This is a genomic window from Pseudomonas sp. OTU5201, assembly GCF_038440135.1.
GTDB lineage: Bacteria > Pseudomonadota > Gammaproteobacteria > Pseudomonadales > Pseudomonadaceae > Metapseudomonas > Metapseudomonas resinovorans.
Genome location: NZ_JASATC010000020.1, coordinates 1 through 57,368, shown reverse-complemented (window position 1 = coordinate 57,368; position 57,368 = coordinate 1). Strand labels below are relative to the sequence as shown.

The window sequence follows — 57,368 nt, the reverse complement described above, 5'->3', positions numbered from 1 at the left end:
CTTCCATTTGAACGAGGAGATCCACCCTGCCGATCACGATAGGGTGGGCCACACGCGACGATTGAGACGGTAGCGCGGGCTTCCATCCCGCGGCGGTGCGCACGATTCGCCGCGTTCCCGGCTACCGGAGCGGCGACGCTGTGTTGCTTCGAGAATCGCGTGAATTACCGCTGTGCGGAAAAACTCAATGACTCGTATCGCAAAAAGGCCCGCACAAATACGGGCCTTTTGATTTTCTACGTAAGGAAGGGAAGGACATTATCTGCGTTTCTTTTGGCCTCATTTGAACATAGCGCCAGGCGTGCAGGACCGGCACCAGAGCAGATCCCTGCACTGCGTGTTGCGCTTCGCGAGTGTGGCCCCGTTTGACGCACTACACCCTGAACCCTGCCGAGCAATGGTTACCCGCAACATCCACTCCTACACTTACGCCATTCGCTAGGTGCCGCGCCTGTCTGCCAGCCAACGGAGCAGTCTGCCCATGTCTCAGCCCACCAGCCGCCTTGAGGGCTTTCTGATCGCTGCGATCCTTTTCGTATTGGTGTGGTTGCCACTTCCCTTGGGCAGCAATCGTGATTGGGCGGTTGGGCTGTTCATCCTCTTGATGGGTAGCCTGGGCTGCATCTGGGCGATCGGACAGCTACGCGGAGCTGTCGTGCGGGGCGCTCGGAACAATGCCATCAAGACGGCCCTTCCCCTACTCGCGCTGCTTCTGTTAACGCAGGCCTGGGTGGCGGTGCAATGGCTGGCCGGACTGACTGTCGATGAGGGATCGACCTTCCAGTACCTGATGCTCGGCCTGGCCTACTGCCTGTTGTTCTTCCTGGTGGTCAGCCTGTTCCACACCCGAAAGCGACTCAACCTGCTGCTCGGCACGCTGGTGGTGAGTGGCACCTTGCAGGCCTTCTTCGGCGCCTTCATGACCCTTTCCAACGTGGAGTGGCTATTGGCCGTTCCCAAAAGCAGCTATCTCGGCGACGCCACCGGCACCTTTGTGAACCGTAACCATCTGGCGGGTTACCTGGAAATGACCCTGGCCTGCGGCATCGGTCTGCTACTGGCTCTGCGCGATGGTCGCCCCTTCAGCTGGGTCAATCTGATGGAGCTGCTGCTGGGCCCCAAGGCACGCCTGCGCCTAGCACTGGTTGTCATGGTCATCGCCCTGGTCATGACCCACTCGCGCATGGGCAACACTGCCTTCTTCGCCAGCCTGTTGCTGGTGGGCGGCCTGTTCGTGCTGGTGGAAAAGCAGCACCGCCTGCGCAACGGCCTGGTCCTGGCCAGCATCATCCTCATAGATGTCCTGGTGGTCAGCCAGTATTTCGGGCTGGAACGGCTCAAGGACCGCGTGCTCGATACCCGCCTGGACGATGTGGTGGTGAATGGCGAAGTGGTCCAGCAGGCCAACGAAGTTCGCGACGATGTGTTCAGCTACGCCCTGCAGCTTCTACAGGAACGCCCGATAGTCGGCCAAGGCGCCGGCAGCTTCGAAGCGGTGTTCCCCAAGTACCCGGGCGAAGACGTCCGCATTCATTTCGACCATGCGCACAATGACTACATCCAGTTCGCTGTCGAGTTCGGCCTGCTGGGCAGCCTCCCACTGGCTGGCTTCGTCCTGCTGGCCTTGTGGCATGCGTTCAAGGCGCTTTGGCGGCGCGAATCGGTTTACCGCAGGGGGGTAGGTTTCGGTGCGGCAATGGGCATCATCGCCCTGCTGATCCACTCCACCACTGACTTCAACCTGCAAATCCCAGCCAATGCCGCAACTCTGGTAGTTGTCTGTGCGATTGCCGTGCTCGCCGGAAACCAAGTCGTCCCGCGCAAGCACGCCGAACAAGCGCAGCACGCCTACCCCGCCCCTCTGGCTTAGCCCATCAACGCTGCGAGCCTTCCGGCCCAACTGGGCGCTTATTCGCCTCCCCTTCCGGTCTGGCCGCACCGGCGAAGCGGCCACGCACCCCACTTTGCAACCACAGCGCGAAGATCCATCCCAGCAATACGCCCAGGGTATTGGCAAGCATGTCACTAACCGATGGCGTGCGATTGGGCTGCAAGCCCTGACCGAGCTCGATCAACAGCCCAGTCCCCAGACTGAAGGCCAGGAGCCAGATGAAATGCGAGCGGGGAAATGCCAGCCGCGTGGTCACCATCAAGGCCGCAAAACCGAGCAGGTGGTGCAACTTGTCCTGCTGGTCAACGGCCTCTGGCAAGGGCTCGGGTTTCAAACCGGCGAACAGAATGATCGTCAGCACGGCAAGAAAGGGCAGAACACGCAGATAACGCATGCTAGAAGCTCTCGATATTTTCAGACAGCTGTCGCCTGAAATGAACCAGACGGCGCGGGCACAAACAATGCCCGTGACCATGATCAAGGCGACGGGAGAGCCGACAGAACGGCAAGCGACTCCGGCGACCTGCTGCAGAGGCGGTCCAGCACCACAACCTCAAACCGACTCCCGGCAGGGTCAAGGTGCTGCGGGAGCCGATATGACCGACGCCGCCGCTTCCCAGGATTTTTTCAGTCACAAATCAATGCGCCTGTGCTTCCCCAAAAGCTGCGCAATCTTTTCCTTGAGCAACAGCCAGGCGAACTGGCTGTTGGTGGTCAGATAGCGCTTCCACATCCGCCGCGGCTCCTGGATCACCCGGTAGAGCCATTCCAGCCCATGGTTCTGTACCCACTTCGGGGCGCGTTTGACTCTGCCTGCGACCACGTCAAAAGTGCCGCCCACCCCCATCACGAAGGCTACGCCCAACTGATTACGCCAGTGGTTGATGAAGTTCTCTTTCTTGGGCGAGGTGATGGCGACGAACAGCAATTGGGCACCGGAAGCGCGGATTTTCTCGACCATGGCGGCCTCGTCATCCCAGAAGTAGCCGGAGTGGTAACCCGCGATCTTGAGGCCGGGGTACAGCGCCTGAACCTTCTCGGCTGTAGCGGCAACGACATCATCTTTTGCGCCCAACAAATAGACCGAAAAGCCGTTGGCTGCACTCATCGCCAGCAACTCGTAGAACAGATCGACACCGGCCACCCGCTCCGGCACGGGATAGCCGAGAAAGCGCGCGCCCAGCACCACGCCCATGCCGTCGATATTAATAATGTCGCAGGAATGCACAGACTCGTTCAGCTGGGCATCACTGCGCATATGCACCAGCTTGGCGACATTCACCACCACATGCTGGGTAAAGTGGCCGGAAGCTACTGCACTACGAATAACCTCAACGGTTTCGCCCATACTGGCGATATCCATCGGACAGCCCAACACTTCGATTCTCTGCATGATTCAACTCCGCGCGGTAACGGTTGTAGAAAGCAAGCGAGTAATAGGCCCAGGCCTGGGTCCAGCGGGTGTAATTGATGCGATTGGTCAGCCAGCGGGTCCTCTGGTAGATGAACTGGCCGTTGGCTGGCTGATACAGCAACTCGATGGCACGCTGTACCACCTTGTCGCAGAGCTGCAGATCGGCAGCGCCACCGCCTACCTTGAGCAAAGTGAATGCAGCCTGAGCAAAGCTGTGCATGTCGATCGGATACACCGAGTTGTTGTAGTACCGGGCCGTACCGTCTTCTTCAAACAAGGTATTCACGTAGTAGGCGTAGCCTTGGCGAATACAGGCATCGAACTCGTCGATGCCTGTGGCATCGCGCAGCATGCACAGCGCCTCCAGGTTGTAACCGGTGTGAAAGCCGTCGATAAACTGGTGATGGTGGCGCGCGCCGTAGACCCAGGAGCCATCGGCCGCCTGTTCCCCCACCGACTGGCGAGCGACCCGCAGCGCCTGCGCTACCAGTCCGTCATCGCCCAGCTGAGTACCGGCAAATGCGCACCAGGCGGCGCCCCACAGGCTGGCGTTGTGCACGAAGGCCCGCTCGCCGGGGATGTACGCATAGAAGCTGCGCCCATCAGCTTCGGTATACAGATGGGTGGCGATAAAGCGTGCGCAATCCAGGGCGATATCAATCAAGGCCTTGTCGGCGCTGAGCTGCCCCAGTTCAAAAAGGGCACGCGCCACATAACAGGTGGTAATGATGTTCGGCTTGCCCGCCGGCACGTAGAAAGCTCGCGCCTGCCAGTCGAAGTGATAACCCCAGCAGCTGTGGGTCCACTCACGCGGATTGCTGCGCTGGGCAAGCAGCCAGTCGGCCAGTTCGCGGGCCTCCTGCAGGTAGCCGGCTTCGCCGGTACGCCGGTAATCCTGCAATAGACCGGAGATGAACAGACCAACGCCTTTGGGATTGCGTCTCTTCGGCACACGCAACAGGGGGCGGAAATTGATCGGTGAGCGTTTACCCAACTGCAGCCAGGCCAGACGCACCCACTCGCTTCGGTACAGCGGTGTGGCCTGAAGCAGCTTACTGTTCAGTGAGTCGAAGGGGTCGTAACCGGCAAACTGCTCGGCACGAATAGAGTCGAGAAGTTGCGAGTTGAGATTGATCAGGTTGTCCATGCGAACGGTGTTCCCTGGCCACGTCCTTACGTTAATCGGCCGCCAGTACAGCGGTATCAACTGTCAGGGGCATACCCAGGGCAAGTGACTCGACCGCCATAACGGTAGCCAGGCTGGTGGCCATCAGGCAGTCGTAATCCACACAGGGCTGGCCCGATTGCAGTCCGTTGAGCCACGCGCTGATCATGCTTTTCTGGCCCTTGTCCTGAACGCCCAGCTTGTTGCGCTTGGAGTCGCTGTCGCCGTTGAACAGCGCCACTTCCTTGAAGTCATGGATCTGCGCCGAGCGCCCGCCACCAAAAACCTCGATGAACTCTTTGGCCATCCCCTTGGCGCCTTCGGCGGTGTAGGTGATATTGGCCACGCTGCCGTTCTCGAAAGTAAGCGACAGGCACAGGTTGTCATTCAGCAATGCCGACTTTTCCGCTTTGCTGCTGCCCACGGCGTACACGGTTTTTACGTGGCTGCCGACCAATGCCGCAGCCAGGTCGATGAAGTGGCAACCCTCACCAATCATCCGACCGCCGCCCACCCGCGGATCCTGGATCCAGTGGTTGGCTGGAATGGCGCCAGCGTTGATACGAATGTTCACCACCAGAGGGCTTTTCACCGAGGCGAAATGCTCGATCACCTGGCGGGTTGCCGGTGCAAAGCGACGGTTGAAGCCGACCATCACCTGGGCTTTGCCGCAGCGGCCGTAGGCCAGGTGGATGTCACCCAGCTCAGCCACCGACAGGGCCAAAGGCTTTTCCACATACACATGCTTGCCAGCATTCAGCGCATCGCGCACGGCCGCACCATGGGAATCGTGGCGGGTCGTGACTACGATGGCGTCGGTGTCGCCCTGCAGCAGCTCGGCATAACTGCCGGCACAGAAGGCAAAGCCGAATTGCCTGGCCACGCCCTGGGCAGAGCGGCCGCTGGCGGTCACCAGCCCATTGAGAGCCACCTGATTACTGGCCTGCATGGGCGGCAACAGACTGGCAGTGGCGTAGTTGCCGGCGCCATAGAAGGACAGCTTGACCTTCTTACCGGTGACGACAGCCGGCTTGACGCTAATGCGGGACGATGCGCTCGCCTTGAACGGCGCAGGGTTGTATCGCAGCAAAATGCCCAGGTACGGCTCGGTCTTGTTGCCTTCGATCAACCGGTAGGCGCTGGCCGCCTCATCCACCGAAAAGCGGTGGCTAATCAGGCCCTTGATATCCAGCTTCCGCTGGGAAACCAGGGACAGGAAGGTTTCCATGTTGCGCTGCTCGGTGAAACGCACATAGCCATAGGGGTAATCGTTGCCGCTCTCCTCGTAGAAGGGGTCATAACGGCCGGGGCCGTAGGAGCGGGAGATGACGACGCTGACTTCCTTCTTGAAGTAATCCTCGCGCGGGATATCCATCCGCACCGCACCGACTACCACCACTCGGCCTTTCTCACGGGTCACCGCCCCGCAAAGTTGAATGACGGAGTTGCTCGACGTACCCGCACAGACCAGAACGCCATCGACACCGTGCCCAGCCGTCAAGGCATTGCAGATACGCGCCACATCCCCATCAGGCGGTACACCCACGGCGCCATAGCCTTCGGCTCGGTCAACCAGGGAAGGATCGAGATCCGTACCGATCACAGTGCAGCCGTTTGCCCTCAGCAACTGCACGGCAATCTGCCCGAGCAGACCAAGCCCCACCACCAGGAAGGTTTCCCCCAGCAGCGGGCCAGCCAGCCGCACACCTTGCAGGGCAATCGAGCCCACGGTGGTAAAGGCGGCTTCCTCATCCGACACATTGGCCGGAATCTTCACCACCAGGTTCTTCGGCACGGCCACGAACTCGGCATGGTTGGCATAGTCCGCGCCACCACAGGCTACCCGGTCACCCGGCTGGATACCTTCGACCAGGCCACCCACCGCAACGACAGTGCCGGCGCAGCTGTAACCCAGCGGAGAAGGAGAATCGAGGCGCGAATTGACGGTTTGCAGGGTTTTCTTCACCCCTTCTGTCCTGATCTTGCAGATCACCTGTCTGACCAGATCCGGCCGCGCCTTAGCCTTCTGCAGCAGGCTTTTCTTGCCCATGTCGATCTTGGTTTTTTCAGTACCGGCACTGATCACCGAAGTGCTGTTTTGTACCAGGATAAATTTATCGTTTAGTGTCGGGACCGGAACATCGTTGGTTTCAATGATTCCGGTGCGCAGGGTTTGGGTGACTTGCTTCATAAGTTACTAGCCTGCGATTTATCAAGAAAAATCTGAACTGGCCGCTAACTCTCCAGCCAATCCGGTACTCGTCTAACTCGGGGCGATCAAAAGACGCCTGGGCGATCAGTCCGATATCCTGACGTCAACCATCTTGCTTTTTCCCGAGGGACTTAGCGGTATGGAGTCGCAAACGGTCAGGATGATGTCGAAGAAATCCCCCCACCGACCAATCTGCTGATCCAGCACATATTTCTTGAAGCTTTCGTCCAGAACGCCTTGCCTCGGGACGATGCAAAGTTCAATTTTCCCGGGAGTACGCTGCCTGATCTGGTACTGTCGAACCCTCGACCATGTTGGCTCGTTGATGACTATCGACATACCGGATATCTTTGCGCCGTGCCTATCGATAAGAAAGTCTTGTTCCCGCCCTTGAAGGCTAGAGATAGTGTCGTTGACTATCAGACCATGATCCCTCGTCCTGTATCTGATCAATGGCATGACCTCGTTCCATAGGCCAGTACCTACGACTTCGGCGCTACCTGCCGAATTTTCGAAAATCGAGTAAAGCCTTTCGAGTTTGTAGGAAATTGACTGATCCCCCGGTTGATACCGGTAAAAACCAAGGATAGTCCGCTCCGTAAGACCGTAATGACAGACAATTGGGCACTTCCAGTAGTCGTGCATTATGTTCAGCTGCTCGATTGTCACAGGCTCCGATCCCAGCAAAATTGCTTTGACATTCCGTGGTGGGTACGGATTGTTTTGCTTGAGCAAATAGGTCAGCTCAAGAAAGACGGCCGCATATGCATGGATAAATTCGAAGTCAGAGCCCGCAAGTGACCTGGCAATTGAAGGTATGTTCTCCTTGCTTATGTGGTAAGGGGAGAGCATGGTTGTCTTGCCAACTTTGAAAACAGGGTTCTCATGTAGCCTTCTAATGCCCTCGGCGCCAACACGAAGCACAGCCGATCTATCACCCTCGTAACCAACTTCTCCCCAGCGCGTATTGAAGAAAAGTCTTTCGATATCGGTGGAAGACTTGGATCTCCACATTCCAATCCCCTGCCCTGTAGAGCCTCCACTCGTCGCGTATTTGGCAAACAAAAGTTTCGCGTGTTCATTGATGAACATCTGTGGAGAGTCCATGATCAGTTCCTTCTCCACATAGGGGAACTCACTGAGGAGCTCGAACGGATCTTCGTGCGTGATTGTATTGACTGCCGGAGCGAGACTCTTGTAATACGGCACATGTTGCTTTGCGACGAGAAGAATATTTCTGAGTTGTTCACGCCTTACCGAATCCTGCCGGGTACTGTCCCTACACTCAAGAACTCGCTTGACTTCGAAATATTTAGGGGAGTAAAGAAGCCTTGTGGGAATCAGATGCTTGGAGTGCTGGTAAAGATCTTCAAGCTTCTTCTTCATTTTCAGGGTCATGTTCATGTTCATGGCGAGTCACCCGGGCGAGATTATCTGGATCAGGTTGTGCCTAGCTGATGACCTGATCTATATGATAAAGCCCATAGCTTTCGGGGCATCCTGAGGTCAGGTCAACGTCCATTTCTTTCTTGTCATCAGCAATAGCCAGTCTTTTTTTGTACCATGAAATCAGCTTGTCAATTGTTGGTATTTGCAGATCCATCTGCTCTGCAATCCACTTTGCGATCAAGACTCCGTAAACCACATCATCTCGAAAGAATCGGTGACTGGTGTCGATATGGAATTTACCGCCTTGGAATCTGGTCGGGGTTTTGATAGAGGAAAGTGACTGAGAATGGATAAACGTATCTATTACTGCCGCCGGACGATAGTCATTCGAAAACTCCTCAAGTTCCAAATAACTCATCATGAAGCCAAACTTCATTTCGGAATACCGCTTCCTCAGCGAACTTCTTATAGAACTGTATTCTTCATCAACTCTTGAAACGAGCTCCGCGGAAGAGCCATCAAAATCCTTGTAAAAATAAGGCACATCCTCCGCCAAATCCCATACCCCATCACAGGACTGGTACAACCCGAATAGCCGACTTGGGTGGACTATCTGGTTATCCACCGTTAGCGTTACTGAAATGAAATTATCGGCGAGCGCAAACGCACCAAAACCGAACCAGAACTCACCGATATGTCTAAACAAGTTCTCATTGAGTTCGCAGAACTCCGATGGCTTGGACATGGCGACCATGTTCCGCTTGTTCGCGGAAAAAAGTGCTCCCGTTCTTCCATAATCACGGGCCCTGCAAATCCAAGGTAATGCGCCGATGGCGAAGTAGGTAATAAGACCCAGGTCGTGCTGATTGAAGGCGGATCTAACCATCCAGTCGAATCCGCCCTGCCCATACAATGTACCGATAACGTATCTTCTATCAGGCAGAATGTATTTCGCGATTTCTTTCAGGGCCGAATAGTACTCTGACACAGGCATACTGAGTATGATTATGTCAGACATTGGAACAACCTCGGCTGGATCGTCGGACAAACCATGAATACGCCCAACCACGGAACTCACTCCGTTGATTGGACTCTGAACAACTAATTCAGGGTTACGACTCCAGCGATCTGGGCGGGATGTCAGCAACTGTATGAAGTGGTTTGTTCTGGACAACAAAGGGATTAACACATGCGCACTGTTACCACCACCCACGATAGTGACGACTTTACGTTGGTTGTCCATGGGAAATGTCTCAAATTATATAGCTTACTGACGGGACTGCTGTAGATGCCAGAACTGCCACTTGAGGTAGCTCTTCTCCACTCAGCTGATTATTAAACCATTGGGAGCAGCAAAGGACCCTCTCCGAATGTGTCTGAGGTATAAAGTGATCAGTTTTTTATGACCCTGAGCATAACTTCAGAGCGTTGCTAGAAGAGTCCCGGTGAAATCATTCCTATTGTCGTCAATAGCGATCTTCTAAAAGCACTTTCCTGGTACATGTCCACATAGCGGCGACGCCCCACATCTCCGAGCTTTTCAACCAACTCCTTATCAGTTGCCAAGATAGAGATGCATTTGACGAGTTCAGCAACATCATGTTCAGGAAATAGAAGCCCGCATTTGCCTCCCGATAGTATTTCAGGAACGGCCCCAGTCGACGATGCAATGACAGCCTTCCCTGCAGAAAGCGCCTCAACAACAACCAGTGGGAAGGTGTCAATATATGACGGAAAAACCAGAACATCACCCCGTGCAATAAAATCCATCTTATTTTGATCGTATAGCGCACCTGAAAAACTGACAAAACCATTTTCCATCAGTTCGTGATTATCAATCTTCCACTGCTCCACTTCCTCTTTCAATGCCAGATCAGGCCAATTTCCAGCCAAAGAAATTCGGCAGTTTATTTTTTGTTCATACAATACCCTGGCCGCCTGCAGCAGGTAGAGCGCCCCCTTCCCCCTGACAAAGTTGGAGAAGTAAAAAAAATTGATAGGCCGCGCCTCTATTTTCGTCCCCATGCAATCAACAAGGTCATCCGCACAATTAGGCACAACCCAAAATCGCTTTCTTTCTACAAGCCCAGCCACTTCACTCCAGAACAAAGAAGATAAATGAATGACATCCGCCCCGGAGAAAGCAAATTTATAGATGATCCTTTTTATCTTTGACTTGCCAACATCGATTCCGCGACCATGTAGATGGAAAATTCTCTTTACTCGAAAGACTTTCAAGATCGCGACAATGATAGCGTCTCGATAAAATGCGACACCACTTGGACATAGTGCAAAATAGCAAATAGCTGGTCGATCAACCAAGAGAGCACGAATAATTCTGCACAGGAGAAAAAGGATTTTAACAATCTTGTTAAACGACACTGCCCCTACATCTTTTAGGTCGTTGGCGTTGGATAGATTTATAGACAGCGTAGCGGGATAGGCCTCCAGAATCGCATTCTGCGCTTTCACATTCATCACTGACGCGCCATGCGTTGGTGGTGGGAGTTGCCCAAGGAAAAGGAATTTCTTTTTCAATTGGATTCTCCACTCGCATATTTTGTAGAAGCCCTGCAGAGACTGGCGCGACGTCAGAATTATTGCCGCAGCATTAGAATCGAATGCTTGATGATCAGATATCTTTTGAGCTTCGTATACTTCATCTTGATCCTTGAGAGGATCGGAATGTACCGGGTAAAAAAATCCGCCAATCGCGGCATGAATTTCTTAATTGGGCTATCAGACGAACTCTTCAAGAACAATACGTTGCTTATCTCACTCAGGTAGCAATGCTTTAGCTTGTCGAGCATTATAGAAATTTCAGTTTCGTAATTCCCTTTCAGTTCATGATTCAACCTTCCTAGAGAATGGTGCATTTGGCAGATAAAACGGTGCTGGGTCTCTGGCGTTAGCTTTCGAGTGCTCCATGACCCCACTGCATTCATCCGATAGAAACTCATAAGCTCGGGGACATACAAGGCTCCACCATCAATTGAGCCAATAATCTGGATGAAATAATCACCCAAAGGACAGTCGCTGAGCCAGTCAGGAAAGTTAAGCATGGCGTTTTTTGTCATCATTATGGAGGCGGTGTGCATGTAATCGCCATCGCCAAGAATGATAATTTTCGTAGATAAGATTGATTGTTGATTCGGGTATAGAAATTTGCTTTTCTTTGTTTCGAAAAACCTCTCTTCGCCAGCATCCGTGCTGCCTTGAAAATATCTATGGAAGCAGATCCGCACCTTAGGATTGTTTCGCATCGCATCCGCTTGGCGCTGCAACTTATCGCTGGCTATCCAGAAATCGTCACCTTCACAAATCGCTATGAAGTCTCCCTTGGATTCTTGCACCACCTTGGAGAGCAGACCGCACGGCGATATTGAATATTGGTTCTCCTTCTGAATCATTGGCTTCACAATTTTCGGAAATTTTTCCGCATATTTCTTGATTATCTCTGCAGTTGAATCAGTCGATGCGTCATCGTTCAAAACAATCTCAAATGGAAAGTCCGTTCTTTGAATCAAAAAACCACGAATTGCATCTTCAATGTATTTTTCCTGGTTGTATGCCAAGCAAACAACACTGACGACAGGCTTTTCAATACTGACTTGCCACGTTGACATTATCTCGGATTCTGATGGGATATTTATATTTCTAAAGTCATTCAAATTGAATTCTTTCATGACAGCCTCCTTGGCGTAATCAATTGGTTGCCCAAGGGCGCCAAGTCATTTGGCAAATTGCCCTCTGGTGCAGTACCGAAAAAACGCAGGACATACGCTTCGCGCTTTACCCGGCCAAACGCCAGGGCGAAAGTTATTTCGAACTTGGTAAACCACGTCCTCAGGGAGTGGTCATGAGTCACCGGCTCTGCCTGTGACGATCGAAATACCCCGGATTAGCAAGATGAAGTCGGAGTTCCTGTAGGAGTAAAGGGGGGCGGTGAGCCTGGTGCAGAAGTCGCGAAGGTTGGTGCTGCCCCCTTCTAGAGGGGCAAAGGCAAGATGGCGGCTGATTCAGGAACTCCCTGGACGTAGTCAGGATCCCGAGATAGCCGCAATATGTCGAGTTATCCAACGTTTTCCAGTGCTCGAGAGCACCAGGGAGACCGCTGTTGCGGTGGCGGCAATCCCCATAACCAGTATCAGACTTTGGATCCTGGTTTCCGGCGGGATGCTCAAACTGAGTAAAGTCAATGGCAGAGCCATTGCTAATAGAATGATCCGGGCAACATCGTTGACGATCCAGGAGATGTGCAGGCCGGGCTCGAATTTGTGATGAATATATGCAACCCAGATCAGTAGGGAAATAGCGTTATTTGCAACCCAGGCGTAGCCAGCTCCAATGCCTCCGTAGTTCACGGCGGCTAAAGTGATGCTAGGGATCAGTACAGCGCCCATACCTGCGCTACCTATCAAGTGGTAGCGCAGATTCCCCACGGCGTATTGCAGGTAGTACGGAAAAGCAGAGATAGCCAGAAGACCATTACCAATGGCGTACAGACGCATAACAGGTGCGGCTTTGGCAGCAAGTTGCGCATCCCCTGTCCAGGCGAACAACAGGGGTTCGGCGCAGGTAATCAAGGTAATAGCCGCGGATCCACAGATAATGCTGACCAGTTGGGTCGCATCACGATAGACCTTGATCATCTCGTCGTGCTTACCCTCGGCATGTAGCCTGGCCATACGCGGCATGATGGCATTGCTGATTGGGCCGCTGACAACCATGATGCCGCTGGCGACCAGGACAGCGAGAGTGAAATAACCGTATTCCGCGAGCGGCAGAACACCGGAGAGCACCAACTTGTCGATTTGCGTAACCAGCACCCAAAGCGATGAGGTAAAAGCGATGGTCAGCGCGAATTTCAGAAGGGGCTTTAAGGGAGACAACGACCAGCCGATCGACCGATCCACGCCGCTTCGTGCCGGCAGCAGACGCTGGCTCATCAAAAACAGGCCAAATATTTCCACCAGCGCGATGGCCAGTTGATGAATGAAGAACACAAACGGCGTGAAGCCGAACAGCCACATGCTGGCGAATACACCGATAAAGCGTAGCGTGGCAACCAAGGCGTTGAAGCCACTGAGCCAGACCAGGCGTTCGGTGCCAGTGATTACGCCACGGTATAAACCGCCCATCCAGCGCAAGGCAACGCTGATGGCCATGATCTGCACCGCCAGCACTACTTCATCCACAGGCAACTCCGTGGCATTGAGCCAGCGGGTTGCAATCGCCTCGGACAGCAACCACAAAGCTCCGCCACCGATCACGGCAATGCCCGCGAATATCACGCTGAGGGCGCGGAACAGCTGCCGATAGGCCAGCGCGGACATGGCCCCGCCATGGTAGCGAGCAGTTTCGCGGCCAATGGTTGGAGTCAGGCCAAGATCCAGCAAGGCAAACCAGGCTTGAAGCATGGTGAAGAAGCCCACCAAGCCGTAGGCTTCTGCCCCCATATATTTGATATACAGGGGCAGGATCAGGATACCCACGGCGGTGACATAAATCTGGCTCGCGTAATTCGCCAGGATATTGTGATTTAGAGACAATTTATGTTTCACCGAGAAATATCATGGATTCACCGCCATCATGCGAAAGCCCACCGAACAAAACTTTAAAACTCAGACTCCACACCGAACCTGCAAGCACCGTCAACTTTCCAGCAATGAAAATCTGCTCAACATCTGGCGAATTTGCTCAACACTATTGAGCATCAGCACATCGATGATCGACAGATTGGCCACGAAGGGCTGCTTCAATTGTTTATATTCAATCGTGTCGATACGATGAAAACGCAACTGCATGCCATGACTCATGAAATAATCAAAGCAATACAAACTTCGTCCACCAATCGGATTTACGTAGGTCTTTCCTCCCAACACCTTCATGGTTTGGATGACTCGATCCTGATGATCGATTGGCGGTGGCAGAGTCAAGTCAGAGGCACGGATCACCGGTGTAGTGATATGCAAGTAATCACAGGTCTCACGGAGGGCGTTTTCAGCATATCTGGCCAAATTGCTTTGCGGGTAGCGCAGCACCTGTTCCAACCAGGGAAGTACAGTCTTGGCGAATGGCGCACGCGAATAGCTTAGTGAGATTGTCCTGATAATTCTGGACAATTCATCTTGAATATTATCGCACATATGCCTCTGATTTATATTCAGAGTATGGCAATCTTTCTTGAGGGGAAATGTTATGAATTTTGGTTCGCCACCGACAAGAATCCGATTACGGTTAATCCAGCCTTCCTTGACATATTGCAAATCATCCCCTAACACAAACAGGTCCGAGGCCGCTATCAACTGAAAATACCCAAGGTACGGGAACAGATAGGGCTGCATCATTGCAATTGTCTTAGACATCGCCGCACCTCTTGACCAAGGCACATCCCGGAGGAACCCAATAGCCGCTTTATGGCGCTACTCTAAGGCCTTGAACTCGCTCGCCAAAATTGACATTTGAACCACGTCCGAATAAACACCCTCCTTGAATACCGCCTGTCTCTGTACACCCTCAACTGTAAACCCGCTCTTCTTATAAACAGCAATGGCTCTTTCGTTATTTTTGATCACAGCCAGATAAACTCGATTCAAGTTCAAGTCCAGGAAGGCATGCTCCAGGGCTTTATAGGTAGCGAAGGTACCTATCCCCCTGCCCTGAAAATCCCTTTCCCCAATCCAGATGGCAAACTCACAGTCTCTCACCACCCAATCTATAGACAGAAGATAGACGGCACCAACGATCTTGCTACTTTCCATCTCGCAAATCGCAAGCCTTACACAATTACTTCTGCTGGATAGATAAGACTCCATCCAGGCAGAATCAACCTCCTCGGAAATATACCTGAAGGGCGCTCCAAGCGAACTAATGATCCCTCTATCATTTCTCCACTTGTTTATGACTTTTATGTCATCCCGCGACAACTCCCTCAGATAAAATTCACTCATTGCCAATACTCCTGCCAATTATATTCATGGCGGACCCGTAACTTTCTTTGCTGTATCGCTGATCACATGGTATCGGAAATAAATTATTGACCAGTTCGTATTCAAGAGAATCATCCTTCAAACGAGAAAGGCACCTTGCCCAATAGGTCGGGGTAAACACCCTTTCTCTAATCAGACTCTCCCTGAGGTTTATCAGGTTTTTAAAGAATGGATAGCATAGCGGTCCATCAATAGCCTCGGCATCCAACTTCAACCTGTTGTGAACTCCAAACTCTTTATGTAGAAACCGGAAATTTTCGTTTCTCTTCAATCTTGCAGACTCATAATCGATGCTCGATAGAAGCCTCTCCGTCAGCGCTGACATTTTTCTGTATTGGCAGTCTTCGAGTGTCCTTTCTGCAGCCTGGTAATCCGCATAACCGGACTCCGGGGTTCCAGCAAGCCGTTTCAGGAGATGAAGGGTGCGCTGGATCGACCCATCATCAACCTCTTCCGGCTCACGAACTGGAAGCTTCGTAATCAACAGTCCACCATCCGGTACGCCGAAAAATTTGCGCGGCGAATAGAGAGTGGCCAAACAGTCGAGTGGCGGTGCAAAGAACGCCTGAGAGTGATCGAACACGACTTGCTCGGCGTTGAACTTCCTCAGGATTCTACGCTGCTGGGAGGAGCAGACTCCGAAGTAATTTACATACAGGATCCACTCATCAGAATGAAGTTTGATCTCATCCTTGATCGAAAAATCTTCATCTATGGAATAGAAGGAAACCTCAATTCCCGCCTTGTTCAATGGCCCGAGCATGGAGTCACATATGTAGCTTGGCATCCAGACCTTGCGTGGGCGCCCCGTGCAGAGCAATGCATAGAAGCTGGCGCGTGCGGATTGAAACCGGAGCGCCTCTGGATAAAGGCCTGGGGATCCTGACGGCAATTCAAGCTCAAAATAACCGCCAACGGCTTCATTCATGATGTCTCACCCTGATTGATGATCAGCCTGCAGATCCCAAAGCAACCGAACGCCATCACGCGCTCTATCAGGTGTTTCTTATGAGCGCCCCAACGGCAGCGATCGATGCTTCCTGCAGCGCCGGATACATCGGCAGACAGATCACCTTTTCAGATATCGAGTGTGCTACCGGCAAGTTGTTGCGCTGCGCCGAGACCAGCCCCCGGTACATGGGGAACTCGCTTATCAGCGGATAGAAGTAGCGACGACCGAATATGTTGTTCTCCCTGAGCTTCTGGTACAGCTCGTCGCGGCTCAGCGGGTAATCCGCCTCGACCAGGATAGGGAAGTAGGAATAGTTGGCGACCGTTTGACCGGTTCTCTCGACGATGCGGATGCCTTTGACATCGTTCAGCTGTTCGCGATAGGCCTGGTCGATCTCTTTGCGGCGGGCGATTGCGCGGTCGATATGCTGGAGTTGCAGCAGACCGAAGGCAGCGTTGATTTCGCTCATCTTTCCGTTAATGCCGGCGGCGACCACTGTGACTTCATCGACAAAGCCGAAGTTCTTCAGATTGTTGATGCGCTGCTTGGTCTTGGCATCCGGGCAGATAATGGCGCCCCCTTCGAAGGTATTGAACACCTTGGTGGCATGGAAGCTCAGCACGCTGAGGTCGCCGTGGCGGAGAATGCTGCCGCCTTTGTCCTCCACGCCAAAGGTGTGGGCTGCGTCGTAGATCACCCGCAGGTTGTAGTTGTCGGCAATTTTCTGAATGGCTTCGACATCGCAAGGATTGCCATAGCAGTGCACCGGCATGATGGCGGTGGTCTGCGGAGTAATGGCGGCTTCGATCTTCGCCGGGTCGAGATTGAGCGTATGTGGATCGATGTCCACGAACACAGGCTTGATGCCATTCCACAGCAGGGAATGGGCGGTCGCGACGAAGGAGTACGGCGTGGTGATGACCTCACCCGCCACGCGCAGCGCCTGCAACGCCGTCAGCAGGGCGATGGTGCCATTGTTGAACAGGGCGATGTGCTCGACACCGAGGTAGTTGGAAAGAGCGGCCTCCAGTTCCTTGTGCATCGGCCCGCCATTGGTGAGGATCTTGTTTTCCCAGATGTGCTGCAGATAGGGGAGAAACTCATCCAGCGGCGGCAGGTACGGTTGGGTGACGTAAATCGGTTTGTCGTTCATACAAGCTCCCTCACCAGGGACAGCAGATACTGGCCATAACTGTTCTTGCTCAGGGACTGGCCGACCCGGTACAGGTCATTGGCATTCAGCCAGCCATTGCTGAAGGCGATTTCTTCCAGGCAGGCGATCTTGAAACCTTGGCGTTTCTCGACGGTTTCGACGAATACGCCGGCTTCCTGCAGGCTTTCATGCGTACCGGTGTCCAGCCAGGCGAAGCCGCGGCCGAGCAGTTCGACATAGAGGTCGCCGCGCTCCAGATACACCTGGTTGATGCTGGTGATTTCCAGCTCGCCCCGGGCGGACGGCTTCACCTGCCTGGCGACCTCCACCACGCCGTTGTCGTAGAAGTACAGACCGGTGACGGCGAACTGGGACTTGGGCTTGAGCGGCTTTTCCTCGATTGAGACTGCACGCTTCTGGTCATCGAACTCGACCACACCAAAGCGCTCCGGGTCCTTCACCTGATAGCCGAACACGGTGGCGCCCTTCTCACGCCGGGACGCCTCGCACAACATGAGCCGGAAGCCCTGGCCATAGAAGATGTTGTCGCCGAGCACCAGGCACACCGAGTCGGTGCCGATGAATTCTTCGCCAATGAGGAAGGCTTGCGCCAAGCCATCGGGACTGGGCTGCACGGCATAGCTCAGATTGATACCGAACTCGCTGCCGTCACCGAACAACCGCTGAAACCCCGCCATGTCGCCTGGAGTGCTGATCAGCAGGATGTCGCGAATCCCCGCCAGCATCAGTGCCGACAGCGGGTAATAGACCATTGGCTTGTCATAGATCGGCAGAAGCTGCTTGGACACGCCCCGGGTGATCGGGTACAGCCGGGTTCCGGAACCGCCGGCCAGGATAATGCCTTTCATCATGTTCCAGTCCTTATGCGAAGGCGCCGAGGCGCTCGGTTTTGGGGCGTTTCAGATCGTCCAGTCAGCACCCTGCGGAGGACCCAGTGCTCGGGTCGGTCCAACGGACGTGGACGCTTACGCCGTCCAGACGCCGCGTGTATCGACGGTCCTGCATCTCTCGAGGATGGTCGCGGGGATTGCCTTGAACTCCTTGTGATCGACCAGCAACACGACCACATCCGCCTTGTCCAGTGCCGCCCCGATCCCGGTCAGGCGCAGCTTGCCGGCCAGCTTGGGCGGCAGCGCCCATATGTTTGGCTCTACTGCCAGCACCTTGCCTGGATGGGTCGCGACGATTTGCTGAGTGATCGCAACAGCCGGGCTCTCGCGCAGGTCGTCGATATTCGGCTTGAAGGCAAGGCCCAAGCAGGCGATGGTCACGTCCCTTGCCGATTTCTCCGGGTTGGCTTGCAGAAACTCGGCAACGGCCATCCTGACCTTATCGACCACCCACTGCGGCTTGCTGTCGTTCACTTCGCGAGCGGTGCGGATCAGCCGTGCCTCTTCGGGTGTCTTGCTGACGATGAACCAGGGATCGACGGCAATGCAGTGCCCTCCCACGCCAGGGCCCGGCTGCAGGATGTTGACGCGCGGATGGCGGTTAGCCAGACGGATCAGCTCCCATACATTGATATCGAGCCTGTCGCAGATCATCGACAACTCGTTGGCGAAGGCGATGTTGAGGTCACGGAAGCTGTTCTCGGTAAGCTTGCACATTTCAGCTGTACGGAAGTCGGTAATGACGCACTCGCCCTCGACGAAGAGCTCATACAGGCTGGCTGCGGCAGCTGAACATTTAGCAGTCATCCCACCGATGACGCGGTCGTTCTGAACCAGCTCACGCAGCACGTGGCCCGGCAGTACGCGTTCTGGACAGTAGGCCACGCGGATATCGGAGTCTTCGCCATGGGTTTGCGGGAAGGTCAGATCAGGACGGGCTTCGGCCAGCCAGGCCGCCATCTGCTCGGTAGCGCCAACCGGGGAAGTGGACTCGAGGACAACCAGATCACCTTTCTTCAGTACCGGGGCAATGGATTTGCTGGCGGCTTCGATATAGCTGAGGTCGGGCTCATGATCGCCCTTGAAGGGCGTCGGTACCGCAATCAGGAAAGCATCGGCAGGCTCGGGGATTGTCGTGGCACGCAGGAAACCTTCGGTGACTACCGCATGCACCACCATCTCCAGGTCGGGCTCGATGATGTTGATTTCGCCTCGATTGATGGTGTCCACGGCTATCCGGTTGAGGTCGACCCCGATCACGTGCCTCTTGCGTGAGGCGAACACCGCTGCGGTGGGCAGCCCGATGTAACCCAGGCCGATGACGGAGATGGTCTGGAATGACATGTCACGTCCATTGACAGGTCTAGATGAATGATTGACGGCTTGCGCCTGCTTTTCGTGAGCAGGCTCGCTCCCGCCGGAGCGGCCATTGCGAACGCAGGGGACGTCGTACAGGGCTTCACGGATGCGCTGGCAGGCCTTGCCATCCCCATATGGATTGTGGGCATGGCTCATGGCTTTGTAGGCGTCGTGATCGAGCAGCAGGCAGTTCAGTTCACGAACGATGCTGGCGGTTTCAGTACCCACCAGTTTGACCGTACCAGCGTGTACTGCCTCCGGCCGCTCCGTGGTATCCCGCATCACCAGGACCGGTTTGCCAAGAGAGGGAGCCTCTTCCTGGATACCGCCGGAGTCGGTGAGAATGATATGCGCACGGCTCATCAGGTAGACGAAGGGCAGATAGTCCAGCGGTGCGATGAGGTGGATATTGTCGATACCAGAGAGCAGCCGATGGACCGGCTCAAGCACATTGGGATTGAGGTGCACCGGGTAGACGATATCCACATCCGGATGCAGTTGCGCGATTTCCATCAGTGCCTGGCAGATGCGCTCGAAACCTTCGCCGAAACTTTCCCGCCGGTGGCCCGTGACGAGGATCAGCTTACGGTGGGAGTCAAGAAATGGACTCACTGCGGCAGCTCTTTCACGCCGCTCCTGGTCCTTATCGAGGCGCGCTACAACATCGAGCAAGGCGTCGATCACGGTATTGCCGGTAACGAAGATCTTTTCCCTGCCGATTCCTTCCGCAATCAGGTTGGCCTGCGAGGCCTCTGTTGGTGCGAAGTGCCTATCGGCAAGTACGGCAGTGAGCTTGCGGTTGCCCTCTTCGGGCCAGGGTGAAAGGAGGTTGCCGGTGCGCAGCCCAGCCTCCACGTGCGCCACCGGGATCTGCTGGTAATAGGCCGCGAGACTGGCAACGAAGGTTGTAGTGGTATCTCCGTGTACGAGTACCACGTCTGGCTTGAACTCGCCGAATACGCTTTTCATCCCTTGCAGGATGTTGCTGGTGACGTCGGTGAGGTCCTGGCCGGGCTTCATGATATTCAGGTCGAAGTCGGGCCTGATACCAAACAGGTCGAGTACCTGGTCAAGCATTTCGCGGTGCTGACCGGTGACGCAAACCTTGATCTCGAAGCGCTCGTCTGCGGCCAGGGCAAGAACGAGGGGGGCCATCTTGATGGCCTCGGGGCGGGTGCCGAAGACGCAGAGGGTTTTCATGCTGTGGTCCTTCAAGTTTGCTTTATCGGGACTTCGGCGAGCCTTTGGCCCGCTCACATTGGATCGCGAGCAAGCCCGCGCCTGTAAAAGCGGTTGTCTGGTGACGGCAGGGGGAGGCGCGTCTAATAGATGTTTTTGGCAAACAGCGCGAAAGGCGTCTGGAACAGGATCTTGATGTCCAACCACAGCGACCAGTTGTTGATATAGGCGAGGTCCAGCTCCACGCGTTTCTGCATCTTGTCGATGGTTTCGGTTTCGCCCCGGCAGCCCTTGATCTGTGCCAGGCCGGTGATGCCGGGCTTGATCCGGTGGCGGGCCATATAGGCGGCGATCCTGCCGGTGTAGTAGTCGTTATGGGCCACAGCATGTGGACGCGGGCCGACCAGGGACATCTGCCCCAGCAATACGTTGAACAGCTGCGGCAGCTCGTCGATGGAGGTGCGGCGGATAACGCGGCCGACGCGGGTGATCCGAGGGTCGTCACGACGGGCCTGGGTGACCTGGGGGTCGTCGTGAAGCCGCATGGAGCGGAACTTCCATACCTTGATGATGGTGCCGTTCCAGCCATGGCGATCCTGCTTGAACAGCACCGGGCCGGGTGATGAACATTTCACGGCAAAGGCCGTGGCGAGCAGCAACGGGCTGAGGGCGATCAGTGCCAGCAGGGCCACCGTGCGGTCCATCAGTGCCTTGCTCAGGGCTGCACTGGGATAGGCCGAGAGCGGGCATTTGTTCAGGTGAATGGCCGGCATGCCTTCGATGTCGCCGACCGAGTGGTTGAGCGGCATGATGCTGTGGAGGTCAGGCAGCCAGACCACGTCGATATTGGCGTCGAGCAGCTCGAAGTAGAGCTCTTCGATCTTGTCCGCTGCGGTCAGCGGCAGAGCGATGTACAGGCGACTGATGTGATGGGTCACGATCAGATCACGCAAGTTTGAAAGGTTGCCGATTACCGGGTATCGGCCGCAGCTCAGGAGTTGCTCCTCACCCACAGCAACGAGACCGACCACAGGTCCGTACTTGCACTCCACGAGCTTGTCCGCCAGGTTCCAGGCCAGCTCGCCGGTGCCGATGATCAGCGAGGTGCGCGCGGCCTGGTGCTTGCGGTCGTACCGCCTGGCGAAGGTATGCAGCGGCACGTAGGTGCCTGCTTGCAGGGCAAAGCCGATCATCCCCCAGGCGAGGGCCACTTGATGGGAGAAGTGTTCATCGGTCTTGGTCACGACCACAGCCACCGTGAGGCCGCCCAGCAGAATCAGCCAGCCGCCGAGCAAACGGCAAAGGCCAACCAGGTACCCATGCTTCTTGTGGTAGACCCGCATCAAGGAGTAGACGGGCACTGAACCGAACAGGGCGAACAGCGCCAGCATGCGATAGTGCAGCCCGATCTCGCCGGTCTCTATCAGCGCCAGCACGCAGAGCAGCGTGATCATCGAACTGACGGCCACCAGCCATTGGCCCCAGAACGTCAGGCCGCGGCCGAGGAAGTTCAGGCGACCACTCATGAAGGTCAAGCGACGGCCCGATTGAACTTCGGGAGCGCCCCTGGTAGATGCTCCATTGCTGGCTGGTGCAGTTGCTTCGGGCTGTGACACGACGGATACCTGCAAATGGCAAAGCGTGGATCATGGCCTCCTTGCGCCTGTCTCCTGTGGTACCACCTCGTAGGAGCGAGCTCTGCTCGCGAACGGGGCCACCTCGCGAGCAGCGCTCGCTCCTACTGCGCTCACAGACACTGCGCGAGCTTTCGCGTGTGCCTGATCTCATGACTCAGGCTGTCGCACAGCTCCCGGATCCTGCCGGCTCGCTGGGCGATTTCGAGCAGATACAGAGCCTCTGCATTGCCGAAGACCAGGCTGCGCCTGGCGGATTCCAGGGTTGCCTGACGCTGGGCCTGGTTCAGATGCGGCCAGGCGCTTAGCCCGATTTCAGCCAGTTCGCGGTTCACCCCGATTCGCCATGGGCCGAGTTGGAATGCCTGGACCATGGCCTGCTCGAACTCGTCATCGAATTCCTGCAGGTACAGCTTGCTGTGAGCCAGGCGTGCCCAGGTGTAAGGCCAGGTCGGCCGCGCGATTGTTGCGGCGCGGTAGGCGTCGAGGGCTGCACGACGAGAGCGCTGAGCAGAAGGGTCAGCATAGGGCTGACGGAATTGCTTCCAGCTGTGGATTCGCCCGAGGCGGTCCAACCGGTCGCCATCGGCGACCGGGTAGAGTCTGATGGCGCGCTGTGCCGCGTTGTGGGCAACTTCCCAAGCGCCCGCGCTGGGCTCTTGACCTCGCTTGTCCCACGAGTTGGTGAAGGCTTCGGCCTGGAAGCTGGCAATGCCGGCCAGCAGCATGTGAGCGCCCGCGACCAGAAATACGAAGGACAACACCAGCACCAGGGGCGGCAAGTGGCGCATGATCTCGCTCTCACTTCGTGAATCCGCATGCGAGCGCTGAGGCTTCCGGCTGCCTGGCCGGTCGAGCGATTGGCTGGCGTTCATGCGAAATGGCTCTGCGCAATTTCCCAAGGCGTATGCAGGACCAGAGACTCGGCTTTGTCGTCGCCAACGATGCGTGCGGCATGCTGCACGCCCTCACTGAGCAAGGGCGGGCGATGCTGAAGGTTGTGGCCATCGCTGGCGAGTATGGTGACCACGCCCTGCTCCAGCAGGGCGTGAGCGATGGCCTCGGCCGCTGGACCGAAGCGACCGGCCACGGAGGCAGCCGTGACTTGCAGCAGGCAGCCCAACTCAAGCAAGGGCTTGAGCCTGGACGGCGTGCGCATGATGTCCTTGTTGCGCTCGGGGTGGGCGATCATCGGCACGATCTTGCGTTCCAGCAGCCAACTGATCAGACGCTCGGCGCAGAAAGGTATTTCGCCATGGGGGAACTCGAGAAGCAGGACCTTCTGACCCTGCCATTGGCCCAGGAAAGGAATGGTTCCCTGACTCACACCGACCATCAGTTCCATGCCGAAGCGCACTTCCGCGGCGGCAGCCACCCGCAGAGGAATGCCCTGCTCCTTCAGCGCCGCCGCGAAAAAATCCCGCGCACGCTGGATGCTGACAGGCGTGTTGTCGTAACGGCCTGGGTGGATATGCGGCGTGCAGACCAGGTGAGTGATACCGTCCTGCACGGCCACGCGCGCCAGTGCAAGCGAAGCCTCTAGGTCGGGAGACCCGTCATCTATGCCAGGGAGCAAATGGTTGTGCAGGTCAATCATGGCGGCTGTCGAAACCTTTCTTCGAAATCGCAGAAGGCCGTCCTGATTGGCCGGAAACGTGGACCCTCGATGGGTTTCACGCGGGCAAAGCAATACCTGGGAGCTTAAGCTCCTGCTGGAAATTCCTGGGTTTGGGCACGTCGGTCGGCAATGCACTCAACGCGAATCAGAGCCTTGCTGGCTATGCGCCGATCAGGTCATGCATTGAACTGCCGATCCGCTTGGAGCAGAGGGTGCGTGGTTCTTGCTCGCGAAAAGGCTCCGAGCTCATCCCTTCGCGAGCAAGCTTGCCCCTAAAGCACTCAGGTGAAGTCCACAACTCGCTCAACCCGAGCGTTCGCAGGTGCCACCCGTTCGCTGTGTTCACACCTGCTTGATCGTGCTGTAACCGTAGTAGTCGTAATAACCGCCGTAGATGTAGCCGTATCGCTTGGCTTTTCTGATATCCACCTGGTTGAGGACAATGCCGTTCACCTGGACATTGTTTTGAAGCAGTTGGCCAATCCCCTTTTCCACCGACGGAATAGCGGTGGAGGCGGACTTGACCACGTAGATCACTGAGTTGGCGAAGGTGGCCAATAGCACTGCATCGCTGACCGCCTGGATCGGTGGCGAGTCGATGATGATGCGATCGTACTTGCCCTTGAGCACTTCGAAGGTCTTGGCGAAGCGCGGCGAAGAGAGCAGTTCCAGGGGGTTGGGCGGAACCGCGCCGGCGCCAATCATGTCGATACAGTCCACCTGCTTGATGCAGTCGCCCAGCGAGGCGGTGCCGGCAATCAGGTTGGCCAGGCCCGGGGTACCCACCGGGAACTCGAAACTCCTGGCCAGGCTCGGGCGACGCAAGTCGGCATCGATCAGCAGCACCCTTTCCACCTGTCCCAGGGCGAAGGCGAGGTTGGACGAAACGGTGCTCTTGCCCTCGCCGGGAATTGACGAGGTGACAACCATGACCTTATGCGGATAGTCGACTCCGGAGAGCACCACACCCGTGCGAATGGTCCGGATCGCCTCGGAGAAGCTCTTTTCCGTGTCCGCGGAAAACATGCGGGCGAGCAGGCCGCGTTCCTTGCTCTTCATCAGCGGCAGGATACCCAGCACTGGAATGTTCAGGTGGAACTCCAGTTGTTCCGTGCTCTTGACGGTGTTGTTCAGGGTGTCCAGCAACAGGGTCAGCGCAACACCCACGAACAAGGCAAACGCGGTTGCGATTCCGACAATCAGCTTTTTCTCCGGCTTGACCGGGGAGGTGGGCACTGCAGCCTGATCCACAACACGGGCATTGGCGTTTTGCAGGTCGGACGTGGCGGCCGTTTCCTTCAGGCGGGTCAGGAAGGTGTCGTAAAGCGTGCGGTTGGCATCAACCTCGCGCTGCAGCTCACGCAACTTGAATTCCTTGCGTGAAATGTTCTGGATCTGCGTTCTGTTGCTGTTGAACGAAGCCTGGAGGGAGCCCTCGTTGGCGACGGCGAGTTGGTAGTTGCGCTCAATCCCGGCCACCACCTGTTCGACCTGGCCGCGCAGGCTGGCGGAGGCGGCGCTCAGCTCGGAGCGAGCGGCCTCCATCGACGGGTGGCGTGCACCGTAGCGGCGCGACAGTTCTTCGACCTTGGCCCTGGCCTTGGCCTCGTCGGCCTTGAACTGCTGAATCAATGGGTGGCCCAGGACAGCCGGGACACTCGCCATGCGCTCCCAACCACTGCTGCGCATGGCCTGCACCTGGCGGTACTGGCTTTCGGCTTCGGCACGCTGGCGACGCGCATCAATCATGCGGTCACCGGTGAGGGTCAGTTCGGCAGCGCTGATGGTGGCCACGCCCTTCACGTCTACCAGATTCTCCGCTTCGCGGAAGGCCTGCAGGCGGTCTTCCGTGTCCTTCAGCTTGGTACGCAATTCGCCCAGGCGACTGTTCATCCAGGTGGTAGCGGTCATGGACATTTCCATAGTCGCCTCCAGCTGGCCTTCGATAAAACCCTTGGCCATGGCATTGGCGGCCAGGGCCGCCATGCGCGGATCCGCCATGTCCACCTGTACCTTGACCAACTGGCTCTTGCCCTGCGGCTCGACGCTGACGCGCTCCATGAAAGCCTTGGTCACCAGACTGAAGATATGCGCTTCAGTGGGGTCGCCCTCTTCTCCCAGGTCGCCGGGCAGGGTCACGGGCACGACCTTGTTGAAGTCCAGATGAGTGAGCAAGCCACGAATGTCGATCAGCGGTGCGGGCTGCTGCCGCGGATCGAATTCGGGGTGGGTGGTCAGGTTCAGCTGACGCACCACACGCTCGGCCAGGGCACGCGACTTGAGCAGTTCGAACTGGGTGTTCAGGTATTCGCTACCCGCTCCCTCGAGGCCGTAGACCTTCTCGATGGAAACGACCTTGGCAGCCTTTTCTTCGATTATCAGGGTGGCGGCCGCGCGGTAGATGGGTGTGATGGAGAACGCAACAAGAATTGCGACCATGGCGACCACCACCACCAGGGTCAGAATGCTCCACTTTCGATGCCAGACGGTGCGCCAGATCTTGAGCAGATCGATCTCATTGCCGACCTCTTCCTGACGCTGGGCGAGCAGACTGCGCTCGATAATATGCGTATGACTATCCATTGAGTCGGACACCCTGAAAAAGTTAAGGGCGCTCAGGCGCCAAGGGGCTAGCCGCGTGATGCGGCCCCGCTCCCTGGTTTGCCGGGACGATGGCTCGCTTCTTAGAAGAACCCCTGATCGATCGTGATGGTGTCACCAGGCATGACCAGCGTGTCGAGCGTGGCCGACTCGGGAGTGCGGCTGGCATCACTGTCACGGATGATGGTGATGCGCTTGTCCGAGGCACGTTCGGTGAGACCGCCGGCGAGCGCGACGGCACGCCGCAGGGTCAGCCCTGGCTGGAAGGGGTAGCCGCCAGGGACTTTCACTTCGCCACTGATGAAGAATTCACGGTATTGCAGGACGCTGACCGATACACGCGGATCGACCAGGTAGTCGCCCTTGAGCTTGCCGATGATGATCTGCTCGATCTCGGCAGCGGTTTTGCCTTTGGCCTGGACCTCACCAATGAAGGGGTAGGAGAAGGTACCCGCATCGGTCAGGCGGAGTTTTTCGAAGGTGAGATCCTTTTCGCCGAACACATTGATGCGGATGACATCGCCAGATGCGAGCTTGTACTGGGAGTTACCTTCCGCCTGTGCGACACCGACGTTGATCAGTAGCAGGCCGAGGATCAGTCTGGAAAGCATTCGAATGATCATAGGCTTGCTCCTGAAGAGACCGAAGAGATGAAAGGGGGCCGATACCCCCCTATGCTCCTTGCGGACGCAAAGTCAGAGGCTGGCGGTGACGCTGATCGAGTAGATGTTGCGTTCGTAGCTTTCGCCGATGGCACTGGAATCGTCTTCGGCGTATGTGTAACCGACGCCCACATCCAGCCAGCGCCGCATTTCATAGGTCAGGCCCAGGTTGACGGTCTTGATCTTGTCGTCGCGATCGATGTCCTGGTACTCATTGTCGGCGTACGAGTAGCTGACATCGGAGCGCAATCGCTCGAGCCACTTGTGTCCCCAGCTCAAAGTCGTGCTCTGGGTCTCGATGGAGGAAGCACCATCGTCACCTTCGTCGATCCCGCGACGAGTCGTCAGGTTGAACGTGGAGTAGGTGCGCGGCTTCCATTCGACCCCCACCTCCCACATCGAACCGCTGGCGTCGTCGACACTGGAGTCGTCGAAGCGCTTCTTCTCACCACCGATCTTGACGGTACCGCTGGTCCTGGCGGTCGCATCCCAGGTCAGGCCGCCGAGCAGAGCGATGTTGTCGCTATTGAGACGGTCATTGCTGACGTAATCGAAGTTGGTATGGCGGGCCTCGACAAGGGCACGGGTCTTGGGCGCCACACGGTAGTAGAACGTGGTCCTCAGTGCGGTCGTGTCGCGCTCGTTCTCGGCGTTGACTTGGTCGCTGTTCTGGTAGCGCAACTCCTCGTAGTCGGCACTGAGATCGATCTGAGCGCGGGCGCTCTGGGCGCCGTAGGTATACACACCACCGACATTAGCGACGGTGTACTTGTCGTTCTCCACACGCTGGCCATCCGTGAGGTTCTGGTCATCAGCAGCGGTGTCCTCGACCTGATGGTAGCCAGCCTTCAACTTCAACAGATTGCGCGCATCGAACTTGAGCGCACCATCGGCGGTCAGGTGGTGGTCCGTGTTGTCGTCTTTGTGGCTCGAATGAAAAATGTCAGTGTTGGCCGAGTATGTCAGCGCATAAGCGCTCTTGCGGCCTTCGGCACCCAGCACGAACGTCGGTGTGATTTCAGTGATCCAGGAGGACTCCTCATTCTCCTCGACAGCCCGGAAGTTATCGTCGTACCGCTCACCCACCTTCAGCTCCGGAGTGAAGGTCAGGCTTTCGGAAAGCTTGATGTATTGCGGGTCGACCGCCCAGGCATCTGCACATAGGACAGCTGATACGGCGGCAGCCAGGGAGCTTGCTTTCAACTTCATGCGCATAAAGACCCCAGTAATCCTTTCCTGTTGTTTTGCTGGCGGAAATCGCAAAACGTTGCCGAAGCATAAAGTAGCAGCTGGCGTTTTTTCAGCATAAGCACCCTGTCTCAGTTCGGGCTGGCAGAGCCACCTCCACCGCTATCGCTCGGAGCGCTGCTACTGGCAGCGGCGTTGCCCTCGCCCCCCGAGCCAGCCGAGCCACCCGAGCTGCCCGAGCTGCGAGGACTGGACCCCGACACGGCATTCGAGGTAGACATGATCGCGTTATCGGCGACGGCATCCTGAGCTGCATTGCTGATCGCATCGGCTTGATCCGGCGCAGCACTTGTCGCTGCTGCGGTGATGGCAATTGCCTGGTCCGGAGCTGCGGCTATGGCAGCCGCAACGATGGCGGCAGCGCGGTCCGGGGCGGCAGCGACGGCTGCGGCAACGATATCAGCGGCTCGGTTCGGCACAGCGGACACGGCTGCCGCAACGATGGCAGCCGCCTGGTCCGGAGCGGCGGTCACGGCGGCGGCAACGATGGCAACGGCCTGGACCGGAGCAGCGAACACGGCAGCACCGACTATGGTTGCGGCGGCATCAGGCTTGGCGGCAACGATACTGGCGATGGCTTCGACCAGGGCATCTCCTTCTGCAACAGCCACGCTCGTGGCCTGAGCCTCGGTCAAGGCGACGCCTGCAGACTGCAGGGCGTCCAGGGTGATAGGGTCAGCGAAGCCCTGGCCAGAGACCAGCGCAGCAGTCAGGGAAAGACCGGAAAGGGCTTTACGCATATCGAACATCCTCGTTGTATACCGCATGGAATCCTGCCCTCTCCTGCTTCGAGTCTCGGGCGGCTATCGGGTGCGACCACTCCGCTTTTCTCGCGGTCCCTTGCGACCTGCCGCGAGCCATGCTTATCAACCTGAGTCTACGGACACGCTACCGCCCCAGATTTTCGGCCTTCATCTGACAACGGTGGTGCTGAATAGAAATTTCTCAATAGCAATGCCTGACGGTACGCGCTCGGAACGAAGCCAGGCGCACCGTGACGATTGGAAGGATAGTTGGAGGGCGATCGGGCGGACTGCTGCCTGTATCACCTTAAAGGCCGCTAATCGGATTCCACTCTGCCTTTAAGGCTATTGCTCCATGGCCTGCCCAGCACCGCGCTCGCGGCCCCCTGGAGCATGCCAATGCATTGCGCGTAATGCCTGGATCAAGCGTCATATCAAGGGCTTGGCACCGCGACGGCAAGCGTGTGACCCGCAGTCAAAGCCACAGCGTTCGACTTCACACTAGAGGCCACCGAGAGCGCCTACCCGAAACTCGGCGTCAAAATGCCGCCCGGCTCAAGGCGTTTGCCTGTAGCGACGGAGCCAGCCCGGTGCGGTGGAGGCCAGTGCGAGCGTCATTATTTGAATCCGTTGGTGGACTCCGCCCCCTTCCAGGGCAGCACCAACCTTCGCGCTTGGCGTATGCCCCCTGCGCCTGGCTCACCGCCGAACTCCGACTTCATCCTGCTAATTGGACCATTTCTATCGTCACTGGCAGAGCCGATGACTCATGACCACGCCCTAAGGACGTGGCTTCCCAAGTTCAAATGAACGGGAATGCCTTCTGAGGCCAGGAACCTCATTGCGGTAGGGCTTTGGCACACCTTGTTTAACCTGGGGATTAACCAAGCGATACGATATGTATAAAACTATGAACATAGTGTTTGAGTATATTATTACGTTGTCTGTAGCAAACAACACACTAATATAGATCGCCATGATTCTGGATTTGTCGTCGCCCGCACCTCCCAGGGAGTAAAAAAAGTAGATAAAAAATATAACCCCATACTCATAGAATATTTTCAGCGTATCGCAGTGCAAGTTCGGATTCAGCAACTCGCCGTTATACATCGAGAGCGCCCTTTCGTAGGCAGTACCAGCACCGTTCCCGAAAATCAATCCGTATGGGTGCAAGATAATATCCTGGACGACGCCGGCATATAATTCATTTCTTCCCAGGGTAAATCCGGATGGGGTTTTCCCAGTAAGATCAAGAATCACGTCATCCAATGCGCCGCTGGTGAATATTACTATTGAAGCCACTACCAAAGCATTCAAGGAAAGGACGGCAGCCCTACTTATCAGGATGTTCTTGAAGTTGCCTGGCATCACCCACAGCAGGATACATACCAGGAAGCCAAGCAGGGCGATTCGCTTTAGGGTTATTATCAAGAGCAACAAGGCAATTATGGTCAGCGCACGTTTTTTGTTCAGGGCAAATGCCAAGGCAAATGCACCGAACACAAAGGACTCAGAACCCTCGAGGAATGACGTTGAATCTGAAATGGATAACTGGCCGAAATCCCTTGATAGCGCAGAAACAAAAAATACCGCCACATAAATATAAAAAACACTCTCTATGGATATTCCTCTTCTCTGGAATAGAGCCAGAGGGACTATGTAGGAAGCGATGAAAAATACGTCTTTCGCTCCCAGCTCGAGATTCCCCCACATTATTGATATAGCCGGCCAAGCCAGCAGCGCAAGAAAAGGTAGGTCCGCCCTTGTAGTTTCCTTTTGAAACTTGAACAACCTGACTGCCATAATCAATAGCGTAACTGGCAGAGCCAGATATTTTATATACCTCGCCCCATCTACCATATAATCCAACCCTGATAGACACGAGAGCACCAGAATCAGAATGAATATTCTGGTGTCATTGAGCGTTAGTTTACTCTGCATCTGTTTTATCTCGTGTCTGTCCGGGCTCTGTACGAGCAGTACTTCCGTAAGCAGCGCAGCGCGCCGACCGGCATGACCAAGGCGGCAAGACTTGTTGCCAGCTGGTCGTAGCAAGTCCCGCCCTGCTGCTCTCCTGCAACCTGCCGAACGCCCACTCAATGAGGTTGCGATCCAGGCACGCTACCGCCCCAGACGTTCAGGCCTGTATCTGATAGCGAAGGAACCGGATCCAAATGTTTCAGAAGCAATGCTCGGCGCCTCGCGCGCCGAACAACGCGCGGCGCACCGCGGCAAGTGGAAGGATAGTTAGGGGGCATCCGTGCGGACGGACACCCATATCGCCCGCAAAGCCGCCAGTCGGAATCCTTTTGGTCCTTCATGTCCACTGATCACGGTCGTTGCGCGCACAGGCAGGTCGAAGCATCGCGCCTAGCCTGGAAAGCGACGCCCTCTTCAGAGCTTTCTGATGCCAGCCAACGGCATGAGAACTTTCTGTTGGCGCTGCAAGAAATTGAGTAGAAGAACCACCCGCTCCTCGCCATCCATTGCCATGAAAATGGCCTCGAGGTCGGTAAAGGGCCCTTCGTTGATACGAACCCGTTCACCAACCGAAAGCAGTTCTTCTTCGCAAGGTGCATGTTCGCGCTGCTGAAGTTGTTCGATCAGACCGTCACTGAGAACCGCCGGCTGATTGCCAAAGCTCACGATACGGCTGACACCTCGCGTTGAACGCAAAGGTCCCCAGTTGTCCAGCAGACTGAGGTGGACAAACAGGTACCCCGGGAAAAGCGACTCTTCCACGATTTCCCGGCGACCTTTAGCCAGCCGATCGCGCCGGAGTTTGGGGTGATAGCAGACATAACCCTGACGCAGCAGGTTTTCCTCAGCGCGCTCTTCCTGGCGCACCTTGCTCTGGACTACGTACCAGGCCCTGTTTGCATTTTCCTGACTGGAGCTCATTTGCGGAAACTCCCCTGCTCGTGTCGCGGCCAGTGAGATGGTGCGCCGCGCCTCCCGACGCTACGAACATAGGGCACATCATGGCTCGTTGCTATCGACCCTGGCGGCTGCAAATCGGCCTTCAAATCAGCGCCTACTTGGCGTGATGACGCTCGAAAAGCGCGTCAGCATGGGGCCGCCGCATTTCCTTACGCCTCAATGCCGCGCAGGGGCGGAGCACAGGCAGGCCGACGAGACCCGTCAAAATAACGACTAGCGGGAACCACGAATCAACTCACTGACCCTCCGGGATTGTTTTGTAAATGAATTTACCCACTGTGAGGGCGCGCCGCGCGTATCAACTGCGGGCTAAGAGAGCGCGCTGTCCGGCCCACCCAACGAGCCTTGAAGCCAACTGCCGCACTTAACGCCGGCAGAACGAAATATTTCGAATAACTTTCTGGGGCGACGCAGAAAATGGTTAATTTTTGCACTGCTAGAATCGCCAAAGAATCGAACTACGCATGATGGCGCGCAATCATGTCCAAAACGATTTCAATAATGCAGCCGTATGCCTTCCCATATATTGGGTATTTCTGCCTGATCGAGGGGAGCGACGTGTTTGTGTTTTACGATGACGTTAACTATAAAAAGCGCGGCTGGATCAATCGCAATAAAATCCTGATAAATGGGCGCCCGCACAACTTTACCATCCCACTGTCGAAAGGCAGTCAAAACAAATTAATCTGTAATACACAAATGCATTCCTTTGAAGACTTTAAGCATAAATTCCTCAAACAGATACAGCGAACCTATAGAAAATCCCCATTCTACGAAGTCGGCTACAAGTATGTTTACGATGTCCTCAGCGCCAAAAACGAAACAATTTCCGACGTGGCAATAACATCGATTGAGAAGCTTTATGAGATGATCGGGGAAAACAAGAAATTCGTTCGCTCTTCGGCTTGTTTTGCGAATACAAGGGGCATGGCCAGACCCGATAGACTCATTGAAATCACAAAGCTTCTTGACTCGAATAGCTACATAAACTCCATCGGAGGCACTCAACTCTATTCGAAAGACCACTTCGCGAACAAAGGCGTGAACCTGTCCTTTGTAAGGCCAAGACTAAAAATCTATAAGCAGGCCGGCACCAGAGAATTTATTGCCGGACTGTCCATCATTGACGTCGTCATGAATAACGATATAGAAAATATAAAACTGCACCTGCAGTCTTATGAACTTGTTTGAAAGTTGATCATCATGGAACTGACTAAAACGCCTGACCGCTGAATAACCAATGAATCACCCGGCTTTCCTAATCCCCCGGAAAATGACTTCCCGCCTCTGTTGAAATATTCCAGTTCCGTTACATTGTTTTGTCCAGTAAACATGAGTCGCCCCGGGTTTCGTGGAGGCCAGTCGCTGCGCACCACCGTGCCGGCTGATCAGGCTGCCTGCCCGCTGGATCGCGTGCATCGACAGTTCCATGCCGACCGCCCTAGCCAGTTGTGGGTATCCGACTTCACCTATGTGTCGACCTGGCAGGGCTGGCTGTACGTGGCCTTCGTGATCGACGTCTTTGCGCGGCGCATCGTCGGTTGGCGAGTCAGTAACAGCATGAAGACTGACTTTGTGCTGGATGCTCTGGAGCAGGCCCTGTACGCCCGTCAAGCGCATCGCACGGGTGGCCTGATCCACCACAGCGACCGTGACAGCCAGTACGTCTCGATCCGCTAGACCGAGCGACTGGCGGAGGCCGGTATCGAACCCTCGGTTGGCAGCAAGGGCGATAGCTACGACAACGCATTCGCCGAGACCATCAACGGGCTGTACAAGGCTGAGCTGATTCACCGTCAATCATGGAAGATTCGCGGGGCCGTGGAGATGGCCACTCTGCGCTGGGTGCACTGGTACAACAATGAGCGTCTGCTGAGCTCAATCGGGTATATCCCCCCCTGCGGAGGCTGAGGCAACCTCCTACCGGCAACAAACGGGTCAGGCTATGGCGGCCTGACTTAAACGAAACGGCCTCCACGAAACCCGGGGCGATTCAGTCTGATCCACGAAAAAGCCCCCGGACCTCCGGGGCTTTTTGCTTCTGTAGGATGGTGTTGAGCGAAGCGATACGCATCACGGGCAACTGCTTCGATCCGCTGAAAACCCTCCCCGGCCACCGCGCTTCCCTGAAAACGTTCTCACCACCTAAACAATTGAAAGATCACAAAATTATCTAAGCGAAGGGGTTGACAGCCCCCCAACAGATACGGAAAATGCGCGCCACTCGGCTACATAGCTCAGTCGGTTAGAGCGCAGCATTCATAATGCTGATGTCCCAGGTTCAAGTCCCGGTGTAGCCACCATACAAATCAAAGGGTTAGCGCAAGCTAGCCCTTTTTTGTTTTGGGCGGCAGACTACAAGCCGACTCCCCCCCTCTCCGCGCATCTCTACCGGTCAGTAGTGATAGCGGCACGAAAGAATCTCCAACGCGTCTCCCGCCTGTCGATAGACCAGACGGTTAGTGTCGTCGATTCGCCTTGACCACCACCCCGACAAATTCTCTTTCAAGGGTTCAGGTTTGCCGATCCCTTCGAATGGACTTCGACAGCAATCCTTGATGAGCAGGTTGATACGCTTCAGCGTCTTCTTGTCCTGGCCTTGCCAGTACTCATAGTCGGCCCATGCCTCAAGGGACCAAACGAGGCGACTCGTCATCAGCGATCCGCCTTACCTGGTTTCGCAGCGGCAGCAGCCCGCGCTTTTGTAGTTGCAGGTTTGGCAGGCGAACTCTTTGCGACCTTGCGGGGACGTTGCTCATCGCCCTCCACTAACTGCCGCACTAGCGTTTGGCCGGACTCCATTTGAGCCAGCGATCGCGCCAGGTGAGCGGCGTTGGCCGGGGACTTCAGCAGATGAACGGTTTCCATCAGGCTGTTAAAGCTGTCGAGCGAAAGCAGTACCGCATCCGGCGCATCGCGACGTGAAATAACGGTGAAGTCCGAGTCGTCGACGACATCATCGATGACCTTCTTCAGATTGTTGCGGGCATCAGAGAAATTGACTACGCGCATAGCGGCACCTCATGTGCAATTTACTGTACAAGTCTATCGCTCATGGACGCCGACTAGCAAATCGCTGCGCAGCCTGGGTTGGCAGTTCATTTGCCTCCAGGGACACGTAGTGACGTTCCTAGCTGCGCTAGAGGAGAAAGGCTAAGCACAGACTGTAGTGGTCTACAGAACTTCCGTGTGGTAGGCGAACCGATTGGCCTACTGGTGCCGATCTTGGGATAGCCGCGAGGATACAGCGAGCCACCTGCATCCCGAGCGCTTCGCTACTCGCCCCACGGATTGAGCAACGGAACACCAAACGCCTCAAAGTGGCGGACATTCCTAGTAGCGATCTTGGCGCCGTGAAGCCGGGCAATCGCGGCGATCTGACCATCTGCCATATCAGCGATCTTCCCCCTACCCTCAGTAGCCGCAACTAGGTCGGCATAGTGCATAGCAGCGTCCGCATCGAAGGGCAGGATGTTGCCGGCGAACTCCTCGTCGAACATGTCGGTAGCAAATGCATAAAGCGCGTCCTTGCGCTTGCCGTCCGGCATCCTGGCGATGCCATAGAAGATCTCGGCGACGGTGATGGAGCAGATAACCAAATCGCGACCCGGCTGAGCATCCACCCAGGCGATGACCTTCGGATCAGGCTTCGCCCGCATCAGCTCAGACAGCACATTGGTATCTAGCAGGATCATTCATCAAAGTCCGCTGCACGTGCCTTTGTATTGCGGGGAGGCAACTCCAGGTCCACGCCGCCCATGGGGGCAAAACGTGCGTGTATCCGGGTACCCATTCCGCTGGGCTTGTTCTGCTTCGCTAGAGCTTCGGAAAGGATCACCCTCACCTCTTCCTCCATCGATCGGCCATGACTGGCCGCCACGACACGAAGCCGAGCTTTCAGGTCGTCGTCCAGGTTGCGAATCGTGATGCTGGCCATAGGAACCTCCAGTGAAATCATTGCAATCACTGAAATCATACTGGGGTGTGACCACTTTGAGCCAGCGGAGACAGACGCAAGGCCGACTCCAGGTGATCCGGCGACAGGTGCGCATAGCGCATGGTCATGTTGATCGACGCGTGTCCGAGGAATCCTCTGCGGACTGAGAATGCGCCCCATCATGTAGTGGCTGGCAAGGGTGTGCCGCAGGATTTGGGTCATCTGCCCTGGAGTGTGGAAACCACAATGCTGGTAGGCACTGCGAGACGCAGCCCTGCAGGACATGAACAGCCGACCGCTTCCTGGCAACCTGACCTTAAGTGCCATCGTCTCCACTTCGGCATGTAGTGACTCGCACAGATGTGCCAAAGGCTGTGTTGTCTTCAGATCCATCCGAAAACTACACAGGAATATTCCGAACCTCTACTTCCCATGTAGCACGCCTTTTCACGCCATGGTCCTCTCGTCCGGTCATCCATGCGAGGCAATCCACATGCAAATTCATGTTGGCGAACGCAGGGAAGGTGATGTTCTGACACTGAGGGTTCTGGAAGGAGTCAGCGAAACAGTGTTGATGGCGATGTTGAAGGCGGAGGGGATCGAGATCGTGATTGGGCCGATTGTGAATGGCTCGGCGCGGCTCGAACTCCGAGCGCCTAAAAGGATGTTGGTCCTGGTGGAGAAGGCACCGCCTGGGCCGGTAGCGATTGATTCAAGCTGACTATCGAGAACCCTGCCCCGGCGGGGTTCTCTTTTGAGTAACGTGTGGCTGTTGGCCTTAGATGCGCTCAGCGCCAACCTACATGCAGTGCGCTCTCTTTGAGACAACCGCAAGCGACAAAGCTGGTTATTGCTGACGAGAGCGACTTGGTGCCGCAGGGATTGGCAACTGTATTTGTTCAGGCAACCTCGTGTCGGTATTGTTCGCCTTAGCTCGGCCTAGCAGGCAGTGAAGACCTTACGAATCCTATTATTGCCCCGATTGCGGGGCTTCGGACTCGCCAGTTCCGGTGAGGATGAGCGCACGATGCAGCCGGATGTTTCACTTGGGATGCCTGGTGAGTTCTACCGCGAGCTACGACGTTGGCCCATATAAAAGACAGATAAAAACCAGTACCCCGCACGGAGCATCAATGACGTTTATTTCTTATGCGCAAAATTTCGAAGACATCAGGCTGTGGCGTGCGCTGAAGTTCTTTGAAAATGGGTTTTATATTGATGTTGGCGCCAACGATCCCTCAGTTGACTCAGTAACGCGTGCGTTTTACGAGCGCGGCTGGCGAGGGATAAACATTGAGCCGGCCCAGGCGTTTCACGATGCCCTCTGCGAGCACAGGCCCAATGATACAAACCTGCGCTGCGCGGCGGGCGACGGCGAAAAGGAGCTCACCTTTTACGACATACCTGGAACCGGGCTGTCGACGCTGGATGCCGATCTGGCAAGAACTCACAAAGACGCCGGCTACGACGTACAAACCAAAGTCATTAAATCCAGAACGCTGCGCTCGATATGCGAAGAGCACGCTCCAAAGACCATTCACTTTCTGAAGATCGATGTCGAAGGCCACGAGGAGTCTGTCTTGCGTGGCATGGATTTCAGCAAGTGGCGGCCATGGATCGTTCTTGTGGAAACACCGTTCGACAGGTCCCCGACGTGGGAGCGAATCATCACGGAGGCGTCCTATCGCTTCATTCAGTTTGATGGGCTCAACAGCTTTTATCTGGCGGAAGAGCATCTGAACCTGATCGGCGCTTTTGAAACACCGCCAAGCTTTCTGGATGAATTCAAGCTGTGCTACGGCCACCATTTCAGCTTTCCGGTCGGGGAGCTGGAAAACGCGTTAGCAGCCGAGAAGCAACGTGCCAACCAAGCGGAGGCTGAACTTCTTGCTCTTAAACAGAGCCGGTCCTGGCGGGTAGTGCAGGTGTTCAGGGCGATGCTGGGTCGCCGCTGACGCGGATAGTTTCAAAGCCGAAGTCCGCCCGCCACTTGCCCAGCAAGACGTTCTCCACGGCAGTTTCCAGCCGTTTGGCGAGAGTGGGTTGCTGCCAGTGGTAGCCGGCCACTCGCCGCTTGGTAGGGGACGATGCGGCGCAGAAGATGCCGGCATCATGGCTCTGCAGAGCCTGGAGAGTAGTGTGTGGTACGGGGTTGCCGCCGCACTGAAAGCAGCCCCAGTCGGCCCCGGACATGACGACTAGCGCGTGCATTGGGCTCACCTCAACGACGGACGTGTCGCCAGCAGCAGGCCGGCGAAAATCAACGCCCCGCCGAACCAATGGTAAGCCTGCAACCCCTCGCCCAACAGCAGGTAGCCCAGCAACGCAGTGAACACTGGCATCAGGTAGTTGGTGAGCACGGCCTTGGCCACCCCCAGTACGCGGATGCCCTGGTTCCAAAGCAGGTAGGCCAGCAGCGAGGCAGCAACGCCAGTGTAGGCGATGGCGGCGAGGTTTTCCGTCGAAAGTTCGAAGCGCTGCCCGCTGGCGAGCTCCAGCAGGTAGAACGGCAGCAGCATGGGCACGCCGCACGCCACCAACGCCCCCAGCAGCACCAGCGGTGGCAGCTTGAAGTAGCTGTTCCAGCGGCGCAGCAGCAGGGTATAGAGGGCCCAGTCGACGACGGCGAGCAGCATGATGAGGTCGCCCGGGTTGAACGACAGGGCGGCCAGTTGCTCCAGCCGCCCCTGGGCGATCAGCACCAGCAGGCCGACGGTCGCCACCGCCATGCCGAGCCAGGCACGTCGGGGTGGCCATTCGTTGAGCAGGACGCCAGCGCCGATGAAAGTTGCTAGCGGTAGGCAGGTGTTGAGAAGTGTGAGGTTTATGGCCACCGTGGTGCGCGCAGCAAAATAGAGCAGCACACTGAAGGTGCTGATACCCAGGGCCGCCACTACCAGCAGACGCCACCCGGCGTAGCGCAGGGCGCTGCGGTGCTCCCACATGGGACGGGCAACGAAGGGAAGGAGAATGGCTAGCGCCAGGCTCCAGCGCCAGAAGGCCAGGCTGAAGGGTGGGATGGAATCGTGGAAAGCACGGGCGACGAGGGCGTTACCGGCCCAGAAAACGCTGGCCACAAGCAGGCCGAGCCAAGCCAGGCCAACGGCCCGGCTGTTGTACTGCGTCATGGTTCAGTTCTGTCCGAGTGGGCGCAGGCGGTACTGCGGCGGCAGTTGTTCCATGCCGCTGACGGTGACGTTGAGGTTCTTCCAGATACCGTCCTTGATGCCGTAGATGCAGCCGTGGACGGAGAGTTCCTGGCCGCGATGCCAGGCGTTCTGGACGATGGTGGTGTGGCTGACGTTGGCCACTTGCTGAATGACGTTGAGCTCGCAGAGACGGTCGACGCGTTCCTCTTCAGTAGCGAAGGTGGCCAGGTGCTCGCGCTGCTCGTAGTAAAGGTCGCGGATGGTGCGCAGCCAGCCGTCGATCAGACCGTACTGGGTGTCGCGCATGGCGGCGCGCACGCCACCGCAGCCGTAATGGCCGGTGACCAGGATGTGGCGCACCTTGAGTACATCCACGGCGTACTGAATGACCGAGAGGCAGTTGAGGTCGGTGTGTAGCACGACGTTGGCCACGTTGCGGTGGACGAAGAGGTCGCCAGGCAGCATGCCGACGATTTCGTTGGCCGGCACGCGGGCGTCGGAGCAGCCGATCCATAGGTATTCCGGCACCTGCTGCTTGGCCAATTTGGCAAAGAAGTCCGGATCTTGCTGCTTGATCTTCTCGGCCCAGCGCGCATTGTTGTCGATCAGCTGTTGCAGGTCGCTCATGCTTCTTCTCCTCTTCTGGCTGGCGGCACCTTACGGAGCACTGGAAGCTTTGGCAATGGCCTGCGCGGGGCTCAATCGATCAGCGTGCAGGCCATGACAAGGGCGTCTTCGCGGCCACCCGCGGCGGGGTAGTAATCGCGGCGACGGCCGATTTCGTTGAAGCCGTAACGCTCGTACAGGCGGTAGGCGGACTGGTTGCTGGCGCGCACTTCGAGGAAGCATTCGCCGGCCTGCAGCTCGCGGGCGCGCTCCATCAGGCGCTCCAGAAGGCGCAGGCCCAGGCCGCGGCCCTGGCTTTCCGGCTTGACGGTGATGTTCAACAGGTGGGCCTCGCCGACGATGACGTTGATCACGCCATGACCGACCTGCTGGCTGCCTTCGAACATAAGCCAGCAGTCGTAGGACTTGAGGCTGTCGGTGAAGATTCCGCGAGTCCAGGGGTGGCTGAAGGCGGCATATTCAATTTTCAGTACGGCATCGAGATCCGCCTCAGTCATCGGGCGGAAGGAAACAGCGTCGGTCATTCAGTGTTCTTCCAGCGGCGCATCACACGGCGCATGGCTTGCCAGAGTTCGCCCTTGCGCTCGGGCTCGTCCATCAACAGTTCCAGACCCGGTAGGGCCCAGGCTGCGCCCAGGCCGTCGACCTGCAGTTCGCGGTTGAAGGCGGTGGCATCCGCCTCACCGGCAAAGCGCACCGCTGGGAGGCCTACCAGCCAGAGGCAGGCGCAATCGCCCTGCTCTTCCACGCGCATGCCGACGAAGCCCTGAACGAAGTCTCGAGCCGCGTCTGGGCCCTGGTCCATGTTGCCGCGGCTGAGCAGCGGCCAGCGCACCGGTTCACCGAGGATCTGCGGGCTGTCCGGCAGGCCGCCGGCACGCAGCAGGTCTTTAAGCAGTAGGTAGGCCGGATCGCGGCTCTGGAAGGGTTCGCCGGTGGGCAACTCCACCAGCAACAGGCAGTTGCCGGCTCGCAGCAGTTGCAGGGAGAAACGCGGCGGCGGCAGCGTTTCCACCTTGGCCGGCGTGGTTTCCGGCTCGGCAGCCGCTTCGGGTTCGGGCTGCACAGCCGGACGCAGGGTGCTGCCTGGACGGGGAACCTCGATCTTGGTGCGCACGGAGGTCGCCGCCTGACGGGCCTCCGCTGCAGGTGCTTCGGAAGTTACGTCGGCAACTGGCGCCGGTACGTCCTCAAGGGGGACCTCCGGGGCCAGGGCCAGCAACTCGGGGTTGGAGGGCGCGGCAAAGGGCAATGCCACGCGCGGTAGCCAGGTGGCTACCTGCATGGCATTGAGATATGCGCGACGACGGTGTTCTGTGATCAAACGTCAGCAACCTGTGGGTGAGCCTTGCGTACGCCGGCCTGCATCAGGTTCAGCGCATTGAGGTAGGCCTTTGCGGAGGCGACAACTATATCGGTATCTGCACCGTTTCCGTTGACGATTCGTCCGGCTTTTTCGAGGCGGACGGTAACTTCACCCTGGGAATCGGTGCCCTGGGTGATGGCGTTGACCGAGTAGAGCTGCAGGCTCGACTCAGACGCGGCCAGACTTTCGATGGCCTTGAAGGTGGCGTCCACCGGGCCGGAGCCCTCGGCGCTGGAGCCTTGCTCCACGCCGTCGATGGCCAGCACCAACTTGGCCTGGGGCACTTCGCCGGTCTTGGAGGCGACTTCCAGGTAGACCAGTTTGAAGTGCTCCGGCGCCTCCTCGCCCAAGGTGTCGGAGACCAGCGCCTGCAGGTCTTCGTCGAAGATCTCGTGCTTCTTGTCCGCCAGCTCCTTGAAGCGGGCGAAGGCGGCATTCAGGTCGGCCTCGCTGGCCAGCGCGATGCCGAGCTCGTCCAGGCGGGTGCGGAAGGCATTACGCCCGGAGTGCTTGCCCAGCACCATCTTGTTGGTGTGCCAGCCGACGGACTGGGCGGACATGATCTCGTAGGTTTCGCGGTGCTTGAGCACGCCATCCTGGTGGATGCCCGACTCATGAGCGAACGCGTTGGCGCCGACGATGGCCTTGTTCGGCTGCACCGGGAAGCCGGTGATGCCAGACACCATCCGCGAGGTGCTGAGGATGTGCGGCGTGTCGATATTGGTGTAGACGCCGAGCACGTCCTGGCGGGTCTTGATGGCCATGACGATCTCTTCCAGCGCGGCATTGCCGGCGCGCTCGCCTAGGCCGTTGATGGTGCATTCCACCTGGCGGGCACCTACGGCAACGGCGGCCAGGGAGTTGGCCACGGCAAGTCCGAGGTCGTTGTGGCAGTGCACGGAGAACACCGCCTTGTCGGCATTGGGGATGCGCTGCAGCAACTGGCGCATGGTGTCGGCGTACTGGTGGGGAATGGCGTAGCCCACAGTGTCGGGGATGTTGATGGTGCGGGCGCCGGCGTCGATGGCGGCCTCGATGATGCGGCAGAGGAAATCGATTTCGGAGCGGCCGGCGTCTTCGCAGGAGAATTCCACGTCTTCGCAGAGGTTGCGTGCACGTGTCACCGCCCGGATGGCCTGCTCCACCACCTGGTCCGGCTGCATGCGCAGCTTGTACTGCATGTGGATGGGGCTGGTGGCGATGAAGGTGTGGATGCGCGCGGAGTTGGCGCCGGCCAGGGCTTCGGCGGCGCGGTCGATATCGGCATCCACCGCCCGCGACAGGCTGCACACGGTGCTGTCCTTGATGCTGTCGGCAATGGCCTTGACCGCCTCGAAGTCACCGGGACTGGCGATGGCGAAGCCGGCCTCGATCACGTCCACCCGCATGCGCTCCAGGGCCTTGGCAATGCGCAGCTTCTCTTCCTTGGTCATGGAAGCGCCGGGGCTCTGCTCGCCGTCCCGCAGGGTGGTGTCGAAGATGATGACGCGATCTTGGCTGCTCATGTCTCGCTCCTCACGGCCCTACCGTACGTGCGGCGAGGGCTCAGGCTGATGGTGCCGGACTGCTTGTGGCGACGGCACCCGATCAGGGAATTGTGGCGTGAAAAGCGGTGGGCGGAAAGGTCGGTGGGCAGGTGGTGGCGAGCAGGGGCAGACCCTACAGGAAAAACCTTTCGCGCTGGTCAGTTGATCGGCGTAGCCGTCAGGTTTGCGCTGATATCCGCGTTCTGCACCTTAATGCCGTACATGGAGGTGACGGCGCCGCCCGTGGGGTGGACATGCTGCAGGCGATCGACGTTGATTTCCTTGAAGTGGATGCGGCCGTTCACCGCAAAGCCCAGCGGGTCGGGGGTGACGGGGGTGCAGCTGCCGCCGTTGTCGGTGCAGACCTTGGTCGGGGCAACGTCGAGGTTGAGGTCGGCATTGAAGCCGTGGGTGTTGGCGTTGGGATTGCTGGGGTTGCCGTCGGAGGTGGAGAAGTTATCCACAACCAGCTGGCTACCGGTACCAGCGACGCCATTGACGCGGTTGGTTTCCCAGACGATCTGGTTGCGTTTCTCGTCGGTGGCCACGCCGTTGGTGGTGCTTTCGATGGCGGTATCGCGAACGAAGACGTTCTTCAACTTCACCGACACGCCTTCGTTACCCCGATCCTCCCAACGTCCGCCGCTGGCCGAGCAGGCGCCGGCACTGGTGCCACTGCCGCCCACACAGAGGGCACCGGCACCGCCGGAGCTGAGCGCCAGCGTGGAGCCCAGCTCATAGCGTTTGAGCACCAGCCGGCCCAGGCTGGTGCCGGTGGCGCGATCCCCCCAGCGCAGGTCGCTGACTTCCAACTTCGACCAATAGGTGCCCTTGCGCAGTTCGATGCCGTTGTTGCTCACGTCCACCGAGCCATCGCGCAAGTGCATGTCGTAGGTGGTGCCGGCCAGCCAGAGGCCCTTGCCGGTTTCATCCACCGTGATGGCGGCGCGGGCGTCACTGAAGACGAAATCGGCGTTGTAGCGCAAGCCGTCGCCACTGCTCCCCCCCGGCAGCAGGGTGATCTGGCCATTCAGGATGAAGTCGTAGGCCGGGAAGATTTCCATCAGCACCAGCAGTTCGGTGCCGCCCTGCAACGGCGCATCGGCCGATCCCACGCGCAGGCCGTCGAAGCTGTAGCCGCCCTTGATGTTGGAAAGCCCCAGGCGCAAGCCATCGAAATGGCCGTTGTAGTTGCCCTTGCCCATGTCGCTCTGGGTACCGGCGTAGCAGCCGGTGCTGGCGCCGCCGGCGCAGCTTTTGGTCAGGTCCAGCGTGAGCTGGCCGGTGCCGTTGGTGCGCAGGCCGCTGAACCACATGCTGTTGCCGTTATCGGTGAGGGAAACCGAGCTGTTGGCCATGTTCCAGCTGACGTCGGCCGTCACGCCCTTGGCCCCGGAGTTGGGATCGCCACCCGGACGCAGCTTGAGCCAATTTTGCTTGGTGCCGTCATTGGCGAAGTTGAGGTCGATGGCCAGGCTACCGAGCTTCTGATTGGTCGGGTTGCCGATGATCAGGCCGCCGAGGGTGGCGTTCAGCTTGAGGTCCTGGAAGGCCACTTGGGCATAACTCCCGCCAGCGTCCTGGGCCAGGTCGATGGTCAGTCCACCGAGGCTGCGCAGGGTGCCGGAGAAATTTTCAGCACGCAGGATGCCTTCGTCCTGGTACTGAAACAGGCTGCTGCCGATGCTCAGGTCCGGGCGGATGCGAATGCCTTCGCCGCTGGCGCCCCCGCTGGCGACGCTGAGGCTGCCGCCCAGGCGCAAGTCCATGTTCAACTTGCCGAAGCTGCGGCTGGCGTTGGCGTCGCGCGGATCCGGCGCGCCGGGTGTCGCGGGCGAGGCCGTGGGGTCGCCATGGGCGAGGTCGAGGCTGATGCCGCCGACGGTCCCGACGAAGCGCGCATCCCCCAGGTTCAGCTTGACCTCCTGGCCCGTGCCGCCGCTGACGATGTCCAGGTAGGCGTTGTCCAGGTAGGTGTCGAAGGACAGCCCTTTGACGATGAGGTCGAAGCCGTTGTCGCGGTAATAGAAGGTCACATCGGAGAGGGACAGCCGGCTGTCGTCCACCGCGATGCCACTGACGCCACTGGCCCCGCCTCCCTTGAGCTTCAAGGTGGCGCCCAGGGTGTAGAAGGCGCGGAAGGAACCGAAACTCTTGCTACTGCCGTCCATCTCGATGTTGTTCACCGCCAACACCTGCGGGCTGGCGCTGTGCTGGATCTGCAACTGACCATCCTGCACGTCGAGGGTCGACTGGGACGTGCTGGTACTGCCGCTGGCGGCCCGGTTGCTCACATCCCGCAGATTGAGGCTGCGGCCGTCCTGCGTATAGCTGACGTTGCTGGCGAACCAGCCCTGGCTGGAGGTTTCCAGGTTGATGCCGCCCTGACCACTGACCGAAGCCATAGTGGAGTCGTCCAGCGCTTCCATGGCCTGGGCCTGGGAGGCGAGGAGGATGCCGAACAGCAAGGGGGCTGGGCGCATGGGCGGTTCCTCAGTTCTTCGGGAAAATCAGCACGCTGCCCTGCATGCGGATGGTGCCGTCAATCTTCGCCGAGAAGATATTCGTCTGCTGGTAACTGGGGTTGCCGCCATTGGCGACGGTGCCGGACTTGTTCTGCCAGCCGCCCTGGTTGGCCACGCCGAAGGCGAAGCTGCCGTTCTTGAAGCGCATCTCGTTGGGCAGGCCGAGGGCCAGGACATCCTGGTTGAAGGCCGCACCGTCGCCGCCGAAACCGCTGTTGATCAGCCGGGTGTTCAAGGTCAGGCCCTCGAAGCTGAAAATGCCCTTGAGGTTGTCCAACACGTACCAGCCGCCATTGGCCTCGGAGCGGATGGCGATGCGCAGGCCGCAACTTTCCGGGGTGGCGGCACCAGCGATGGCGCAGCTGCGCTCGTTGGCCGTCCATGTGGCCGGGTTGTTGGACGCCGGTGTATTCCAGAGCACGCCACCGTTCTTGTTGATGCTGAACTCGCCAGAGAGATATACCCCGCCCTGCCCACTCATCTGGCTCAGGTCGGCATCCTCGAGTGCTTGCAGTTCAGCTCTGGCCAGCATGGGAAGTACCAGCAACGTCGCCAGGTAGAGCGCCCTAGAGGTCATGGCTGGTCACCTTGAGGTAATTGATGCTGAGGCCCTGGAGCGCGTTGTAGCCGAAGTTGTACCCGCCGCTGGAGAAGCTGCCGCTGCCGGTCTGGAGGCTGTTGATGACGATGTTGGTGCGCGGCGCGTTGGCGTAGAAGTCAGCAGCCAGGGCGTCTTTCTGCGCCTGGGTGGTGCCGGACGCCGTCGGGTTGGGAAGCTCCAGCACGAACTGGCCGTTGCTGCTCACGTCAAACAGCAGCGGCTGGGTCTTGCCGTAGCCGAGGGAGATGTTGGCGTAGGCGTTGTTGAGGAAGATGGTGCGGTCGCGCTGCTCGGTGGCGGTCATGCAACCGGTGGTGCCGGCCGCGCAGCTCATGATCTGAAGGCTCTTGGCAAAGAGGTTGATGCGCGCCTCGCCGACCATCTGGTTGCGACCGCTATCGCCCCACAGCCGCAGGTAGGAGCCGTCCATCGCCAGTTCGGCGAAGTCCAGGTTGAGGATATCGGTGCGTCCGGCCGCCACTTGGAAATCGAAGCGAATCCCCAGGTCGACCTTCTCGCTGGCCCGGCTGGAGCAGTTGTTGCCGGCACCGGCGAAACCGCCAATGCAGGGTTGGCCGGCAGCACCAGTCAGCCGCTCGGGAAACATGAATTCCAGGACAGTGACATTACTCGGGGTGGTCTGTACCCATTGTCCGTCGTCCCGCAGCGTCCGCATGTCCTCGCCCTTGGCCAGGTTGAGGGCGAAGGGATGGTCGAGCCGACCAATGGTTACCGGGCTGAGGTTCGCGCCTTTGTTGCTGCCGGCGGCGCCAAGGTAGAACTCCTTCACCGCGATGGGGACGTTCTGCTTGGCGGCGTTGGTGATGTCGTTGATGGTGATGGTGGCGTTTTTGGCATCCAGCAGGACCTGGTCCAGCACGAAGCCGATTCCGGCACCGTCCACATTGGAGAGCTCCGCGTCATCCAGCGCCTTGAGTTCAGCCTGCGCTCTGGCGGCGGCTAACGACAGCAGGATCACAATGGTTCTACGCATGCTCAGCACCCCGCGGTGGCTGTGCCCAGGCAGGTGTCCTGCCGCGGGATGCCATTGAACGCCTGCTCGAAGTCGATATTGACCGGCGATACCAGGTTGCCGTTGGCGTCGCGGTACTTGGGCATGTTCATGAAAGCGCCCTTGAGGGCGGTCATGAAGGCGTTCTGGTCCATGTCCTTCCACGCCAGGTCCTGGGTCTGGAAGGAGATGAAGAAGCCCTTCGCCGCGCCCTCCATGGTATTCATGTTGCTGATATTGCCCACCGGCAGGGATTTGAAGTCGCTGAGCGGGAAGCAGGTATTAAGGGAGAGGATGCCGCAACCGCTGGACTTGAAGAGGCTGAGCAGAGCGTCGGAGAGGCCGCCGAGGTTACAACCGCTGACGCAACTCAGCGCCGTGCCATTGGTGAGGCCGGCCATGCCACCGCGTACCGGATCGGCGTTGCCGCTGGAGTTCACTAGCGTCGCGTCCGCCTGCAGTTGGGTGTCGTCGTCGATGCCCGCCAGAGCCAGCAGGAACTGATCCCAGCCGGAAGCCTTGTCAATGATGGGCTTGGCAGTGCCGGTAATGTGCACCGGGATATTCCCGGTCAGGCTCTGGATATCCCCTGACAACACGCCCTTGGCTTCGCCGAATCCGATGCGCACGCCCACCACCTTGTTACCGGAATAGGCCAGTTCGACGAAGGGATCGGCGATACGGAATGGGTTAACCGAGCCGTCCGCATTCACGGTTCCGAGGGCGAAGTTGTTGATGAGGATGTCGGACGAACCGGCGACTTCCCCCGCCCGGGTTGCGGCGTCGTCGTACTGGCCGAGCTGGAGCTTCTTCATGTTCAGCTGGGTGTCGACGTTCACCCCGAAGTTGACGCGGGTGTAGTTGATCCCGGCATTGGCATCGGTGGTCAGGTTGATGAAGGCCTGGCCAGTGATGTTGGACAGTTCGCTGTCGGCCAGCTCCTCCATTCGCGCCTGGGCGATGGACGTGGAGAACACCCCGGCAAGGAGAATGGCCTTCAGCGACCAGGCGGGCAGCGGATTCGAACGCATGGCGACATCCCTGATTGTTCTTGTATGGGCAAGCGACGAAGACTCGTCCCCTTTCTAGCCACTATAGGGAGGCCGGCCGGGAAGCGTCCCGACCCATAGTCGAGTTGAGGGTGCGTGTCAGGAAGTCCGCGACGGATAGCTGTTACCCATCGCAACAAAGGGGTAACGCCGAGGTCAGCCCCGGCGGAACAGGCCGATCAGGTGATCGGCGATCGCGCCCTTGATGTTCGAGACCTCCAGGCGTGAGTTGCGTCCCAGGCGGCTCGTATCGATGCGATGCAGGTGCAGCGAAGGCATGCGTGCCTCGTACTCGCGCAGGTCGCCTTTGACGAGCACCGGCAGGAACTGCTCACCCCGCGACTGGTAACGCTGGATCAGCAGCTTCAGGCCGTCGTGGAAGGGCAGCTCGTAGGAAGGACTCAGGCGGTGTTCACCGGGGATCTTCAGGTAGAGGCCGGTCGAGCCCAGCACTTCGCCAGGCAGGATGTGGATGCCGGTGGGCAGCACGGCATCGGCGGGAATGTCATGGAAGGTGTCGTGCCAGGCCAGCTCATCCGGAAGGATGGTGATGCTGCCGTGCTCCTCCTCCGGCACCACGAAGCTGTATCGGCTGTAGAGCTTTTCCACATAAGCCGAGTAGACGCACAGGCGGTTCTCGAAGTGCAGCAGGAAGTCGATGGCCTCTTGCCGGTTGGTGATGGCGTCGAGGTCCCAGTCCAGGTCGGTCTGGCGTTCCAGCTCGGCCCAGCGGGCGTCGGCGAGAAGTGCGGATTCGGGGCTCATGGTTCCTGCGGTCATACAGCGGACGTTCCCCTAACGCAGAAAACATGCCAGCGAATTCAATCACTTGCACGGGGATTTCCGGCCTTTTTCGGGCCTCTGATAGCACGATGCCAGTCGTAAACTGCCAAAAAACGTCAGTCTCGGGCGGGTGTCGCTCCTCTGATCGGTTGAAGCTCAATCGCCGCCAGCAACCTGAAGTACAATCGCCTCTTTTTTCAGCGAACCCCGGCCAATCGATGATCGATCCCAAGCGCGTACTGCGCGCCCTAGCCGAACACTGGACGTTGCTCGAGCCGCTCTGCGAGCGCTTCGATGCCGGCACCTTGAGCCTGGTGGAACTGCGCGTGCAGCTCGCCGGCCAGTTGCCGGAGGGCACGCCCACCGACGTGACCGCCCTGCTCGACCTCTGGGTGCGCCTGGATATCCTGGTTCCCGTGGCCAAGAGTCCGAACCGCTTCGAGCTGAACGCGCAGATCCACGACTTCCTCGCCTACCTGCGGCGCGAACACCGTCTCGGCCTGTGCCTGGAGATCGAAGCCTACCTGCGCCACCTGGAACGCCTCGCCGGCTACATCCAGGAAGCCTTCGAAATCCGCGACGGCAACGACCTGGCGCGCCAGCTGCGCCTGCTCGACATGCGTGTGCGCGACGTCCTGAAGAAGCTCGACAACGACGAGCAGGCCCTGGTCGCAGTGGCCGACCGCGCCAAGACCAGCGACCGGCAGATCCCTCTGCGCCAACGCTACGCCGAGGTACTGGCGACCTGGGACGAATACGTCGAGCCGATGATCCAGCTGGTCGCCGCCGATGGCGCCTTCGAGCAAGGCGTGCGCCGTGTCGAGCAAGTGCTGCTGCGCCTGCTCGGCGAGCAACAGCGCCTGGGCCAACTGGTGGACGACGACCTGGTACTGCGCACCCACGCGCGCATCCTGGAAATGCAAACCAGCGCCCAGCTCACCCTGCGCAAGGCCCGGGAACTGTTGCTGCCACTGCGTGAAGAAGCACGCCGGCACAACGCCGTGACCCGTGGCGCCGCCCTGGCCCTATCGGTGATCCGCAAGAAGGGCCTGGATGCCGTACCTCAAGCAGCCATGCCGCTGTTCACCCGGCCGCAGACCACCTTCCTCGGCAGCGGCTCGCAGGTGGAGGCCTATGTCTATGCCCTGGCACGCTTCCAGCCGAAACCGGCGCACTTCCCGAAATCCGGCGGCACGCGCAAGGCCGCTGCACCGCGCTCACCGAAGACCGCGCGGGAAATGCTCGACCGTTGCGAGCAGGCCCTGCCGTTACCAGACCTGATGGTCTGGCTGCTGGAGCAGGAGCCCGAAGGCGCCACAGACGAACTCCTCTACTGGTTCTCGCGCCTCTCCCGCGATTCGCGCTTCTCTCGCGATCGCCTGGAGCGTCGTGACTACCTGACCGCCGAGCACCAGGTCAGCCTGAGCTCCTACGCCCTGATCAAGAGCCCCAACGCCGCGGCCGAGAAGACTTCCTGATGAATATCGACCTGAAAGAAATGACCCAGCTGGCGCCCATCTTCCGCGAGCTGTTCAAGGGCTACCACCTCTCCCGCAGCGAGCCGGAGTGCTACGCCCAGTTGTCCACCATGCAGGACCAGTACCGTGCCCTGTTCAAGGGCCTCGGCTTCGAACTGGTCTGCGACCCACGTGGCTTCTACTACTTCGTGCCGGAGCAGATGGGCGCCCAGGTGAACAAGACCGCGCAGCGCCTGGCGTTGTTCACCTTCATCCTGGTTGAGCACCTGGCCGACCAGGGCCGCGACCCGCTCTCCGTGCTCGATGGCGGCAGCATCGGCCGCGACGAACTGCCGGCCCTGCTGGAGAAGTACCGCGACCTGTTCATGCAGGCCGAGGTGACCACCCATGAAGAGCTGGAAGAGAAGGTGATCCGCCGTCTCACCCAGCTGGGCTTCGCCGAGGACAGCAACGGCATTTACCGCTTCCTGCCGCCGATGCACCGCTTCCTCGACGTGTGTCTGGCCGTGCAACACGACCGCGACTTGGCTGCCAGCCTGCACAGCACCGACCTGGAACTGCGTGCCCCAGTGCTCATGGATGACGACAGTGGCGACACGATCATCCCCATCGACACCCCTGAAATCGTCGACGAATCCGCAGAGTCCGAAGAAGACGCCCTGGCCCGCGCCATGGCAGAAGAACGCGCAGCCCAGGAGGAAGACGCATGAGCCAGGAACGCTACGGCATCCGCCGCTTCGCCCTGCTGAACACCGCTGGATACAGCCTGGGCCTGTTCCCGCTGGAAACCCCGTTGTCGATCTACGGCGCCAACAACCTCGGTAAATCGGCGTCGATCAACGCGCTGCAGTTCCCGATCCTGGCGCGCATGTCGGACATGAGCTTCGGCAAGTACAGCCTGGAGCAGTCGCGCAAGTTCTACTTCGCCACCGATACCAGCTACATCCTCGTTGAAGTCTCCCTGCCCCACGGCCCCCACGTGATCGGCGTGGCCGGTCGCGGTCCGGGCGGCGGCTTCGGCCACCAGTTCTTCGCCTACCGTGGCGAATTGAATCTGGAGCACTACCAGCGCGACGGCACCTGCCTGCGCCAGCGTGAGCTGTTCAACAGCCTGGAACGCGAAGGCATCAAGGCCTACGAGCTCAAGCCCGATGAACTGCGCCGCCTGCTGGTGGGTGGCCACACGTCGATCCCGCTGGACCTGACGCTGATCCCGCTGCGCTCTACCAGCGAACAGAGCCTGAAGACCTTCCGCTCACTGTTCATCAACCTGCTGCACATGCGCGAGATCACCGCGGCCAAGCTCAAGCAACTGTTCCTCGATGCCTTCGAGCACAGCCTGCGCTCCGGCAGCGTGGACTACATCGCTGCCTGCGAAGAGGCCTTCCGCGACGTACGCCGCATGGAGCAGGACTATCAGGCGCTGGTCTCCGCCGGCCCACTGGTCGAGGCGCTGGCCAACGGCGTGGCCCAGCGTGAGACCCTGCGCGGCAAACTGCACCGCATCTCCCCGCTGCTGGACTCCCTGCTGGGCACCTGGCAGGACTACTCCGGCGCCCGCCGCGAGGAACTCGTGATCCAGGCCGAGCACTACCGCAACGAGCAGGACGGTCTGCAGAACGAACAGCGTGGCGGCACCCAGGAAATGATGCGCCTGGAGCGTGCCATCACTGAGAACCAGCGCTGGCTGGGTGAGCTGGCGGTACTGAAGAACCGCTTCGCTCTGGTGGAAAACGCCAAGGTGCTGGAGCAGCAGCTGCTCGCCGCCAAGGACGCCCACGACGAGCTGGCTGGCGCCCTGGCCCAGTCCCGCCAGTTCTCCGCCGAAGACCTGGACGAGCGTCTGCGCGACCTGGAGAAACGCCTGAAGGCGGTCAAGCAGCAGCTCGACCACGCCGACAACAACAGCTACTCGCGCCTGCGCGAAGAGTTCTCCCAGGCCGACGTCGACCGTCTGATGCGCCTGTTCAACGGCCAGCTGTTCAGCCTGCCGCTGGGAGAGAAAGGTATCCAGCTGGACGACGGCGAAGCCTGGGTGAAAACCCTGGAAACTGTGCTCGACCAGTTCAAGGGCAGCCAGTTCGAAGTACCGGGCCTGTCCATCGACCTGTCCCACATCGAGCCGCCGGCCCTGCAGGCCCTGGCCGACCGCGCCGCCCTGCGCGACCAGAAGGACCGCCTGGAACGCGAGCTGAAGCAGCTGAAGACGCAGCAGTCCGTGGCCGCCGACCGCGCCGCGAGCAAGGCCCAGGCCGAGAAGCTGTACCAGGATGTGCTGGACGCCCAGAAAGCCCTGGAAGACTTCCGCAAGGCCCAGACCCTCAGCGCTGAAGAGCCCGTCAAGCTGGAAGAGCTGGCGCAGCTGGAAGCCACCCAGGACGAACTCAAGCGCTCCGCCGATGCCTTCACCGAACGCGTTCAGCAGCTCTCCGCCAAGCTGCAACTGGTAGGTCGCCAGCTCGCCGACCTGGAAGCCAAGGAACGCACCCTGGAAGACGCCCTGCGCCGCCGCCAGCTGCTGCCCGCCGACCTGCCCTTCGGCAAGCCTTTCATGGACCCGGTGGACGACAGCCTGGACAACCTGCTGCCGCTGCTCAACGACTACCAGGACACCTGGCAGGCGCTGCAGCGCATCGACGGCCAGATCGAAGCGCTCTACGCCCAGGTCCGCCTCAAGGGTGTGGCCAAGTTCGACAGCGAAGACGACGCCGAGCGCCGCCTGCAATTGCTGATCAACGCTTACGCACACCGCCAGGACGAAGCCCTGACCCTGGCCAAGGCACGCCGCGCCGCGGTCACCGACATCGCCCGGACCCTGCGCAATATCCGCAGCGACTACGACAACCTGGAACACCAGTTGGCGCTGTTCAACCGCGAGATCAACAAGCGCCAGGTTTCCAACCTACAAAGCTTTCGCATTGTCCTCGCCCCGAACAAGGAAGCCCTGCGTCACATCGATCAGATCATCCACAGCGCCGGGCAGTACGAGGAGGGCGAGACCCTATCGGTCTTCGACCTGACCAACTCGAGCGATCAGGATGCGAAGAACGAAGAGGCCAAGGAATACCTGGCGCGCCTGGTGGCCGCCAACGGCAACCAGTTGGGCCTGAAAGACCTGTTCGAATTGGCCTTCGAGATCACCAAGGTGCACGGCCAGCCGGTCATTCACACCGATATCGACGGCGCCGCCTCCAACGGCACCACGATGACGATCAAGGCGCTGACCAACATGTACCTGCTGCTGCACCTGATGGATCGCGAGCAAGCCGGGCGCATTCGTCTGCCCTACTATCTGGACGAGGCGGCAGACATCGACGAGCGCAACCAGCAGGCGCTGATCGAAACCAGCCAGCAACTGGGCTTCACCCCCATCCTCGCGTCGGTTAAGCCGCAAGTATCGGCCAACGTCGCCATCGACCTGGAAGGTGGCAGTGGCCCGAATGGTATCTACATCGACGAGGCGGACTGGAAGTTCATCAAGCGTCGCGAAGTGGCTAAAGTCGCCCATGATGAGAAGGACGAAGCGGCCGAGCCCGCCTGATCCTTTCGCCAGGAAAGCAAAAGGGCCGAATTGCGGCCCTTTTGTTTGTTACGTGGTTACTTCGCCAAAGGAATCTTCGGCGCCCAGGTCAGCCAGTCGTCCTCGGCATCGTCATGCAGGGCGAAGGTCTGGCCATTGAGTGCGGCGTTGCCCATCTGCCCTTCGTTCGGCGTGGCGAAGGAAATCCCGCCCTCCACCAAGGACTCCAGGGAGCCGGTTCGCACCTTCACGCCATTGAACAGGCTGGCATCCACCCCGACACCGCTGGTGTGCCAGAAGCGGCTGCCGCTGTGCACCAGTGGCGCGTAGCGCGGCTCGATGAGTACATGGATGAACACGCGGTCGGCAGTTTTGCCCAGCTCGTAGGAAAGTACTTTGCCTACCGGTACTTCGCGGTAACTGACGATCACGCCCGGTTTGAGGGAACCACGGCGCGGCGCGCTGAGGGTGATGCGCAAGCCCTCCTCGCGGACGATCGGGTCCGGCGATTCGGCCAGTGCAGTGAAACGCGTCTGCGCGGCTCCTGGATTGGCAGCCGGCAGGACTTCCAGATACTGGCCGCTGACGAGAGTGTCCAGGTTGGCCGTTCGCAACAGGCCGAGCTCCGGACGTACCACCCAGAACTGGCTCCCGGCACGAGCGATGCGGTGGTCTGCCTGGGTGAGGCGAGCCTTGACCACCACGCCAGAGAGGTCGTTGCTCAGGATCACCGACTCCACCTCGCCCACATCGATGCCCTTGAAGCGGATCGGCGTGCCTTCCTTGATGCCTTCGGCCTGGGGAATGGCGATCTCGATGACAGTTCCCTTCTCGATGGCCAGGGCTTCATTGTCGAACAGCGTAAAGCGGCGCGGCCTGGTGACGAGCTTGGCCTTCGGGTCCGGTGTGGTGAAGGTGATGCCGCCCGACAACAGGGTCTGCAGGGATTCGCTCTTCACTTCGACGCCCGACAGTCCGCCCTTGAGGGTAATGCCGCTGGAGTTCCAGAAGCGAGTGGACTCGTTTATCAGCTTGGTGAACTCGGGCTCGATGTGGACACCGATTACCACGCGCCGCTGGTCACGGGACAGCTGATAGCTCTGCACGCTGCCCACGCGCATCTGGCGGAACAGGATCGGACTACCGACTTCCAGGGAGCCTAGGCGGTCGCTGGTCAGCACCAGGTGCAGGCCAGGCGCATCGGTATTGAGTGGGGGCGCCTTGGGTCGAACCTTGAACTCCCGGGTCGGCGTACCCTCCTTCGCAAAGCGCACGGCAATGTAGTTGCCCTTCACCAGGGCCTCGATACCGGTGATGCCCGCCAACGAAATCGACGGCTTCACCGTCCAGAACTCGGTGCCTTCGACAAGATAGTCCTCGGTACGCGGCTCCATGGTCAGCTCAGCGGTTGCGCCGGTGAAGTCCTTGTCCATATCCAGCTTCTTCAGGGTGCCGACCTGCACACCGTTGTACATCACCGGCGTGCTACCCGGGCTGAGGCCGCTGACGTCATCCATGCGCAGCAGCACCCTCAGGCCGGCTTCGGCAGACTCAAAGCCGTCATACAAGCGAAACGGGATGCTGGGATCGGTGGGAGGGCTGTCCTGACGGTGCTCTGGGGTCGCGAACGCTATGCCGCCGGCCATGATGCTGAGCACGGACTCAGTGCGGATCTTCACGCCTGCCAATCCCGCAGTAACGTTGAGGCCACTGGCATTCCAGAAACGCGTGTGCTTGCGCACCAAATGCGCGTAAGGCTGCTCGATGTGTACCTTGATTTCGACCGTGCGCTGATCTTCGGCCAATTGGTAACTCTTCACCTGGCCAACCTGGATCTGTCGGTAATAAACCGGGCTGCCCTGCTCAAGGGACCCCAGGCGTTCAGCCTTCAGGGTAAGGTGCAGACCGGGCAGCGAGTCGGACAGTGGCGGTGGTTCGGGCAGCGCGATATATCGCCGCGCCGCCTCTCCCTTCACGGGATCAATGGCGATATAGATACCGGAGACCAGGGTTTCCAGGCCCGTCACCCCTGCCAGGGAAACCCGCGGGCGAACCAGCCAGAAACGGGTGTCCTTGCTGAGGTAAGGCTCGGCCTCCTTCATCACCTCAACCGTGGCCACCACACCTTGGATGTCATCGCTGACATGCAGGTCGACCACCTTGCCCACCTGGATTCCCTTGTACATCAGTTGGGTCTTGCCCACCTGAATACCATCGCCGTTCTCGAAGCGAATCTGAATCTCGATGCCTGCTTCGCTCATGGCTTTCCAGGCCAGCCAGAGGCCAATGAGCAGCGCCACCAGCGGTAGTACCCAGATTGCGGACCAGCTCGTGGTTTTGCGGGTTTTCGGGGTTGGCAACTCAGGCATTCTCGTCGTCCATATCAGTATTGTCCCAGATCAGTCTGGGGTCGAAGGTCACTGCAGCGATCATGGTGGTCACCACGACACTGGCGAAGGCCGCGGCACCCAGGTTGGCTTCGATGCTGGCCAAGTTGCCGAAGTTCACCAACGCCACGAGGATGGCAATGACAAAGATATCCAGCATTGACCATCGGCCAATCCACTCGATGAAGCGATACATCAGGATGCGCTGACGCGGCGACATAGGCAGTCGCCGTTGCACTGAGTAAAGCAGCAGCGCGATTCCTACTAGTTTGAAAGTGGGCACCAGGATGCTGGCAACGAAGACCACCAGCGCGATTGGCACCATCTCGGCATGAATCAGTTCGAGCACACCGCCCATGATCGTAGAGGGGGCCCCGTTGCCAAAGAAGTTCACCGTCATGATCGGCAGTAAGTTGGCGGGGACATAGAGGATCGTAGCCGTAATCAGTAGCGCCCAGGTTCGAACGATACTATTGGGTCGCCGTGGGTACAGTACTGCGCCGCAGCGGCTGCAATTGCCATGATCCTCATCCGAGTCGGGACGATTCAACTGGTGGCATTCGTCGCAAACGATAATGCCGGCATCAATGGCGCGCATGAGTCTCTCCTTCGGTTTCCAACGCGTCCCAGACCTGATGCGGCGACATGGTCACCTCAAGCCATACCTGCGACAGCAGCAGACCAATGAAACAGACCAGACCGATACCAAGATGCAGGTCGGCCAGATCGATCAGCTTCACGATGGAAACCAGAATCCCCATGAGGTAAACCTCGAGCATCCCCCATTCCCGCAAATGGTGATACAGCCGATAGAGCAACAGTCCCAAGCCAAGTGCGCGGCGAGTTTTGATGCAGACCAGCACGATCAGTTGGCAGAGGAGCTTGATCAGAGGGATGACCATGCTGCAGAGGAACACGAGCACCGCGACGGGTTCCATGCCGGTGTTGTATAGGCCAACAACGCCTGTCCAGACCGTGTCATGGGTCGTTTGCCCAAGCAGGTTGAGTTTCATTATGGGAAGGAAATTGGCCGGGACGAACAGCAGCAACGCCGTCAGCACCAAGGCCATGGCACGACGTTCCATCTTGGAGCGGTGCACCACCAGTTCATAGCCGCACCTGGGGCAACAGGCTTTCTGTTCTTCATCAAGGTCCGGGCGGCGCATCAACAGATCGCATTCGTGGCAGGCAATCAGGTCGTGCAAAGGAAGGTCGGAAAGTGGGCGTTGTTCAGCCTGGTCAGGCATGGTGGCAAGGCTCTCAAGGTATCGCGGCTATTCTAGACGAGCGGAGCGCAGACGGTTGCGATTCAAGAGTTTCCGGGCGCTACCAACTCCGTGAGTCG

49 protein-coding genes, 1 tRNA gene and 3 pseudogenes are annotated in these 57,368 nt (G+C 58.4%); 9 read left to right on the top strand and 44 right to left on the bottom strand.

What is annotated here, in order from left to right; genetic code table 11:
- The first annotated feature begins 481 nt into the window (after window positions 1-481).
- Window positions 482-1,870, top strand: a complete 1,389-nt coding sequence (locus AAHM40_RS14270; protein ID WP_342245236.1) for an O-antigen ligase family protein — start codon at window positions 482-484, stop codon at window positions 1,868-1,870.
- A 4-nt stretch (window positions 1,871-1,874) separates the two neighbouring features.
- On the opposite strand, the gene AAHM40_RS14265 is transcribed toward AAHM40_RS14270, so the two are convergent.
- The 25 genes and pseudogenes from AAHM40_RS14265 to rfaH form a co-directional block, all read right to left on the bottom strand.
- Entirely contained in the window at window positions 1,875-2,285 is a 411-nt protein-coding gene (locus AAHM40_RS14265; RefSeq protein WP_342245235.1) for a VanZ family protein, read from the bottom strand.
- 237 nt (window positions 2,286-2,522) lie between these two features.
- Window positions 2,523-3,284: a WecB/TagA/CpsF family glycosyltransferase gene (locus AAHM40_RS14260; RefSeq protein ID WP_342245234.1), complete on the bottom strand. Its 762-nt coding sequence runs from the start codon at window positions 3,282-3,284 to the stop codon at window positions 2,523-2,525.
- On the bottom strand, window positions 3,223-4,452 hold the full coding sequence (locus AAHM40_RS14255; RefSeq protein ID WP_342245233.1) for a hypothetical protein: 1,230 nt from the start codon (window positions 4,450-4,452) through the stop codon (window positions 3,223-3,225). Before AAHM40_RS14255 ends, AAHM40_RS14260 begins: the two co-directional genes overlap by 62 nt.
- A 31-nt stretch (window positions 4,453-4,483) precedes the next feature.
- Complete coding sequence (locus tag AAHM40_RS14250) at window positions 4,484-6,661, bottom strand: bi-domain-containing oxidoreductase (protein WP_342245232.1); 2,178 nt, start codon at window positions 6,659-6,661, stop codon at window positions 4,484-4,486.
- A 105-nt stretch (window positions 6,662-6,766) separates the two neighbouring features.
- Window positions 6,767-8,092 (bottom strand): hypothetical protein, encoded by a 1,326-nt coding sequence (locus AAHM40_RS14245; RefSeq protein WP_342245231.1) that lies wholly within the window; start codon window positions 8,090-8,092, stop codon window positions 6,767-6,769.
- A gap of 40 nt (window positions 8,093-8,132) precedes the next feature.
- Window positions 8,133-9,314 (bottom strand): NAD/NADP octopine/nopaline dehydrogenase family protein, encoded by a 1,182-nt coding sequence (locus AAHM40_RS14240; RefSeq protein WP_342245230.1) that lies wholly within the window; start codon window positions 9,312-9,314, stop codon window positions 8,133-8,135.
- A 188-nt stretch (window positions 9,315-9,502) separates the two neighbouring features.
- Window positions 9,503-10,609 carry a glycosyltransferase family 4 protein gene (locus tag AAHM40_RS14235; protein ID WP_342245229.1) on the bottom strand — a complete coding sequence of 369 codons (1,107 nt, stop codon included), beginning with the start codon at window positions 10,607-10,609 and terminating at the stop codon, window positions 9,503-9,505.
- Between the two features lie 59 nt (window positions 10,610-10,668).
- The gene (locus AAHM40_RS14230; protein WP_342245228.1) at window positions 10,669-11,757 is read right to left on the bottom strand and encodes a glycosyltransferase; all 1,089 of its coding nucleotides are present in this window, start codon (window positions 11,755-11,757) and stop codon (window positions 10,669-10,671) included.
- A gap of 354 nt (window positions 11,758-12,111) precedes the next feature.
- Window positions 12,112-13,635: an oligosaccharide flippase family protein gene (locus tag AAHM40_RS14225; RefSeq protein WP_342245227.1), complete on the bottom strand. Its 1,524-nt coding sequence runs from the start codon at window positions 13,633-13,635 to the stop codon at window positions 12,112-12,114.
- A 90-nt stretch (window positions 13,636-13,725) separates the two neighbouring features.
- A complete protein-coding gene (locus AAHM40_RS14220; protein WP_342245226.1) occupies window positions 13,726-14,439 on the bottom strand; it encodes a WbqC family protein in 714 nt (237 codons plus the stop codon).
- A 57-nt stretch (window positions 14,440-14,496) separates the two neighbouring features.
- Window positions 14,497-15,024 (bottom strand): GNAT family N-acetyltransferase, encoded by a 528-nt coding sequence (locus AAHM40_RS14215; RefSeq protein WP_342245225.1) that lies wholly within the window; start codon window positions 15,022-15,024, stop codon window positions 14,497-14,499.
- Entirely contained in the window at window positions 15,017-15,991 is a 975-nt protein-coding gene (locus AAHM40_RS14210; RefSeq protein ID WP_342245224.1) for a hypothetical protein, read from the bottom strand. Before AAHM40_RS14210 ends, AAHM40_RS14215 begins: the two co-directional genes overlap by 8 nt.
- Before the next feature lie 67 nt (window positions 15,992-16,058).
- Entirely contained in the window at window positions 16,059-17,168 is a 1,110-nt protein-coding gene (locus tag AAHM40_RS14205; protein ID WP_342245223.1) for a DegT/DnrJ/EryC1/StrS family aminotransferase, read from the bottom strand.
- Window positions 17,165-18,037 (bottom strand): glucose-1-phosphate thymidylyltransferase RfbA, encoded by an 873-nt coding sequence (gene rfbA, locus AAHM40_RS14200; protein ID WP_342245277.1) that lies wholly within the window; start codon window positions 18,035-18,037, stop codon window positions 17,165-17,167. The genes AAHM40_RS14205 and rfbA overlap by 4 nt, the downstream gene beginning before the upstream one ends.
- A 117-nt stretch (window positions 18,038-18,154) precedes the next feature.
- Window positions 18,155-19,423 (bottom strand): UDP-N-acetyl-D-mannosamine dehydrogenase, encoded by a 1,269-nt coding sequence (gene wecC, locus AAHM40_RS14195; RefSeq protein ID WP_342245276.1) that lies wholly within the window; start codon window positions 19,421-19,423, stop codon window positions 18,155-18,157.
- 108 nt (window positions 19,424-19,531) lie between these two features.
- Window positions 19,532-20,638 (bottom strand): annotated as a pseudogene (gene wecB / locus AAHM40_RS14190) (non-hydrolyzing UDP-N-acetylglucosamine 2-epimerase); the annotation flags it as partial.
- A 122-nt stretch (window positions 20,639-20,760) separates the two neighbouring features.
- A complete protein-coding gene (locus AAHM40_RS14185; protein ID WP_342245222.1) occupies window positions 20,761-22,143 on the bottom strand; it encodes an undecaprenyl-phosphate glucose phosphotransferase in 1,383 nt (460 codons plus the stop codon).
- A 221-nt stretch (window positions 22,144-22,364) separates the two neighbouring features.
- Complete coding sequence (locus AAHM40_RS14180) at window positions 22,365-23,126, bottom strand: hypothetical protein (protein ID WP_342245221.1); 762 nt, start codon at window positions 23,124-23,126, stop codon at window positions 22,365-22,367.
- On the bottom strand, window positions 23,123-23,848 hold the full coding sequence (locus AAHM40_RS14175) for a tyrosine-protein phosphatase (RefSeq protein ID WP_342245220.1): 726 nt from the start codon (window positions 23,846-23,848) through the stop codon (window positions 23,123-23,125). The genes AAHM40_RS14180 and AAHM40_RS14175 overlap by 4 nt, the downstream gene beginning before the upstream one ends.
- A 363-nt stretch (window positions 23,849-24,211) precedes the next feature.
- On the bottom strand, window positions 24,212-26,452 hold the full coding sequence (locus AAHM40_RS14170) for a GumC family protein (protein WP_342245219.1): 2,241 nt from the start codon (window positions 26,450-26,452) through the stop codon (window positions 24,212-24,214).
- Window positions 26,453-26,553: 101 nt separating this feature from the next.
- Entirely contained in the window at window positions 26,554-27,093 is a 540-nt protein-coding gene (locus AAHM40_RS14165; protein ID WP_342245218.1) for a polysaccharide biosynthesis/export family protein, read from the bottom strand.
- A 72-nt stretch (window positions 27,094-27,165) separates the two neighbouring features.
- Window positions 27,166-28,341 (bottom strand): outer membrane beta-barrel protein, encoded by a 1,176-nt coding sequence (locus tag AAHM40_RS14160; RefSeq protein WP_342245217.1) that lies wholly within the window; start codon window positions 28,339-28,341, stop codon window positions 27,166-27,168.
- Window positions 28,342-28,451: 110 nt separating this feature from the next.
- Window positions 28,452-29,120, bottom strand: coding sequence for a hypothetical protein (locus tag AAHM40_RS14155; protein WP_342245216.1), 669 nt, complete (start codon window positions 29,118-29,120; stop codon window positions 28,452-28,454).
- A gap of 783 nt (window positions 29,121-29,903) precedes the next feature.
- Entirely contained in the window at window positions 29,904-31,064 is a 1,161-nt protein-coding gene (locus tag AAHM40_RS14150) for a hypothetical protein (protein ID WP_342245215.1), read from the bottom strand.
- A gap of 453 nt (window positions 31,065-31,517) precedes the next feature.
- Window positions 31,518-32,024 carry a transcription/translation regulatory transformer protein RfaH gene (gene rfaH, locus AAHM40_RS14145; protein ID WP_342245214.1) on the bottom strand — a complete coding sequence of 169 codons (507 nt, stop codon included), beginning with the start codon at window positions 32,022-32,024 and terminating at the stop codon, window positions 31,518-31,520.
- Window positions 32,025-32,543: 519 nt separating this feature from the next.
- Here rfaH and AAHM40_RS14140 point away from each other — a divergent pair.
- The 3 genes and pseudogenes from AAHM40_RS14140 to AAHM40_RS14130 all read left to right on the top strand — a co-directional run bounded on the left by AAHM40_RS14140 (window position 32,544) and on the right by AAHM40_RS14130 (window position 34,366).
- Complete coding sequence (locus tag AAHM40_RS14140; protein ID WP_342245213.1) at window positions 32,544-33,254, top strand: WbqC family protein; 711 nt, start codon at window positions 32,544-32,546, stop codon at window positions 33,252-33,254.
- A gap of 141 nt (window positions 33,255-33,395) precedes the next feature.
- Window positions 33,396-34,020: pseudogene (locus tag AAHM40_RS14135) on the top strand (IS3 family transposase); the annotation flags it as partial.
- A gap of 269 nt (window positions 34,021-34,289) precedes the next feature.
- Window positions 34,290-34,366 (top strand) — tRNA-Met (locus AAHM40_RS14130).
- Window positions 34,367-34,458: 92 nt separating this feature from the next.
- Here the strand turns inward: AAHM40_RS14130 and AAHM40_RS14125 are convergent.
- The 5 genes and pseudogenes from AAHM40_RS14125 to AAHM40_RS14105 all read right to left on the bottom strand — a co-directional run.
- Complete coding sequence (locus tag AAHM40_RS14125) at window positions 34,459-34,719, bottom strand: Txe/YoeB family addiction module toxin (RefSeq protein ID WP_342245212.1); 261 nt, start codon at window positions 34,717-34,719, stop codon at window positions 34,459-34,461.
- On the bottom strand, window positions 34,719-35,075 hold the full coding sequence (locus AAHM40_RS14120) for a type II toxin-antitoxin system Phd/YefM family antitoxin (protein WP_446731573.1): 357 nt from the start codon (window positions 35,073-35,075) through the stop codon (window positions 34,719-34,721). The genes AAHM40_RS14125 and AAHM40_RS14120 overlap by 1 nt, the downstream gene beginning before the upstream one ends.
- A gap of 263 nt (window positions 35,076-35,338) precedes the next feature.
- Complete coding sequence (locus tag AAHM40_RS14115; RefSeq protein WP_342245211.1) at window positions 35,339-35,758, bottom strand: type II toxin-antitoxin system VapC family toxin; 420 nt, start codon at window positions 35,756-35,758, stop codon at window positions 35,339-35,341.
- Complete coding sequence (locus AAHM40_RS14110; protein WP_342245210.1) at window positions 35,755-36,000, bottom strand: FitA-like ribbon-helix-helix domain-containing protein; 246 nt, start codon at window positions 35,998-36,000, stop codon at window positions 35,755-35,757. The genes AAHM40_RS14115 and AAHM40_RS14110 overlap by 4 nt, the downstream gene beginning before the upstream one ends.
- Before the next feature lie 35 nt (window positions 36,001-36,035).
- Window positions 36,036-36,339, bottom strand: a pseudogene (locus tag AAHM40_RS14105) (phage integrase); the annotation flags it as partial.
- A 154-nt stretch (window positions 36,340-36,493) separates the two neighbouring features.
- Here AAHM40_RS14105 and AAHM40_RS14100 point away from each other — a divergent pair.
- Window positions 36,494-36,721, top strand: coding sequence for a hypothetical protein (locus AAHM40_RS14100; protein WP_342245209.1), 228 nt, complete (start codon window positions 36,494-36,496; stop codon window positions 36,719-36,721).
- Window positions 36,722-37,133: 412 nt separating this feature from the next.
- Window positions 37,134-37,955 (top strand): FkbM family methyltransferase, encoded by an 822-nt coding sequence (locus AAHM40_RS14095; protein ID WP_342245208.1) that lies wholly within the window; start codon window positions 37,134-37,136, stop codon window positions 37,953-37,955.
- Here AAHM40_RS14095 and AAHM40_RS14090 read toward each other — a convergent pair.
- The 11 genes from AAHM40_RS14090 to AAHM40_RS14040 all read right to left on the bottom strand — a co-directional run bounded on the left by AAHM40_RS14090 (window position 37,930) and on the right by AAHM40_RS14040 (window position 48,620).
- Complete coding sequence (locus tag AAHM40_RS14090; RefSeq protein ID WP_342245207.1) at window positions 37,930-38,211, bottom strand: hypothetical protein; 282 nt, start codon at window positions 38,209-38,211, stop codon at window positions 37,930-37,932. The two genes, AAHM40_RS14095 and AAHM40_RS14090, sit on opposite strands and share 26 nt — an antisense overlap.
- A gap of 5 nt (window positions 38,212-38,216) precedes the next feature.
- The gene (locus tag AAHM40_RS14085; RefSeq protein WP_342245206.1) at window positions 38,217-39,128 is read right to left on the bottom strand and encodes a DMT family transporter; all 912 of its coding nucleotides are present in this window, start codon (window positions 39,126-39,128) and stop codon (window positions 38,217-38,219) included.
- A 3-nt stretch (window positions 39,129-39,131) separates the two neighbouring features.
- Window positions 39,132-39,776, bottom strand: coding sequence for a carbonate dehydratase (can, locus tag AAHM40_RS14080; RefSeq protein WP_028629909.1), 645 nt, complete (start codon window positions 39,774-39,776; stop codon window positions 39,132-39,134).
- Between the two features lie 71 nt (window positions 39,777-39,847).
- Window positions 39,848-40,300, bottom strand: a complete 453-nt coding sequence (rimI, locus tag AAHM40_RS14075) for a ribosomal protein S18-alanine N-acetyltransferase (RefSeq protein WP_342245205.1) — start codon at window positions 40,298-40,300, stop codon at window positions 39,848-39,850.
- A complete protein-coding gene (locus tag AAHM40_RS14070) occupies window positions 40,297-41,100 on the bottom strand; it encodes an energy transducer TonB (RefSeq protein WP_342245204.1) in 804 nt (267 codons plus the stop codon). Before AAHM40_RS14070 ends, rimI begins: the two co-directional genes overlap by 4 nt.
- Window positions 41,097-42,647 carry a 2-isopropylmalate synthase gene (locus tag AAHM40_RS14065; RefSeq protein ID WP_342245203.1) on the bottom strand — a complete coding sequence of 517 codons (1,551 nt, stop codon included), beginning with the start codon at window positions 42,645-42,647 and terminating at the stop codon, window positions 41,097-41,099. Before AAHM40_RS14065 ends, AAHM40_RS14070 begins: the two co-directional genes overlap by 4 nt.
- A 179-nt stretch (window positions 42,648-42,826) precedes the next feature.
- Complete coding sequence (locus AAHM40_RS14060; RefSeq protein WP_342245202.1) at window positions 42,827-45,151, bottom strand: DUF6160 family protein; 2,325 nt, start codon at window positions 45,149-45,151, stop codon at window positions 42,827-42,829.
- Window positions 45,152-45,161: 10 nt separating this feature from the next.
- On the bottom strand, window positions 45,162-45,770 hold the full coding sequence (locus tag AAHM40_RS14055) for a DUF6160 family protein (protein WP_137823674.1): 609 nt from the start codon (window positions 45,768-45,770) through the stop codon (window positions 45,162-45,164).
- Window positions 45,760-46,788 (bottom strand): hypothetical protein, encoded by a 1,029-nt coding sequence (locus AAHM40_RS14050; RefSeq protein ID WP_342245201.1) that lies wholly within the window; start codon window positions 46,786-46,788, stop codon window positions 45,760-45,762. Before AAHM40_RS14050 ends, AAHM40_RS14055 begins: the two co-directional genes overlap by 11 nt.
- A gap of 2 nt (window positions 46,789-46,790) precedes the next feature.
- Window positions 46,791-47,837 (bottom strand): DUF6160 family protein, encoded by a 1,047-nt coding sequence (locus tag AAHM40_RS14045; protein ID WP_342245200.1) that lies wholly within the window; start codon window positions 47,835-47,837, stop codon window positions 46,791-46,793.
- Window positions 47,838-48,011: 174 nt separating this feature from the next.
- On the bottom strand, window positions 48,012-48,620 hold the full coding sequence (locus AAHM40_RS14040) for a hypothetical protein (RefSeq protein ID WP_342245199.1): 609 nt from the start codon (window positions 48,618-48,620) through the stop codon (window positions 48,012-48,014).
- Between the two features lie 236 nt (window positions 48,621-48,856).
- Between AAHM40_RS14040 and mksB the strand changes: the two genes are divergently transcribed.
- Genes mksB through mksF form a run of 3 tightly spaced genes read left to right on the top strand, consistent with a single transcriptional unit; the run spans window position 48,857 to window position 53,657 of the window.
- Window positions 48,857-50,116, top strand: coding sequence for an Mks condensin complex protein MksB (mksB, locus tag AAHM40_RS14035; RefSeq protein ID WP_342245198.1), 1,260 nt, complete (start codon window positions 48,857-48,859; stop codon window positions 50,114-50,116).
- Entirely contained in the window at window positions 50,116-50,826 is a 711-nt protein-coding gene (mksE, locus tag AAHM40_RS14030) for an Mks condensin complex protein MksE (RefSeq protein WP_342245197.1), read from the top strand. The genes mksB and mksE overlap by 1 nt, the downstream gene beginning before the upstream one ends.
- The gene (gene mksF, locus AAHM40_RS14025) at window positions 50,823-53,657 is read left to right on the top strand and encodes an Mks condensin complex protein MksF (RefSeq protein WP_342245196.1); all 2,835 of its coding nucleotides are present in this window, start codon (window positions 50,823-50,825) and stop codon (window positions 53,655-53,657) included. The genes mksE and mksF overlap by 4 nt, the downstream gene beginning before the upstream one ends.
- Before the next feature lie 56 nt (window positions 53,658-53,713).
- On the opposite strand, the gene AAHM40_RS14020 is transcribed toward mksF, so the two are convergent.
- Genes AAHM40_RS14020 through AAHM40_RS14010 form a run of 3 tightly spaced genes read right to left on the bottom strand, consistent with a single transcriptional unit; the run spans window position 53,714 to window position 57,270 of the window.
- Window positions 53,714-56,005, bottom strand: a complete 2,292-nt coding sequence (locus tag AAHM40_RS14020; RefSeq protein WP_342245195.1) for a PqiB family protein — start codon at window positions 56,003-56,005, stop codon at window positions 53,714-53,716.
- Entirely contained in the window at window positions 55,998-56,621 is a 624-nt protein-coding gene (locus AAHM40_RS14015; RefSeq protein ID WP_342245194.1) for a paraquat-inducible protein A, read from the bottom strand. Before AAHM40_RS14015 ends, AAHM40_RS14020 begins: the two co-directional genes overlap by 8 nt.
- Window positions 56,608-57,270, bottom strand: a complete 663-nt coding sequence (locus AAHM40_RS14010; RefSeq protein ID WP_342245193.1) for a paraquat-inducible protein A — start codon at window positions 57,268-57,270, stop codon at window positions 56,608-56,610. The genes AAHM40_RS14015 and AAHM40_RS14010 overlap by 14 nt, the downstream gene beginning before the upstream one ends.
- Window positions 57,271-57,368: the final 98 nt, after the last annotated feature.

What these genes read in the sequence shown, in the direction of transcription:
- AAHM40_RS14270 (WP_342245236.1), top strand. Translation starts at nt 482, where the DNA reads ATGTCTCAGCCCACCAGCCGCCTTGAGGGCTTTCTGATCGCTGCGATC.
- AAHM40_RS14265 (WP_342245235.1), bottom strand. Translation starts at nt 2,285, where the DNA reads ATGCGTTATCTGCGTGTTCTGCCCTTTCTTGCCGTGCTGACGATCATT.
- AAHM40_RS14260 (WP_342245234.1), bottom strand. Translation starts at nt 3,284, where the DNA reads ATGCAGAGAATCGAAGTGTTGGGCTGTCCGATGGATATCGCCAGTATG.
- AAHM40_RS14255 (WP_342245233.1), bottom strand. Translation starts at nt 4,452, where the DNA reads ATGGACAACCTGATCAATCTCAACTCGCAACTTCTCGACTCTATTCGT.
- AAHM40_RS14250 (WP_342245232.1), bottom strand. Translation starts at nt 6,661, where the DNA reads ATGAAGCAAGTCACCCAAACCCTGCGCACCGGAATCATTGAAACCAAC.
- AAHM40_RS14245 (WP_342245231.1), bottom strand. Translation starts at nt 8,092, where the DNA reads ATGAACATGAACATGACCCTGAAAATGAAGAAGAAGCTTGAAGATCTT.
- AAHM40_RS14240 (WP_342245230.1), bottom strand. Translation starts at nt 9,314, where the DNA reads ATGGACAACCAACGTAAAGTCGTCACTATCGTGGGTGGTGGTAACAGT.
- AAHM40_RS14230 (WP_342245228.1), bottom strand. Translation starts at nt 11,757, where the DNA reads ATGAAAGAATTCAATTTGAATGACTTTAGAAATATAAATATCCCATCA.
- AAHM40_RS14220 (WP_342245226.1), bottom strand. Translation starts at nt 14,439, where the DNA reads ATGTCTAAGACAATTGCAATGATGCAGCCCTATCTGTTCCCGTACCTT.
- AAHM40_RS14215 (WP_342245225.1), bottom strand. Translation starts at nt 15,024, where the DNA reads ATGAGTGAATTTTATCTGAGGGAGTTGTCGCGGGATGACATAAAAGTC.
- AAHM40_RS14210 (WP_342245224.1), bottom strand. Translation starts at nt 15,991, where the DNA reads ATGAATGAAGCCGTTGGCGGTTATTTTGAGCTTGAATTGCCGTCAGGA.
- AAHM40_RS14205 (WP_342245223.1), bottom strand. Translation starts at nt 17,168, where the DNA reads ATGAACGACAAACCGATTTACGTCACCCAACCGTACCTGCCGCCGCTG.
- rfbA (WP_342245277.1), bottom strand. Translation starts at nt 18,037, where the DNA reads ATGAAAGGCATTATCCTGGCCGGCGGTTCCGGAACCCGGCTGTACCCG.
- wecC (WP_342245276.1), bottom strand. Translation starts at nt 19,423, where the DNA reads ATGTCATTCCAGACCATCTCCGTCATCGGCCTGGGTTACATCGGGCTG.
- AAHM40_RS14185 (WP_342245222.1), bottom strand. Translation starts at nt 22,143, where the DNA reads ATGAGTGGTCGCCTGAACTTCCTCGGCCGCGGCCTGACGTTCTGGGGC.
- AAHM40_RS14180 (WP_342245221.1), bottom strand. Translation starts at nt 23,126, where the DNA reads ATGAACGCCAGCCAATCGCTCGACCGGCCAGGCAGCCGGAAGCCTCAG.
- AAHM40_RS14175 (WP_342245220.1), bottom strand. Translation starts at nt 23,848, where the DNA reads ATGATTGACCTGCACAACCATTTGCTCCCTGGCATAGATGACGGGTCT.
- AAHM40_RS14170 (WP_342245219.1), bottom strand. Translation starts at nt 26,452, where the DNA reads ATGGATAGTCATACGCATATTATCGAGCGCAGTCTGCTCGCCCAGCGT.
- AAHM40_RS14165 (WP_342245218.1), bottom strand. Translation starts at nt 27,093, where the DNA reads ATGATCATTCGAATGCTTTCCAGACTGATCCTCGGCCTGCTACTGATC.
- AAHM40_RS14160 (WP_342245217.1), bottom strand. Translation starts at nt 28,341, where the DNA reads ATGAAGTTGAAAGCAAGCTCCCTGGCTGCCGCCGTATCAGCTGTCCTA.
- AAHM40_RS14155 (WP_342245216.1), bottom strand. Translation starts at nt 29,120, where the DNA reads ATGCGTAAAGCCCTTTCCGGTCTTTCCCTGACTGCTGCGCTGGTCTCT.
- AAHM40_RS14150 (WP_342245215.1), bottom strand. Translation starts at nt 31,064, where the DNA reads ATGCAGAGTAAACTAACGCTCAATGACACCAGAATATTCATTCTGATT.
- rfaH (WP_342245214.1), bottom strand. Translation starts at nt 32,024, where the DNA reads ATGAGCTCCAGTCAGGAAAATGCAAACAGGGCCTGGTACGTAGTCCAG.
- AAHM40_RS14140 (WP_342245213.1), top strand. Translation starts at nt 32,544, where the DNA reads ATGTCCAAAACGATTTCAATAATGCAGCCGTATGCCTTCCCATATATT.
- AAHM40_RS14125 (WP_342245212.1), bottom strand. Translation starts at nt 34,719, where the DNA reads ATGACGAGTCGCCTCGTTTGGTCCCTTGAGGCATGGGCCGACTATGAG.
- AAHM40_RS14120 (WP_446731573.1), bottom strand. Translation starts at nt 35,075, where the DNA reads ATGCGCGTAGTCAATTTCTCTGATGCCCGCAACAATCTGAAGAAGGTC.
- AAHM40_RS14115 (WP_342245211.1), bottom strand. Translation starts at nt 35,758, where the DNA reads ATGATCCTGCTAGATACCAATGTGCTGTCTGAGCTGATGCGGGCGAAG.
- AAHM40_RS14110 (WP_342245210.1), bottom strand. Translation starts at nt 36,000, where the DNA reads ATGGCCAGCATCACGATTCGCAACCTGGACGACGACCTGAAAGCTCGG.
- AAHM40_RS14100 (WP_342245209.1), top strand. Translation starts at nt 36,494, where the DNA reads ATGCAAATTCATGTTGGCGAACGCAGGGAAGGTGATGTTCTGACACTG.
- AAHM40_RS14095 (WP_342245208.1), top strand. Translation starts at nt 37,134, where the DNA reads ATGACGTTTATTTCTTATGCGCAAAATTTCGAAGACATCAGGCTGTGG.
- AAHM40_RS14090 (WP_342245207.1), bottom strand. Translation starts at nt 38,211, where the DNA reads ATGCACGCGCTAGTCGTCATGTCCGGGGCCGACTGGGGCTGCTTTCAG.
- AAHM40_RS14085 (WP_342245206.1), bottom strand. Translation starts at nt 39,128, where the DNA reads ATGACGCAGTACAACAGCCGGGCCGTTGGCCTGGCTTGGCTCGGCCTG.
- can (WP_028629909.1), bottom strand. Translation starts at nt 39,776, where the DNA reads ATGAGCGACCTGCAACAGCTGATCGACAACAATGCGCGCTGGGCCGAG.
- rimI (WP_342245205.1), bottom strand. Translation starts at nt 40,300, where the DNA reads ATGACCGACGCTGTTTCCTTCCGCCCGATGACTGAGGCGGATCTCGAT.
- AAHM40_RS14065 (WP_342245203.1), bottom strand. Translation starts at nt 42,647, where the DNA reads ATGAGCAGCCAAGATCGCGTCATCATCTTCGACACCACCCTGCGGGAC.
- AAHM40_RS14060 (WP_342245202.1), bottom strand. Translation starts at nt 45,151, where the DNA reads ATGCGCCCAGCCCCCTTGCTGTTCGGCATCCTCCTCGCCTCCCAGGCC.
- AAHM40_RS14055 (WP_137823674.1), bottom strand. Translation starts at nt 45,770, where the DNA reads ATGACCTCTAGGGCGCTCTACCTGGCGACGTTGCTGGTACTTCCCATG.
- AAHM40_RS14050 (WP_342245201.1), bottom strand. Translation starts at nt 46,788, where the DNA reads ATGCGTAGAACCATTGTGATCCTGCTGTCGTTAGCCGCCGCCAGAGCG.
- AAHM40_RS14045 (WP_342245200.1), bottom strand. Translation starts at nt 47,837, where the DNA reads ATGCGTTCGAATCCGCTGCCCGCCTGGTCGCTGAAGGCCATTCTCCTT.
- AAHM40_RS14040 (WP_342245199.1), bottom strand. Translation starts at nt 48,620, where the DNA reads ATGAGCCCCGAATCCGCACTTCTCGCCGACGCCCGCTGGGCCGAGCTG.
- mksB (WP_342245198.1), top strand. Translation starts at nt 48,857, where the DNA reads ATGATCGATCCCAAGCGCGTACTGCGCGCCCTAGCCGAACACTGGACG.
- mksE (WP_342245197.1), top strand. Translation starts at nt 50,116, where the DNA reads ATGAATATCGACCTGAAAGAAATGACCCAGCTGGCGCCCATCTTCCGC.
- mksF (WP_342245196.1), top strand. Translation starts at nt 50,823, where the DNA reads ATGAGCCAGGAACGCTACGGCATCCGCCGCTTCGCCCTGCTGAACACC.
- AAHM40_RS14020 (WP_342245195.1), bottom strand. Translation starts at nt 56,005, where the DNA reads ATGCCTGAGTTGCCAACCCCGAAAACCCGCAAAACCACGAGCTGGTCC.
- AAHM40_RS14015 (WP_342245194.1), bottom strand. Translation starts at nt 56,621, where the DNA reads ATGCGCGCCATTGATGCCGGCATTATCGTTTGCGACGAATGCCACCAG.
- AAHM40_RS14010 (WP_342245193.1), bottom strand. Translation starts at nt 57,270, where the DNA reads ATGCCTGACCAGGCTGAACAACGCCCACTTTCCGACCTTCCTTTGCAC.